The following is a 55,688-nucleotide window of genomic DNA, read 5'->3' as shown; positions in this document are numbered from 1 at the left end:
GCGTCGTCGGGGGACGGCGCTCCCAAGCCCTCGAAGAATCCTTCCGGTTCTGGTTCCGCTTCCGCTTCCGGCTCCGGTTCGGGTGCCGCCGCTGCCGCGGTACCGGCGGGCAGCTTCCTCGCGCAGCCCCTGCGGTTGGGGCGACTCGCCGCCTACGCCGGGCTCTTCGTGCTCGGCGCCCTCGTCGGCGTGGCCGGGGCGCTGGTCCAAGGCGGCTTCTTCCCCGCCGGGTTGCTGCTCGGGCTCCTGGGCGCCGCCGGTGCCTTCTACGGGGGTGCGCGCGCGATCGGCACCAGAGCGGGTGCCGTGGCGCCCGCGGCGGGCTGGCTGGTCGCCGTCGTCCTGCTGACCGCCACCAGACCCGAAGGCGACTTCGTCTTCGCCGCGGGGCTCGGGTCCTACGGCTTCCTGCTCGGCGGCATGGCGGTGGCTGTGATGTGTGCCACGCTCGGCCGCCCGTCGCAACCGGGCGGCTCCGCCGCCCGACTTGGCAAGTGACGTACCAGTTCGGCCCGTGTCCCGCACGGGTTTGACGCCGGTCACAGGATGAGTGCCGACGGCGGCCAGTATGGTGGTGCGGCCGCCGAGCCTCCCCCACCTCCGGCCGGGGGGACCCCCTGCGAGAGGCCGAGACGGGCGGCGGAACCAACCGGGAGAACCTGCCTTGAGTCGTGAAACTGACAGTTCGTCCTCCGGGCCCCAGGGGCGCGGTGGAGCCGCATACCCCTCGGGGACGCCGCCGTACGGCTCCCCCGCGCAGGGCGCTGCCGCGGACGGCGGCGCGGACGGTGCGCGGCGGCAGGCCGCCGACGAGCGTCCTGACGAGCCCGAGACCCAGACCACACTGACCACGCGGATCCGGATCAACATCCCCGGATCGCGCCCCATCCCGCCGGTCGTCATGCGGACGCCCGTCGGCGACGGCGACGCCGTGCGCGCGGACGACGCGGACCGCCGTGAGCCCTCCGCGCCGGGTGCGCCGGGCGCTCTTGGTGCTTCTGGTGCGGGCGAGGCGGGCCAGGACCCGTCGGCCGGGGGCCCGCTGGCCTCTGGTGGCGCAGCGGGGGCGCGCCGCGCGGCCGGTGACTCCTTCGGTTCCGGTTCCGCCTTCGCCACGGGTGCGTCGCAGGCCACCTCCGGTGGTGCGGGCGGCGCCGCGGCCGAGGAGAAGACCAGCGACTGGTTCGCGCCGCGCAAGCCCGCGCCGGGCGCGGGTCCGTCGACCAACGGCGGCTCCCCGGGCGCCGGTTCGGGCGCGGGTTCGGGCGGTCCCGGCGCGAACGGCTCCGGTGCCTTCGACGTGTCCGGCGCGGTGGCCTCAGGGCCCCTCGGCGCCGGTGCCCCGCAGGGCGGCGACCCGACGCGCGGCGACCTGCCGTACTTCTCCGCGGGCACGGACGACTTCCGCGGCCAGGGCGCGCGCGGCCCCGCGGGGCCGACCAGCGGCCCGGTGACCGGCGACAGCCCGCTGACGCCGCCCACGCCCCCGAGCGGCCCCTCCGGCCCCGGCCAGGGCCCCGCCAACTCGGCGGGCAGGCCGCCCCGTTCCGGCGGCATGAGCGACGACACCGCGATCCTCACGCCGCAGAAGGCGGGACCCGTGTCGCCGCCGCCCGGCGGCCCGCGGCCGCCCGCCTCGGGCGGTCCTGACTCCCTGCCCGGCGGCCCCGGCGCGCCCACGCCGGGCGGCAACGTCTCCGGCGAGACGCTGACCAGCGGCATCCCCGTCGTACCGCCCGTCCAGGACAACTCCCCGTTCGCGCCGGGCGCGCAGGCGGACGGGCCGGTCGCGCACACCCCGCCGAAGCTGCCCGAGCCGGTCCGCTCGGACGTGCCGCCCGCCGCGCCCGCGCCGAAGAAGGCGAAGAAGAAGGGCCGCAGCAAGCTGGTCCTCCTCGTGGCCGCCGTGGTCGTCGTGGGCTGCGGGGCGTACGGCGCGGGGCTCTTGATGAACCACGCCGACGTACCGAAGGGCACCACGGTGCTCGGCGTCGACATCGGCGGCGGCACCCGCGACGAGGCCGTCAAGAAGCTCGACGCGGCGCTCGGCGAGCGCGTGACCAAGCCCCTGAAGCTGTCGGTGGCCGGCGCGCCGGCCACGCTCAAGCCGGACCAGTCGGGCCTGACCCTGGACAGCCAGTCGACCGTCCGCGAGGCCGCGGGCAGCGACTACAACCCCGTCTCGGTGGTCGGCTCGCTGTTCGGCGGCGAGCGGGTCGTCGAACCGGTCATGCCCGTCGACGAGGAGAAGCTGGCGGCCGCCCTGGAGCGCGCCGCGGGCGGCTCGGGCTCGGCGAAGGAGGGCACGGTCAAGTTCGTGCCCGGCAAGGCCGTCCCCGTCTACGGCAAGGTCGGCAAGGGCATCGACGCGAGCGCGTCCGCGAGCGCCGTCGCCCAGGCCTACAAGAAGCAGGTCGAGACCGGCAGCGCGGGCACCGTCCAGGTCCCGGTCACCACGCGCAAGCCGACGGTCTCCAAGGCCGAGGTCGACAAGTTCATGACCACCTTCGCCACGCCGGCCATGTCCGCCAACATCACGATCGCGGCGGGCGGCAAGACGATCCCGTTCGGCCCGACGAAGTCGCTGCCGAAGATCCTCGAGACGAAGGTCCTCAAGGACGGCACGCTCCAGGTGCGCTACAACCTCGCCGAGATCAAGAAGCTCTACGGCAACGTGTTCGACGGCGTACTGATCCAGCGCGGCAACGGCGACAAGACGCCGGTCCAGCCGACCGACGTGGCCCAGGCGATGGGCAAGGCGCTGGTCGGCAAGACGACCGCCGAGCGGACCGGCGTGATCCAGACGAACGCGAGCTAGCAGGGGCCGGACGACTCCGGCATGACAGATGTCATGCCGGAGTCACCACAGTCGACACTGCCGCCCCCACCTGCGCCTTCGCGACGATGGACGCATGACGACCACCACAGCGGCGCCCGGCGCCCCGGCCGTGCGCTTCGAGCAGGTGACCAAGAGCTACGGCGACGTGCGCGCCGTGGACGCCCTCACCCTCGACCTCCGCCCCGGCGAGACCGTGGCCCTGCTCGGACCGAACGGCGCGGGCAAGTCCTCCACCCTCGACCTGCTGCTCGGCCTGCGGCAGCCGGACAGCGGCACCGTGCGGGTCTTCGGCACGAGCCCGCGCGAGGCGATCACCGCGGGCCGGGTCGGCGCCATGCTGCAGAGCGGCGGCCTGATGGACGAGGTCACCGTCAAGGAACTGGTGCGGCTCGCCTGCGCGCTGCACCCGCGGCCCCACCGGGTGAGCGACGTGCTCGCCCACGCGGGCATCACACAGATCGCGGACCGCAAGGTCAACAAGCTCTCCGGCGGCCAGGAACAGCGGGTGCGCTTCGCGCTCGCCACGGCGGGCGAGAACGATCTGATCGTCCTGGACGAGCCGACCACCGGCATGGACGTCACCGCCCGCCAGGCGTTCTGGGCGACCATGCGCGACCAGGCCGAACAGGGCCGCGCCGTCCTCTTCGCCACGCACTACCTGGAGGAGGCCGACGCGATCGCCGACCGCGTCCTCGTCCTGCACCGCGGCCGCCTCCTCGCGGACGGCACCGCCGCCGAGATCAAGGCGAAGGCGGGCGCCCGCAAGGTCTCCTTCGACCTGGCGGCCATCGACGAGGCGCTCGCGGCCGAGCTGCGCGCGCTGCCGTTCCTGACCGCGCTCGACGTGTCGGGCCACACGGTCCGACTCCAGTCGACGGACGCCGACGCCACCGTGCACGCGCTGTACGGCCTCGGCGTCTACCCCCGCAATCTGGAGGTCGCCGGGCTCGGCCTCGAACAGGCCTTCGTGGCGATCACCGAGGCCGAGGAGGCCAGGACCCGATGACGAATCCGACGTACCCCTTCGCCTCGCGCGCGCTCGTCAAGCTGGAGATCACCCGCTCCCTGCGCAACCGCAAGTTCCTGTTCTTCTCGGTGATCTATCCGTCGCTGCTCTACCTGATCATCGCGGGCGGCCAGTCGGGCACGGAGAAGGTCGAGGGGACGGGCTTGAGCCTGCCCTCCCTCTTCATGGTGTCCATGGCGTCGTTCGGCGCCCTCACCGCCGTCCTCATGGGCAACAGCGAGCGCATCGCCAAGGAGCGCGAGAACGGCTGGGTGCGGCAGCTGCGCCTGACCTCGCTGCCCGGGCGCGGCTACGTCCTGGCCAAGACCGCGAGCGCGGCCGTGGTGAGCCTGCCGTCCATCGTCGTGGTCTTCGTGGTCGCCGCGGCCGTCAAGGACGTCCGCTTCGACGCCTGGCAGTGGTTGGCGCTCACCGGCGCGATCTGGGCGGGCAGCCTCTGCTTCGCCGCGCTCGGCGTGGCGATCGGCTACCTCGCCTCCGGTGACGCGGTGCGCCCGATCACGATGATCGTCTACTTCGGGCTCTCCGTGCTCGGCGGCCTGTGGATGCCGACGACGACCTTCCCCCAGTGGCTGCGGGACATCGCGTCCTGGCTGCCCACGCACGCGTACGCTGCCCTCGGGCAGGCCATCGAACTGGGCGACGCCCCGCACGCGAAGGACGTCACGCTGCTCGTCGCCTACTTCCTTCTCTTCGCGGGCGGCGCGGCGTGGCTGTACCGGAAGGACACACTGAAGGCGTGAGCGAGACAGACGCTGGGGGCAACGAGCTGCACCCCGTGTACACGTTCGGGCGGCCGACCCGGGGCCGCCGCCAGTTCCTGACGAAGGCCGCCTGGATCGGCGTCTGGCTGATCTTCCTGAGCTCCCCGATCACGGATCTGGCCGAGGGCCGCCACACGGCACTCGCCACGGTGTTCGGCTGGCTCGGCCTCACGGTCTTCGTGGTCTGCTATCTGGCCCTGGTCTTCCGCTACACCACCAGGATCCTCCGATGGCGCCCCGTCATCGGCTCGTTCGCGGCGCTCGTCGTCCTCGCCACGGTCCTCTCGTTCTGCTTCGGCGACCAGTGGCTCGGGCTCTTCGTGTACGTCGCGGTGTCCGCGGGAGCGGTCCTTCCGGTGGCGTACGCGATGTGGGTCATCCCCGGCGTCACCCTCCTGATGATCCTGGTGGGCCTGCGGGACGACGGCCTCGGCGACCTGATCGGCAGCCTCGGGGTGATCACCCTCCTGGTGGGCTTCGCGATGTCCGGCGTGCGCGAACTGATCCGTACGACGATCCAGCTCCGCCAGGCCCGCGCCACCGTCGCCCAGCTCGCCGCCAACGAGGAGCGGCTGCGGCTCGCCAGGGACCTGCACGACCTGCTCGGCCACTCGCTCTCGCTGATCACGCTCAAGAGCGAGCTGGCGGGGCGGATGCTGCCCACCGACCCCGACAAGGCCGCGCAGCAGGTCGCCGACATCGAACAGGTCAGCCGCCAGGCCCTGGTGGACGTGCGCGAGGCGGTCTCCGGCTACCGGCGGCGCACCCTGGCGGGCGAGCTCGCGGGGGCGCGCACGGCGCTCACCGCCGCGGGCGTCGAAGCCGACGTGCCCCTTGAGGCGCCCGCCGAACTGCCGGGCGAGGAGGGCGAGGCGGCGCTCGCGTGGGCGCTGCGGGAGGCCGTGACCAACGTCGTACGGCACAGTGGCGCCCGGCGCTGCACGGTGACGTTCACCGCCCGGCAGACGCTCGCGGGGCGGCGCCTGGAACTGTGCGTGGAGGACGACGGTTCGGGTGGCTCCGGCGCCGCGGCGGGCAATGGCCTCACGGGCCTCGCCGAGCGCGTCCAGGCCGTCGGCGGCGACCTGGAGAGGGGCCCCGCGGCCCGCCACGGCTTCCGTCTCACCGTCCGCGTGCCGCTCGCCGACGCGGCCGTAGGATCCCCCTCATGAGCAGCGTGAACAGCGGGAGCGGCACGGACGGCGACAGCGGTGCGGGTGGCGGCGTCATCAAGGTGCTGCTCGCCGAGGACCAGTCGATGGTCAGGGAGGCACTCGCCGCCCTGCTCGGTCTCGAACCGGACATCGAGGTCGTCGCCCAGGTGTCCCGCGGCGACGAGGTGCTCGCCGCGGCCCGCTCGCACGAGGTGCACGTGGCGCTGCTCGACATCGAGATGCCGGGCTGCACGGGCATCGAGGCGGCGGCCCAACTGCACGCCGAACTCCCTGGGTTGAAGGTGGTCATCCTCACCACGTTCGGGCGGCCCGGCTATCTGCGCAGCGCCATGGAGTCCGGCGCCGACGCGTTCCTGGTCAAGGACGCGCCCGCGGCCCAGCTCGCCGCCGCGGTGCGCAAGGTCCTGGCGGGGGAGCGGGTCATCGACCCGACGCTTGCGGCCGCGGCCCTCGCCGGGGGCGCGAACCCGCTCACCGACCGCGAGCGCGAGGTCCTTCGCGCGGCCGCCGACGGCGCCACCAACGCCGAACTGGCCAAGGACCTGCACCTCTCGCAGGGCACGGTCCGCAACTACCTCTCGACGGCGATCCAGAAGCTGGCCGTGCGCAACCGCGCCGAGGCGGTCAAGGTCGCGCGGGACAAGGGCTGGCTCTGAGCCGGGCCACCAACGCCCGCGCGTGACAGGTCAGTTCAGCATCGCCCGCGCCCCGTGCGCCTGCCGCCTGGCCCGGTCCGCAGTCGCCGCGTCCTCGGCGGCGACCGCGTCGGCGTAGGTGTCGAGCTCCCGCGCGCCCCTGAGGTAGTCCCCTCGCTGCACCAGGAGTTCGGCGCGTTCGTAGTGCAGCCGGGCGTTCGGCGCGGGCAGCAGCAGCGAGAGGTCGATCGCCCACAGGGAGACCTCGGAGCGTTCGGGCCGCGGCGCGGCCCAGGCGCGGACGTTGTTCAGGATCCGCCGGACGATGTCCAGGGTCCCCGCGGGCCGCAGCATCGACGGCACGAGCGGCGCCCCGGTGGCCGCGGCGACGAGCAGCGCCGCGTCCGTCGCGCTCAGCACGCGGCCGCCGGAGAAGGCGTCGGCGAGCACCTGGTCGTCGCCGCCGCCCTCGCCCCCGAAGCCGACCACGAAGTGCCCCGGCAGCGCCACGCCGTGCACGGGGGCGCCCGCGCGCCGCGCCACCTCCATCCAGAGCACCGAGAGCAGGATCGGCAGCCCTCTGCGGCGTCTGAGCACCTCGTGCAGGAGGGAGGACTCCAGGCGCTGGTACACGCCGGGTCCGCCCTTGAACCCGTAGCGCTGGCCCAGGAGTTCGGCCACGGCGAGGGCCCAGGAGCGGGGGTCTTCGGCGGCTCCGGTCCCGCGCGCGGACACGGCCTGTGCGACCTGTGCGGCAAGCCGGTCGAGCAGGCGCCGCGTCATGTCGAGGTCCGTCGTGTCGAGCGAGGGGTCGGCCTCCGTGCCGATCAGCAGGCAGAGCAGCGCGAGATCGGGCCGCTCGGACCCGGCCTCGTCCGCGAACAGGCGCCGCCACTGGGCGGTTCGGGGGTGCATACGTCCCTGGTGCCCGGTCGGGCCGATCGATACGTCCGTCCGGTGTCCGTCCTGGCTCAGTACGAAGGGTGGCGCGGGGGTCAGTTGAGCATCGCGCGGGCGGCCCGTGCCTGGTGCCTGACCCGCTCCGCGGTGGTCGGCTCGACCGTCGTCACCACATCGGCGTACTCGTCAAGGGCTTCCGCGCCGCCCAGGAAGTCACCGCGCTGTACGAGGAGTTGGGCTCGTTCGTAGCGCAGCCTGGCCGGGTGCGAGGGCAGCAGCAGGGACAGTTCGAGGGCCCACAGCGCGACGTCAGAACGCTCGGGGCGGGCGGCGGCCCAGGCGCGGATGTTGTTGAGGATGCGCTGGATGATGTTCAGCGGATCGGCGGGCGTCAGCATCGAGGGCTGGATCCCGCCGCCCGTCGTACCGGCCACCAGGAGCTCCGCGTCCGCGCCGGTCAGCAGCCGTCCGCCGTCGAACGGATCGGCGAGCACCTGCTCGTCCTTGGGGCCGAAGCCGACCACGAAATGGCCCGGAAGGCCCACGCCGTACACGGGGGCGCCCGCGCGCCGCGCCACCTCCATCCACACCACGGACAGCAGGATCGGCAGCCCCCTGCGGCGCCGCAGCACCTCGTGCAGGAGGGATGACTCCAGGCGCTGGTAGTCGCCCGGTGTCCCCTCGAACCCGCACTGCCCGCCGAGGAGTTCGGCGAGCGCGGCCGCCCACGCCCGGGGGCCGCCGGGTTCGAACGGCAACAGACCGGCGAGGCGGTCCAGTTCGATCTCGGCGGCGTCGATGCCCGCCTCGTCCAGGGTGGGATCCGCCTCCGCGCCGATCAGCAGGCACAGCGGCGCGAGACCGGGCCGTTCGGACCTTGCCTCTTCGGCGAACCGCCGCCGCCATTCGCCGGACTCCGCGTGCATACGTGCCTCGTGTCTCATGCCCTCGACGGGCGCTGTTTCCCGTGCCGTGCTCTCGTGCAGTGTGCTACGTGCCCACGTGCCGCCCGCGCGTGAGGTGTTACGCCCGGGGCCTCGCGTCCGCCGCGTTCCCGTTCGCGGCGTTCCCGTCCACCGTGTTCCCGTCCGCGTTCCCGTCCCGCCGGACCCGCTCAGGCGGCCCCGTACCGGTAGTGGTGGTACGCGTGATGCGCCGCGAAGCCCATCCCGTCGTACAGCGACCGCGCACCGTCGTTGTCATCCTCCACCTGCAGCCAGGCCGCCGACGCGCCCTCCGCGAGGGCCTGTCGGGACAGCGCGGTCATCACCGCGGTGGCCAGTCCCTGCCGCCGGTGCGCGGGGTCCACCTCGACCGCCATGAAACCGGCCCAGCGCCCGTCCACCACGCACCGCCCGATGGCGGCCGGGGAGTCACCGCTCCCGGGCACGGAAGCGAACCACACCGAGGGCCCGCTCGCCAGCACCTTGAGCACATGCGGTCCGGGAACGCCGAACCTCTTGTACCGCCGCAGCCACGCCTCGTCACAGGACCGGGAGAGTTCCACGCGCGCCACGTCCGCGTCCAGGTCCCCGACAGGGGCGAGCCCGCCGATGTGCAACCGGGCACTCACCTCGCGCTCCCAGCCGCGTGCCTCCAGATCGGCGCAGAGCAGCTCCTGGGTGCCCTCGGCGCCCGTCGCGGTCTGGACGTACGCGGGCAGCTCCCGGGCCGCGTACCAGTCGCGCACCCGCGTCAGGGCCTCGTCCAGGGGCCTGCCCGGATCGCCGAGCGGCAGCACCGAGTTGGCGCGCCGGGTGAACCCCGACGCCGCCCGCAGCTCCCACTCGCCGAGCCGCTCGCTCTCCACGGGCCGCCAGGCCCGCGCGCTGACCCGCGCCAGCTCCTCGTACGAGGCGGCGGGACCCCGCCTGCGGGCCGGAGCCGCGGGAACGACCTTCCCGGCGACGAGGGATCCCTCGTCGATCCTGACGCTCTCGCCGTCCCGTCGTGTGATGAGCACCACACCGTCGTTCCACGATGTGAGAACACCCACCGTGTCGGTGAACTTCCCGGCAGGCTCCAGGGCCCCGGTCACGCGTCGAACAGAGACGCGTTTACCCACGTCAGCAGGGGTGATTCGGACCTCAAGCCGTCCGCCCGCAGTGAATTCCACAGCTCTGTACGCCCCTCCTGTTCGGATCATGCCCGGGAACGGAGATACTAGGGGCGGGCATCGACGACGCCGCGCTCCCGCGCGCCAGGCGAGCGGAGCCTGAAGACGGCCCGCCAACGCCCGTATCGAGGAGGAACGACAGCGTGACCTACGTCATCGCGCAGCCTTGTGTCGACGTCAAGGACAAGGCGTGCATCGAGGAGTGCCCGGTCGACTGCATTTACGAGGGCTCCCGGTCCTTGTACATCCACCCGGACGAATGCGTCGACTGCGGAGCCTGCGAACCGGTCTGCCCGGTCGAGGCGATCTTCTACGAGGACGACACTCCTGAGGAGTGGAAGGACTACTACAAGGCGAACGTCGAGTTCTTCGACGAGCTCGGTTCGCCCGGTGGCGCGAGCAAGCTCGGTCTGATCGAGCGCGACCACGCCTTCATCGCCGCCCTGCCGCCGCAGAACCAGGACCAGGGCTAGCAGCGGCAATCTGAGCGCCGCCCCGGTCCCGTACGGCACACCGCCGTACGGGACCGGGGCATTTGCACAGCGTCGTACGCGACGTACAAGCGCCCTACGCACCACACGCATTACGGGAGTCACCACGTGTCCGTAGTCTCCGACCGCCTTCCCACCTTCCCCTGGGACAAGCTCGAGCCGTACAAGGCCACGGCGGCCGCCCACCCCGGCGGCATCGTCGACCTGTCGGTGGGCACCCCGGTCGACCCGGTGCCCGAGCTCATCCAGAAAGCACTGGTCGCGGCCGCGGACTCGCCGGGCTATCCGACGGTGTGGGGCACCACCGAGCTGCGCGACGCGATCACCGGCTGGTGCGAACGGCGCCTAGGCGCACGGGACATCACCCACCGCAACGTCCTGCCGGTCGTGGGCTCCAAGGAACTGGTGGCCTGGCTCCCGACGCAGCTGGGCCTCGGCCCGGGCGACGTGGTCGCCTACCCGCGGCTCGCCTACCCGACGTACGAGGTGGGGGCGCGCCTCGCCCGCGCGGAGTACGTCGCCTACGACGACCCGACCCAGCTGGACCCCACCGGCCTCAAGCTCCTCTGGCTCAACTCGCCCTCCAACCCCACCGGCCGCGTCCTGTCCAAGGACGAGCTGACCCGCACGGTCGCCTGGGCGCGCGAGCACGGCGTGCTGCTCGTCAGCGACGAGTGCTACCTGGAGCTCGGCTGGGAGGCGGCGCCGGTCTCGGTGCTGCACCCGGACGTGTGCGGCGGTTCGTACGAGGGGATCGTGGCCGTCCACTCGCTCTCCAAGCGGTCCAACCTGGCGGGCTACCGCGCGGCGTTCATCGCCGGTGACGCGGGCGTGCTCGGCGATCTGCTGCAGATCCGCAAGCACGGCGGCATGATGACGTCCGCGCCGACGCAGGCGGCGGTCGTCGCGGCGCTCGGCGACGACGAGCACGTGCACGCGCAGCGCGAGCGGTACGCGGCCCGGCGCGCGTCCCTGCGCGACGCGCTCCTGAAGCACGGCTTCCGCATCGAGCACAGCGAGGCGAGCCTCTACCTGTGGGCGACCCGCGACGAGTCCTGCTGGGAGACCGTCGGGCACCTCGCGCGGCTCGGCATCCTCGTGGCGCCCGGCGACTTCTACGGGCCCGCGGGCGAGAGCTTCGTGCGCGTGGCCCTGACGGCGACGGACGAGCGCGTGGCGGAGGCGGTCGCGCGGCTGGCCTGAGGCGCGCGCCTGTGGGCATGGGAAGGGCCCGGAGCCATCGGCTCCGGGCCCTTCCCGCGTCCGTACGCGTGCGTGCGGGGACTAGCCGAGGGGCAGACCCTTGAGCGGCAGCTGGTCGGTGGGCAGACCGCCCTTGGTGACCGCGTCGGTGGGCAGGCCGCCGTCGGTGGCCGTGCCCGCCGTGTCGCCGAGCACCTCGCCCGCGCTGCCCGCGACGTCACCGGCGGCCTTCTGCGCGGCCGGGGTCGTGGTCTTGGCGCCCTTGCCGACGGCCTTGCCCGCGGTCGGAACGGCCTTCTTGACGGCCTTGCTGCCGGTCTCACCGGCGAGGTTGCTGGCGTTCTGGGTGGCGCCGTCGACGGTGTTGCCCAGGTTGGCACCGTCCAGGGCGGTGAGACCGCCCAGGTCGGGGGCGGCCGGGAGGGCCGCGGCGCTTGCGGAGCCGGCCGCACCGACCGCGGCAGCTGCACCGGCTGCGCCGAGCAGCGCGGCACGGGCGATCCGGCGGGTCAGGGGGAGGGACATGATGCTCCTTCAGACGGGAGAGAACGTTGGGTTGTCCGGCCGGTTCTGCTCCGGCTGCCCGCCGGATGGGTTCCGGCGATCGGACGCAGTGACTACCGCTCGAAGTCCGCGAAGGTTGCGGTGGCCCAACGTAAAGAGTTGGTAATGCGTCGCATTATCGGCTGCGGATAAAAACGGGCAAACGCCCTGCGCTCCGAATCGGCGCGGAATCCTTAATCCCCTTTGTTCTCAAGGGATTTGGGGGGTACGGGGGAGGGGCGGGGTGAATCCGGGAGAGGTGTCGGTGTCGGATGATCGCCGTGCCCCGATCGAGTGACCCGCCGTACTACTGCCCAGTGACGATTCGGACTTCGGCCGTGTCCCGCGCGGGCCCCGCGGCGCCGTTTCCGCGGTCTTTCGCGGTCCTGTGCCACTGCCCGGCGCCGTCCCCGGAGCCCCCCGAACCTCCTGAACCCCCTGAGTCCCCGCCGTCCCTCGCGCGCCACTCGCGTCCCGCGTAGGAGACCCGCTCGATGCCAAGCGCGGAGGACTGGGCCACCGCCCAGTGCGCCAGCTCCCAGCCGCGCGCGGGGGCGCCGCCGTCCGCCGCCGTCGTCGCCGCCGATGCCACCGGCACGGAGACCGTGCGGCCCCCGGTGTCGGCAGGGCGCACCGCGCGGCCGAAGTCGCGGACCAGCGCGGCCCGCACCTTCGCCGCACCGCCCGGATCCGGTCCCGGCCTGCCCTCGCAGCTGAGGGTGGCGGGCGCACGGCCGGTCAGCGCGGCGGCCAGCAGCGCCGCGTCCGGCTCGTGCTTGGCGTACGCCTGCGGATAGCCGCTGCGCTGCACGCGCTGCGCGGCGACCGTGAGGGGCAGCCGTGAGTAGCCGGGGACTTCGGCGAGATGGGCGTAGAAGCGGGCCGACGCGTACGCCGGGTCCATGATCTGCCGCTCGTCGCCCCAGCCCTGCGAGGGCCGCTGCTGGAAGAGGCCGAGCGAATCGCGGTCGCCGCGGCCGAGGTTGTGGAGGCCCGACTCCTGCAGCGCGGTCGCCAGGGCGATGGTCACCGCCCGCTCGGGCATGCCGCGCGAGGTGCCGACCACGGCGACCGTCGAGGCGTTGCGCGCCTGCTCGGCCGTGAACGTGTACGAAGCGCCGTCGCCGTTGCCCGACACCACCGTGCACCGCGGCTCCGGCTTGCCCCCGTACACGTACTGCACCGCCACATAAGCCGCGACGGCGAGCAGCACGGCGAGCGCGGTCCCGAGGCGCGCGGGACGGCCGCGCCGGAGGGGAGTGGGGGGCTCAGGCACGCGTCCAAGGTACTGGAGTTCCGGGAGGTGCCGGAGTCCGGCGAGCGGTCGCGGGGGCCTGTGGAGTTAGGGTCGTGAGCATGACCGATACGCCGCTTGACCTCACGTTGGACGCCGCGGAGCTGACCGCGAGGCTGGTCGACTTCCCGTCCCCGAGCGGGTCCGAGAAGGGGCTCGCCGACGCCATCGAGACGGCGCTGCGCGCCCTGCCGCACCTCACCGTCGACCGGCACGGCAACAACGTGGTGGCCCGTACGAACCTGGGCCGCGCGGAGCGGGTCATCCTCGCCGGGCACATCGACACGGTGCCGATCGCGGACAACGTGCCCTCGCGCCTGGACGACGACGGCATCCTGTGGGGCTGCGGCACCTGCGACATGAAGTCGGGCGTCGCCGTCCAGCTGCGCATCGCGCAGACGGTGACCGAGCCCAACCGCGACCTCACCTTCGTCTTCTACGACAACGAAGAGGTGGCCGCGCACCTGAACGGCCTCGGGCACGTCGCCGAGGCCCACCCCGACTGGCTCGCCGGTGACTTCGCGATCCTCCTGGAGCCGACCGACGGCCTGGTCGAGGGCGGCTGCCAGGGCACGCTGCGGGTGCTCCTGAAGACCAAGGGCGAGCGGGCGCACTCCGCGCGCGCGTGGATGGGCTCCAACGCCATCCACGCCGCGACGCCGATCCTGACGAAGCTCGCCGCGTACGAGCCCCGCAAGCCGGTCGTGGAGGGCCTCCAGTTCCACGAGGGGCTCAACGCCGTCCGCATCGAGGGCGGCGTCGCCACCAACGTGATCCCCGACGAGTGCACCGTCACCGTCAACTTCCGCTACGCCCCTGACCGCAGCGAGGAGGAGGCACTCGCCTTCGTGCGCGACTACTTCGCGGACTGCGGCGTCGAGGAGTTCATCGTCGACGACCACACGGGCGCGGCCCGCCCCGGTCTGACCCACCCGGGCGCCGCCGCCTTCGTGGCGGCGGTCGGCGGCGAGGCCCGCCCCAAGTTCGGCTGGACGGACGTGGCGCGCTTCAGCAGGCTCGGCGTGCCCGCGGTCAACTACAGCCCCGGCAACCCGCTGCTCGCCCACAAGGTCGACGAGCGCGTCGAGGCGAAGCGGATTCCGGAGGCGGAGGAGCGGCTGCGCGGCTGGCTGACGGCCTGACACGGATGGGGCTGCTGAACCGGACATCCCGACGTCCCTCGGCCGTAACCCGCGTAGACCTACGCTGTGATTCACGCACGCATGGAGGGAGCAGACGATGAGCAACCCTGAGGGCACCGAGGGCAGGAAGCGTCCCGAGGAGCAGCGGCTCGGCCCGGTGCTGCGGCGCCGCGACCAGGTCCAGCCCGGCACCACCGACCAGCGTCTCCTCGACTCCGACGGGCCTTCCGAGTGGGTGCACACGGACCCCTGGAGAGTCCTGCGCATCCAGTCCGAGTTCATCGAGGGCTTCGGCACGCTCGCCGAACTCCCGCCCGCGATCAGCGTGTTCGGCTCGGCGCGCACCGCGGAGGACTCGCCCGAGTACGCGGCGGGCGTCGAGATCGGCAAGGCGCTCGTGGAGGCGGGCTTCGCGGTGATCACGGGCGGCGGGCCCGGCGCCATGCAGGCCGCGAACCAGGGCGCGGTCGAGGCCAAGGGCATGTCCGTCGGTCTCGGCATCGAGCTGCCGTTCGAGCAGGGCCTCAACCAGTACGTCGACATCGGCGTGAACTTCCGCTACTTCTTCGTCCGCAAGACGATGTTCGTGAAGTACGCGCAGGGGTTCGTGGTCCTGCCCGGCGGCCTCGGCACCCTGGACGAACTCTTCGAAGCGCTCACCCTCGTACAGACCCGCAAGGTCACGCGCTTCCCGATCGTCCTGTTCGGGTCGGCGTACTGGAACGGCCTGATCGACTGGCTGAAGAACACGGTCATCGCCCAGGGCAAGGCGTCGGAGGCGGACCTGCTCCTCTTCCACGTCACGGACGACGTGGACGAGGCGATCTCCCTGGTCACCAAGGAAGTCGGGAAGTAACGTCCCGCGCGCGGGACGTGCGGCTACCTCCCGACGGCAACTGCCGGGAGGAGCCGCGCCCCGAAGGGGCGCGGGGCCGTGAGACATGCGGCTCCGCCGCGTGGGCGCGACCAGCCACGACGCACCCGCAGGTGTGGCCCATACTTCCAGCGGAGCGCTTGGCGCTGGGGCGCCTCTCGGGCTTCGCACGGTTGTGCCGGATTCCGTCCCGGCCGCGGTGGATCGCGGCGCTTTCAGGCGAGTCCGCGCCGCGCGACGGCGGGTGCCCGGTGCCCCGCGATCGTCGCCACCATGTCCAGGACCTGGCGGGTCTCGGCGACCTCGTGCACGCGGTAGACCTGCGCGCCCAGCCACGCCGAGACCGCCGTCGTCGCCAGTGTGCCGATGACGCGCTCCTTGACCGGCTTGTCGAGGGTCTCGCCCACGAAGTCCTTGTTGGACAGCGAGACCAGGACCGGCCAGCCCGTCTCCGTCATCTCGCCGAGCCTGCGGGTGGCCTCCAGGCTGTGCCGGGTGTTCTTGCCGAAGTCGTGCCCCGGGTCGATCAGCACGGACTCGCGCGGAACGCCCAGCTCCACCGCGCGCTCGGCCAGGCCGACCGTCACGCGCAGGATGTCGGCCATCACGTCGTCGTACGTGATCCGGTGCGGCCTCGTCCGCGGCTCCGCGCCGCCCGCGTGCGTGCACACAAGGCCCGCCCCGTACCGCGCCGCGACCTCCGCGAGCTTCGGGTCGACCCCGCCCCAGGCGTCGTTGAGCACATCGGCGCCCGCCTCGCAGACCGCCTCGCCCACGTCGTGCCGCCAGGTGTCGACGCTGATCACCACGTCCGGGAACCGCCTGCGCACCTCCGCGACGAAGCCGACCGTGCGGCGCGCCTCCTCCTGCGCGGTCACCTCCTCGCCGGGGCCCGCCTTGACCCCGCCGATGTCGATGATCGCGGCGCCCTCGGCCACCGCCTGTTCCACCCGGGCCAGCGCGGGCTCGTCGCGGAACGTGGCTCCCTGGTCGTAGAAGGAATCCGGGGTCCGGTTGACGATCGCCATGATCACCGGCTCGTGCGCGTCGAACTCGCGCCTGCCAAGCCTGAGCATCCCCTGTGATCCTCCTGGGTCCTTGTCGCACTGCGGCCGCCTGCGACCTTAACTGTCAGTGCCGCATGGCACGATCGGACCCTGACAGTTTCAGCACGGGCACGTCGAGCGTGGGGGCCTGAAGATGGTCTTGTTCTTGTTCCTGGTCATCGCCCTGGTGGTGGTGGTCGGCGCGGTGACGCTCGCCGTGGTCGGCGGCGGCGAGAGCGGTGCGCTGCCCGATGCCGCGCCCGAGCGGTTCACCGACCCGCTCCCCGAGGACCGCCCGCTGCGCCGCGCCGACGTGGACGAGGTGCGCTTCCCGCTGACACTGCGCGGTTACCACATGGGCGAGGTGGACGAGGTGCTCGGCCGCCTCGGCGCCGAGCTGGCCGAGCGGGACGCCCGCATCGCCGAGCTGGAGGCGGCCCTCGCCGGGGCGCAGGCCACCGCGGTCGGCGGCAAGGACCTCTTCGACGGGTACGAACCGCGCACGGCGGCCGAACCGGCCGAGCAGCGGCAGGACGAGCAGCGGCAGACAGGGGACGACCAGTGAGCACGAGCGACGCCGTCGCGGGACCCGACGGGGGCCTGCGCTGCCCCTGGGGCCTGTCCACCGAGGACTACGTGGCGTACCACGACGACGAATGGGGCCGCCCGGTCCACGGCGACGACGCGCTGTACGAGCGGCTCTGCCTGGAGGCGTTCCAGTCGGGCCTGTCGTGGATCACGATCCTGCGGCGCCGCGAGGGCTTCCGCACCGCCTTCGCCGACTTCGAGATCGCCTCGGTCGCGAAGTTCACGGACGCGGACAGCGAGCGGCTGCTCGCCGACCCGGGGATCATCCGCAACCGCGCCAAGATCGAGGCCACCCTCGCCAACGCGCGCGTGCTCGCCGACTGGTCCGACGGCGAACTGGACTCCCTGATCTGGTCGTTCGCCCCCGACGCCGCCTCCCGCAAGGCGCCGAGGACGCTCTCCGACGTGCCCGCGATCACCGACGAGTCCACGGCCCTGTCCAAGGCCCTCAAGAAGCGCGGCATCCGCTTCGTCGGACCCACCACGGCGTACGCCCTGATGCAGGCCTGCGGCCTGGTCAACGACCACCTCGCGGACTGCGTGGCCCGCGAGGCGGCGGCGGGCTGACCGTCAGCGCCCGAGGTACGTGGGCTTCTCCTTCGCGATGAAGGCCCGCACGGCGATCGTGTGGTCCTCGGACTGCCCCGCCTTCGCCTGGAGCTCGTCCTCCTTGTCGAGGGCCTCGTCCAGGGTGTGGCCCGAGGCATAGGCCAGGGACTGCTTGAGGGCCCCGTAGGCGAGCGTCGGGCCCTCGGCCAGGGTGCGGGCCACCCTGGCGGCCTCCTCGGCCAGCTCGGCGGCGGGTACGACCTTGTTGGCGATGCCCAGGTCGTACGCCTCCTGCGCGCTGATGTTGCGCGGGAACAGCAGCAGATCGGCGGCCCTGCCGGGGCCGATCACCCGCGGCAGCGTCCAGGAGACACCCGAGTCCGCGGTCAGCGCGACCCCGGCGAAGGAGGTGTTGAACTTCGCGTTGTCCGCGACGACGCGATAGTCGGCGGCGAGGGCGAAACCGAACCCCGCGCCGGCCGCGACGCCGTTGACCCCCGCCACCACGGGCTTCGGCATCCCGGCGAGGGCCCGCACGATCGGGTTGTAGTGCTCCTTGACGGTGGTCATCGTCTGCCCGCTGCCCGCCTCGCGGTCGGCCATCAGGGACCCGATGTGCTCCTTGAGGTCCTGGCCCACGCAGAAGGCGCGCCCGGTCGCGGTGAGCAGTACGGCGCGCACGGCGTCGTCGTCGGCGGCGGCCCGCGCGGCGTCGCGCAGGGCGACCTTGGCCTCGGTGTTCATCGCGTTCATCGCGTCGGGGCGATTGATCGTGATCGTCGCGAGTCCGCCGCTCACCTCGTAGAGCACGCTGTCCGACATGGTGGTCCCCTCCGCTGGTCCAGTACGTAGTGAGGTCAGCATGACGGAGATCATCGGGCTCCGGTACGAGGCCGGAGATGTGACCTGCGTCAAAGAAATCCGGGTCCCTGAGGCGTACGAGGCGGCGAAGTATCGCAGCCACATCGCCGAATTGGGTGGTTTTGCGGGCGCGCGTTGCGCAAGCGATGCCGACCGATGTTGGTCATCGGGTCCCGCCATGCGGGATAATGGCCTGGAAGCAATGTGTTCGATGCCGGTGACACCTGGGTTGTCGGCTGCGATGAGCTGGTTTCAGGAAGGGGAACGAGCATGGCGGCCATGAAGCCGCGGACGGGCGACGGCCCGCTCGAGGTGACCAAGGAGGGGCGGGGCATCGTCATGCGCGTTCCGCTCGAAGGCGGCGGACGACTTGTCGTCGAACTGACTCCGGACGAGGCCGACGCACTCGGCGACGCCCTGAAGAAGGTCGTCGGCTGACGCGGAAGCGCGCCCAAACTTTTCACTGCCCCGGCATCGCGTGACGATGCCGGGGCAGAGTGGTTCCTGGCGGGGGCCACGGCTGCGGGGGATGCTGTTAGGGGCGCGGGGAACTGCGCGAAACCCCGTGGGGCGTGCGGGTAGCGGCTGCGTGGGCCCCGTCGCGGAGGTGTCTTGAGGGGCGCGGGCAACGGCCGCGTGACCCTGTTGCGGGGGATGCTGTTAGGGGCGCGGGGAACCCCGTGGGGCGTGCGGGTAGCGGCTGCGTGGGCCCCGTCGCGGAGGTGTCTTGAGGGGCGCGGGCAACGGCCGCGTGGCCCCGTTGCGGGGGATGCTGTTAGGGGCGCGGGGAACTGCGCGAAACCCCGTGGGGCGTGCGCGTAACGACTACATGGGCCCCGTCGCGGGGGTCTTTTGGGGGCGCGGGGAACTGCGCGAAACCCCGTGGGGCATGCGCGCAGCGGCTACGTGGCCCCCGTCACCGGAAGAACCGCTCAAGCCAGCACAGCGCTACCGTTTGACCGCACAGAGCAACCCGTCCCCCACCGGCACCAACGACGGCACCAGATCCCCGCTCTCCCGCACCGTCCGCAAAAGATCCCGCAGCCGAAGCACCTCCACCGGCTGCGGCCCCGAGTCCACCGTCCTGCCGTCGGCGAAGACGCCCTCGAAGCAGACGAGCCCACCGGGCCGCAGCAGGCGCAACGATTCAGCGAGGTATTCGAGGGACTCCGTGCGGTCGCCGTCGCAGAAGACGAGGTCGTACCCGCCGTCCGCGAGGCGCGGCAGGACGTCGAGGGCGCGCCCCGGGATGAACCGGGCGCGGTTGCCCGCGAACCCGGCCGCGCGGAAGGCCTGGCGGGCGAACTGCTGGCGGTCCGGCTCGGGATCGACCGTGGTCAGTACGCCGTCCGGCCGCATGCCGTGCAGCAGGTGGATCCCCGACACTCCGGTCCCGGTACCGATTTCGGCCACCGCTTTCGCGTCAGCGGTGGCGGCGAGCATCCGCAGCGCGGCGCCGGTGCCGGGCGACACCGAGGACAGCCCTGTCTCCCGGGCCCGGTCCCGGGCCCAGCGCAGCGCCTCGTCCTCGGCGACAAAGGCGTCGGCGAACGCCCAGCTCGTCTGCCGGTTGCCGGTAATGGCCCTCTCCTGTCCCCGTGGTTGCCTGGCCGTGACTGTATCCGTTGGGGCCGGGAACCCGCAGATGGGACCGGGCGTTATGAGGGGGTGGGAGCGCAACGGGGGTAACGGATGGATCAAGACTGGAAGCGGGCGCGTCGAAGGGGCAGGACACCTACGCGGAAGCCCGTACCAAATTCACGTAAAAACGCTTATCCGGAGCTAACGGGCGAGGTGGTTATGGTAGGGGCTCCACTGGACACCACCAGAGCCGATAGGGGAGGTGCGGCTGCGTCCGCGGATCGGGGAGGAGCGCTCCGGCGTTTTCTCAGGTTGGCGGGTGAGCCGAAATCCGTGACCAACACCGCTGACCGATTCCGTGCCAACGACTCCGCTCAGACCGCGACCTTTGCCGCTGACGCGGATGCGCAGGCGTGGACTCCGCCCACCTGGGAGGAGATCGTCAGCACGCACAGCGGCCGCGTCTACCGCCTGGCGTATCGCCTGACCGGCAACCAGCACGACGCCGAGGACCTCACGCAAGAGGTCTTCGTCCGTGTCTTCCGGTCCCTTTCGACCTACACGCCCGGCACCTTCGAGGGCTGGCTGCACCGGATCACCACCAACCTCTTCCTGGACATGGTGCGCCGCAAGCAGCGCATCCGCTTCGACGCGCTCGGGGACGACGCGGCCGAGCGGCTGCCCAGCCGCGAGCCGTCGCCCCAGCAGGTCTTCAACGACACGCACTTCGACGCGGACGTCCAGCAGGCGCTCGACACCCTCGCGCCCGAGTTCCGTGCCGCCGTGGTGCTCTGCGACATCGAGGGCCTTTCGTACGAGGAGATCGCCGCGACCCTCGGCGTCAAGCTGGGTACGGTCCGCAGCCGTATCCACCGTGGCCGTTCGCAGCTGCGCAAGGCGCTCCAGCACCGGTCGCCCGAGGCCCGCGCCGAGCGCCGCTCGCTCGCGGTGACGGGGGCCGTGGTGCCGGGAGGAGGGGGCGCGACCGCGTGAGTGGATCACGGTCGAATCCTGCCGAACGGCATCTAGCCGAGGCCGAGCAGCATCTGGGGGACCGACTCGCCGCCCTGGTGGACGGCGAGTTGGGCCATGACGCGCGCGAGCGCGTCCTCGCACATCTGGCGACCTGTCCGATGTGCAAGACCGAGGCCGACGCCCAGCGTCGGCTGAAGAACGTCTTCGCGCAGGCGGCGCCGCCGCCGCCGACCGAGAGCTTCCTGGCCAGGCTGCAAGGTCTTCCAGGAGGCGGCATCGAGCCCCCCGGACCCCCCGGACCCCCCGGGGACGGGTTCGCCACCGGGGCGACCGGATCGGCCGGACTGCCCCGGTCCGGCGTCTTCGGCGTGAGCACGGAGTCCTTCGTGGGGTACGTGCCGTCCGGCGCCCACGCCGCGGTGCTCCCCAGCGAGCAGCGGGGCTTCCGCATCCATGAGGTTCGCAGGCCCGAGCCCGAGCGCTCGGCCTGGCGCGGGCGCCGGTTCGCGTTCGCGGCCGCGGGTGCGGTGTCGCTGGCCGCGATAGCGCTGGGTGGCGTCACGGCGGTCGCGCCCGTCGACGTGAGCGACTCCCGCGCGGGCGGCTCCGGCAGCAACAGCAACGTGACTCCGCAGCGCACCCAGGGCTCGGGCCCCGCGGCGACGTCGGACTCCACGCGACGCCGCGGCGGCGGCAATCCGCTGTCGGTGCAGGGCAGGCGCCCCGGCGCCCTGGAGGCGCCCGTCGCGCCGACCGAGGTGACCGGGCCCCTGCTGCCCGGCGCGCCCGCGCGGCCCCTGCGCCAACAGGACCCGGTGTACGCGTTGACCGCGCCGCTGGTGGGCGGTGCCACCGCGATGTCCCCGTTGATACACCCGCCGTCCCCGGACCGTCGGGTCGCGGAGACCCAGGATTCCGAACTGCCGGGTGCGGGGGGCTCCGTGGGGCCGCTGGGGACCGAGTCGTTCAGTGCCGCCACGTCGGCGCCGCTGAAGGGAACGTCGCAGCTGCGCTGACGTGACGTCGCCCTGCGCTCCGGCGGGCGAACCTGGTTGAATCCTCGGTGGGCCGTGCTTGCCGGGGGACTCGGCGGGCGCGGGGTTGAGTACCTAATCGGCGTCCGCCGCGGGCCAGTTGTGGGGAGAACATGGACGAGGGGAAGCCCACGAAGGCGAAGTGGTGGAGCCGCCCCCGGCCGGACACACAGGGCCCGGCCCCGGACTCCGCGCCGCAGCCCACCCAGGACCCATCCCGGCCCCTGCCTCCGGCGGCCGAACCGTCGCCCGCCCCGCCCTGGCCGCAGGACGACGCGTCGCCGCCCGTGCCCGGCGCTCCGGCGGATTCGGTGGCACCGGCCCCGCACGGCTCGATGCAGGGCGGCTCGGCGCCGTCCGCGCCCGGCGCCCCGGCGGATTCGGTGGACCCCGCCTCGCAGGCCTCGGCCCCGCAAGCTCCGATGCCGTCCGCGCCGATACCGGATGGCCCGACGCCGAGTGCCCCGATGCAGGGCGGCTCGGCGCCGTCCGCGCCCGGCGTGCCGGCCGATTCGGTGCCCCCGGTCTCGTATGACTCGGTGCCGAGTGCCCCGATGCAGGGCGGCTCGGCGCCGTCCGTGCCCGGCGCCCCGGCGGATTCGGTGCCCCCGGTCTCGTATGACTCGGTGCTGAGTGCCCCGATGCAGAGTGGCTCGGCGCCGTCCGTGCCCGGCGTCCCGGCCGATTCGGCGCCCCCGGTCTCGTATGACTCGGTGCCGAGTGCCCCGATGCAGGGCGGCTCGGCGCCGTCCGTGCCCGGCGTCCCGGCCGATTCGGTGCCCCCGGCTCCGCAAACCGCGATACCGAGCGCGCCGATGCCCGGCGCACCGATGCCGAGTGGCCCAACCTCCGGTGACTCGGCGGCGCAGGCCCCGCCCCTCGCCCCCACGCACGACACCGACGCCGCGTTGCCCGCCGAGCGCCCGCGTCCCCTGCACGATCCGGACCCCTACGGCACACCGCCGTACGGCGAGCCGGGGCCCTGGGCCCTCGCGCCGCCGGTCCAGCACCCGGCGGCGACCCCGGCCCACGGGACAGCGCTCCCGCAGCCCCCGCACGGGGCTACACCTCCGCACGGCACGCAGACCCCGCCCCCTGTCCACGGCATGGCGCTCCCGCAGCCTCCGCACGGGGCTACGCCTCCGCACGGCACGCAGCCCCCGGCCCCGGTCCCGCCCCACAGCTCCACGCCCCCGCACGGCACCCCGGCCCCGGCCCCCGCCCCCTACCCCGGAGCCCCGGCCCCCGGCGGCCCCCCGCCCCGGCAGCCGTACGACCCCTGGAACGCGCCGCTCCAGCAGACCGGGGCGTTGCCCGCCGAGCCGCCGGAGAAGCGGCGTAAGCGGGCGCGGCGCGTGGTCGTCGTCGGGTTCGTGTTGATCGCTCTCGTGTCCGGTGGCATCGGTGGGGCCATCGGGTCGTACCTGGAGCGCAACGGTGGCGTCGGTGACATCACGCTGCCGCAGGCGGACACGGAGTCCAAGGACCGGCCCAAGGGCAGCGTCGCGGGCATCGCGTCCGCGGCCCTGCCCGGCGTCGTGACCCTGCACGTCAGCGGCGATTCGGCGCAGGGCACCGGCACCGGCTTCGTGCTGGACTCCAAGGGCCACATCCTGACCAACAACCACGTCGTCGAGCCCGCGGGGACCGGCGGCGAGATCACGGTGACCTTCAGCGGCGGCCAGACCGCCAAGGCCGAGGTCATCGGCCGCGACTCCGGCTACGACCTGGCCGTGGTCAAGGTCTCCGGCGTCCGCGGACTGCACCCGCTGACCCTCGGGAACTCCGAGAACGTCCAGGTCGGCGACCCCGTCGTAGCGATCGGCGCGCCCTTCGACCTGGAGAACACGGTGACCTCCGGGATCATCAGCGCCAAGGAGCGGCCCATCACCGCGGGCGGCGAGAAGGGCGACGGCAGCGACATCTCCTACGTGGACGCGCTGCAGACCGACGCCCCCATCAACCCGGGCAACTCGGGCGGCCCGCTGGTCGATTCGAAGGCCCGTGTCGTCGGCATCAACAGCGCCATACGCTCCGCCGACGACGGCTCCGAGCAGGGCGGCGGCCAGGCGGGGTCGATCGGCCTCGGCTTCGCCATCCCCATCAACCAGGGCAAGCGCGTAGCCGAGGAGCTGATCAACTTCGGCAAGGCGACGCACCCGGTGATCGGCGTCACGCTCGACACGGAGTTCACCGGCGACGGCGCCCGCATCGCCGACAAGGGCAAGGACGGCGGCCCCGCCGTCAACGCGGGGGGACCGGGCGACAAGGCGGGTCTCAAGCCCGGCGACGTCATCACCGAGGTGGACGGGAACGCCGTGCACTCCAGCGACGAACTCATCATCAAGGTCCGCGCGCACCGCCCCAAGGACCGCCTGCAGCTGACGGTCGAGCGCGGCGGCGCCGACCGCGAGGTGACGCTGGTGCTCGGCTCGGCGGGCGGGACCTGAGTAAAGGACTGGCCAGGTGTGTCCCGGGTTGTCGTGCAGCGGCTACCGGACAGACACGAGCGGCGGGTACCGTGGTCACGGTCCAGACCACGCAACGGGCTGAGGACATCGCAAGGAGTTCAAGGTGTTCAATGACATTGGCGCACTCGAGATAGTGACGCTGGTCGTCCTCGCCGTGCTCATTTTCGGCCCCGACAAGCTGCCGAAGGTCATTCAGGACGTCTCCCGCACGATCCGCAAGATCCGCGAGTTCTCCGACAGCGCGAAGGCGGACATAAGGGAAGAGCTCGGCCCGGAGTTCAAGGACTTCGAGTTCGAGGACCTGAACCCGAAGAAGTTCATCCGCAAGCAGCTCGACAACGACGAGCTCGGGCTCAAGGAAATCCGCAACGGCTTCGACCTCAAGAAGGAGATGAACGAGGTCGCGGACGCCGTGCACGGCCGCGAGAGCGACTCCTCGGACGGCTCCGACGGCTCCGACGGCTCTTCGCAAGGAGCGCCCGCCTCGCTCTCCAAGGGAGCCCGCGTCGACATGCTGAAGCAGCCCGCGGAGCCCAAGAAGCTCGAAGCCGGGGACCGTCCGCCGTTCGACGCGGACGCCACCTGAGCCATCTCCTGAGCCACCGCCGGGAACGGGTGTGGCTATCCTGCCTTGTTGTCCGGCGTGAGGACGCCCGAGGGGGGCGGGCCGCGCCGGACCGACGAGAGCGAGGAGGCGGCCGGGTACATGGAGACGACAAGTCGCGTAGGCGCGCAGGCGCCGGCCGCGGACGGCACCGCACAAGCGGTGCCCTCCGCCCGGCGCACGGTCGACGGCTACCTGCTGGCGCCCTTCCCCTGGTACGGCCTTGACGAGGCCTTCACGGGGCAGCGCTGGCTGATGCAGGTCGGCGCGACGGCGGACGGTGCCGTGGAGCACGGTTCGATCGGGCACGGCGACGAGCCGTCCGTCCGTGCCGAGGGCACCCTCGGCAACAGCGACAAGGAGCGCTTCGCGGTCGTGGTGACCGTCGCGGCCAATCCCGTACGGCGCAGCTCCGACGGCACCGGCGTCCTGGAGGCCACCTCGGTCTCCTCCGCGGCCTGGCTCGCCGGTGTGGGCCTGCTGTCCCACACCTGGCCCGGGCAGATGGACCACACGCTGCGCGACGACTGGCTGGACCAGCAGACGGAGACGGCCTGGGTCCTCGCGGACGACCTGGAGGGCTCCGACTGGTCGGCGCTCTCCCTGCCGGTGGACGGGGTGCCGACGCCGTTCCACTACCGCGAGTCCGAGTTCGGCTGGGTCCTGGCGGGCTCGACGAAGGAGGGCGTGCACCTTGGCGCCTATGGGCGCGGGATGAGTGCGTACGGCCTTGGCTTCTCGGTGATCAAGGACATCGCCTCGTACGCATAGCGCTGCGTGGAGCGGGGTTTCGTGGGGCGCGTGGTTTTCTGCGGGCCGGCCGTGGCTGGTCGCGCAGTTCCCCGCGCCCCTTCGGGGCACTCAGAACTTGTTGCGCGGCGTGACCCCCAGCGACATGCCCGCCAGGCCGCGCTGGCGGCCGCCCAGCTTGCCCGCGATGGCGCGCAGCGCCGAGCCCGCGGGGGAGTCCGGGTCGGTCAGGACGACCGGCTTGCCCTCGTCGCCGCCCTCGCGCAGGCGTACGTCGATCGGGATGGAGCCGAGGACGGGAACCGTCGCGCCCGTCGTCTTCGTGAGGCCCTCCGCGACCCGCTGACCGCCGCCCGTGCCGAACACGTCGACCATCTCGTCGCAGTGCGGGCAGGGCAGCCCGGACATGTTCTCGACGACGCCGACGATCTTCTGGTGGGTCTGTACGGCGATGGATCCCGCGCGCTCGGCGACCTCGGCCGCGGCCTGCTGGGGCGTCGTGACGACGAGGATCTCGGCGTTCGGCACGAGCTGCGCCACGGAGATCGCGATGTCGCCCGTGCCCGGCGGCAGGTCGAGCAGGAGCACGTCCAGGTCGCCCCAGAAGACGTCGGCGAGGAACTGCTGGAGGGCGCGGTGCAGCATCGGTCCGCGCCACACGACCGGTGCGTTGCCCGGGGTGAACATGCCGATGGAGATGACCTTCACGCCGTTCGCGGACGGCGGCATGATCATGTTCTCGACCTGGGTGGGCTTGCCGTCGGCGCCCAGCATGCGGGGTACGGAGTGGCCGTAGATGTCCGCGTCCACGACGCCGACCTTCAGGCCGTCCGCGGCCATCGCGGCCGCGAGGTTCACCGTCACCGAGGACTTGCCGACGCCGCCCTTGCCGGAGGCGACCGCGTAGACCCGGGTCAGGGAGCCGGGCTTGGCGAAGGGGACCTCGCGCTCGGCGGTGCCGCCGCGCAGCGCGGCGGCCAGCTCCTTGCGCTGGTCGTCGCTCATCACGTCGAGCGTGACGTCGACGTGCGTGACGCCCTCGACGGCGGCGACCGCGTCCGTCACGTTCTTGGTGATCGTCTCGCGCATCGGGCAGCCGGAGACCGTCAGGTACACGGTGACCGCCACCGCCCCGTCGGGGGCGATGTCCACAGATTTGACCATCCCCAACTCGGTGATGGGTCGCTGGATCTCGGGGTCGTTCACCGTCGCCAGTGCTTCAAGCACCGCGTCTTCCGTAGCCATACGACCGATAGTACGGCGCGGTAACCCGGGCCGGGAAAGGCCCGTCAACGGTCGCCTACATCACTTCCCCGCGAGCGCTCCCGCGGGAATAGGGCGCGCTGCTCCTCCAGCTCCTTGACCAGGTCCTGGAGTTCGGAGCGGATCCAGTCGCGGGTGGCGACCTCGCCGAGGCCCATGCGGAGCGAGGCGATCTCGCGGGTGAGGTACTCGGTGTCCGCGATGGAGCGCTCGTTCTGCTTGCGGTCCTGTTCGAGGTTGACGCGGTCGCGGTCGTCCTGGCGGTTCTGCGCGAGCAGGATCAGCGGAGCGGCGTACGACGCCTGGAGGGAGAGCATCAGCGTCAGGAAGATGAACGGGTACTGGTCGAAGCGGTAGGCGTCGGGGGCGGCGATGTTCCACACCACCCACAGGATGATGACGACCGTCATCCAGACGATGAACCGGCCCGTGCCGAGGAACCGCGCGATCCGCTCCGACATCCGCCCGAACGCCTCGGGGTCGTAGTCGGGCAGCAGCTTGGTGCGCGGCACGCGTGGCTGGTCCAGGCGGAACCGGGAGGGCCTCGGCTCGGTGCGGTTCTCGCGCTCGCGGTCAGCCGCCATGCCCCGCCTCCTCCTCCAGATGGAACTCGGTCTCGCGCCAGTCGTCGGGCAGCATGTGGTCCAGTACGTCGTCGACGGTGACCGCCCCGAGCAGTGCGCCGCCCTCGTCGACGACGGGCGCGGCCACCATGTCGTACGTCGCGAAGAACCCGGCGACGGCGGGCAGGGTGGCGTCCGGGGCGAGGGGCAGCAGGTCGTCGTCGAGGATCGAGCCGACCAGCGTGTAGGGCGGATCGCGGAGCAGCCGCTGGAAGTGCACGGTGCCCAGGTACTTGCCGGTCGGCGTCTCGTCCGGCGGGCGGCACACGTACACCTGTGCGGCGAGGGCGGGGGAGAGGTCCTCCATGCGCACCCGTGCGAGGGCGTCGGCGACCGTGGCGTCGGGGCGGAGCACGATCGGCTCGGTCGTCATCAGACCGCCCGCGGTGCGCTCCTCGTAGGCCATCAGGCGCCGCACGTCCGCCGCGTCGTCCGGCTGCATCAGGGTGAGCAGGCGCTCCTTGTCGTCCTCGGGCAGCTCGGCGAGCAGGTCGGCGGCGTCGTCGGGGTCCATGGCCTCCAGGACGTCCGCCGCGCGCTCCTCCTTGAGCTTGCCGAGGATCTCGATCTGGTCGTCCTCGGGGAGCTCTTCGAGGACGTCGGCGAGCCGGTCGTCGTCGAGGGCGGCCGCGACCTCGGCCCGCCGCTTCGGCGAGAGGTGGTGCAGGACGTTGGCGAGGTCGGCGGGGCGCAGCTGTTCGAAGGTGGCGAGCAGGCTCTCGGCGCCCTGCCCGTGCTCCTCCAGGGAGAAGCCGTCGACGGCCGACCAGTCGACGGTGAGCGTCTCGCCCTTTCGCCGGAACGTTCCTGCCTTGCCCTTGCGCACGAAGACCCGGTCGATCTCCCAGTCGCGGCGGGCGGGCAACTGCTGGACCGACACGTCGAGGACGGTCACCTCCTCGCCCGAATCGACGAGCTTGACCCTGCGGTCGAGCATCTCGCCGAGGACGAGCCGTTCGGTCGGCCGCTGTTCGAAGCGCCGTACGTTCAGTACGCCCGTGGTGATGACCTGGCCGGACTCGACGCCGGTGACGCGGGTCATCGGCAGGAAGATCCGCCGCCGCGTCGACAGCTCCACGACCAGGCCGAGCAGCCGCGGGGGCCTGCGCCCGACGCGCAGCATCACGACCACGTCGCGCACCCGGCCCACCTGGTCGCCGTTCGGGTCGAACGCGGGGACGCCGGAGAGGTGGGAGACGAATACTCTGGGGGCGCCTGCCGCCATGCGTGCGCTCCCTTCTCACCTGGGGATTCATCCCGCTTGATCCGGCAATACGGGCTTCAGGCTAGCCCGTCCCTGTCGGATGCGCCCCGGCGGAGGCTCCGGACGGACTGGCGCCGAGCCGCTGCGCCGGCAGAGGTACGCTGCCGTACTGCCGAAGCCGTAGAGGCCGTCCGCACGAGAGGCAGCGCCACCTGTGACCGCACTTCCCCCGGCAAGCCGCACCCGCAGGGCCGCACTCGTGAGCGCGATGTGCGCGGGCCTGGTGGTGGGGGGCACCAGTCTGACGGGGTGCAGCAGCGAGGACCCGGACGCGGGCACCAACGGCGTCGGCAAGCTCCCCGCGTCGAAGATCCAGAGCAAGGCGAGCAAGGCCGCGACGGACGCGCCGGCCGTCCGGCTCTCCGGCACCGTGGTGAGCAAGGACCACACCTACACCTTGGACATGCGGGTCAAGGACGAGGGCGGCACCGGCACGGTCACCTCCAAGGGCCAGACGTTCCAGCTCCTGCGCGTCGGCGAGCAGCTGTACCTGAAGGCCGACTCGGAGTTCTGGACGCACAAGAAGAGCGCGGGCGACGGGAAGGGCGCCAAGGGGGACGAGACGGCCGCGGCCAAGCTGGACGGCAAGTACGTCAAGGTCCCCGAGGGCGACCCCGCCTACCAGCAGCTGAGCGGCTTCACGGACAAGAGCGTGCTCCTCGACGGCATGCTCACGCTGCACGGCGAACTCGCCAAGGGCGACCGCGGCAAGACGGGCAGCACGCGCACCATCAAGATCACCGGCGACGAGGGCGCGGGCGGCACCCTGGACGTCTCCCTGGACGGCAAGCCCTATCCCCTGCGCCTGGAGCGCGGCGGCCACGCGGGCACCCTCAAACTCACCGACTGGGGCAAGGACTTCAAGGCCGAGGAGCCGGACAAGACGGAACTGGTCGACTACGGGAAGCAGCTGCCGACGTCATGAGGCACTGAGCCCCGCAGGGGCGAGTGCCGAAGGGGCGCGGGGAACTGCGCGAGCAACCACGACGGGCCCGCACCCGAAAGCGGCGAAAACCTCAGCGGCGCTTCCGCTTGAAGAGCAGCCGGGGCAGAGCCCCCGGCACCGGCTGACGCGTAGTCGCCGCAGTCGGCAAGGGCGCGGCGGCAAGCGACCCGGAGGGCACCTCCGTCACTGCCCCACGCGGAGTGAGCCGTACGACCCGGCACTGCGAGGCCCACCGCTCGGTGATCCCCTCCGCGTCGGACGCGTTGAGCCGCTTCCCTTTGAGCTCGGCGACAGCCGCCTCCCACGGCTCGGAGCCGGGCGCCAGCTCGCTCACGTCCGCCGTCCAGGCGACCACCCGGCCACCCTTGTCCTTGCTGCGCACGGTGACCTCGGCGCGGCCCCCGTCGACGAGTCCCGGCAGCGGCTGCTCGTCGGGACCGTCGCCGACCAGGTGCGCGGCGCCCTCGTGCCAGACGTGCCACAGCGCCCGGGCGGGCGAGCCCTCGCCCTGCACCCAGATGAGGCCGGACTTCTTGGTGGCCTCCTCGACGAGAGCACGGTCGAGCAGCGGGTCGGCGGCCGCGGCGGGGTCAGCAGTCATGGCGGCAGCCTATCGAGTGACGCTCAGAGCCAGCCGTTGCGCTTGAGGGTGCGGTGGATGGCGAAGCAGACGCCGCCGATGAGGGCGAGCACCATCGGGTAGCCGTAGCGCCACTTCAGCTCGGGCATGTGCTCGAAGTTCATGCCGTAGACCCCGCAGACGGCCGTCGGTACGGCGATGATCGCCGCCCACGAGGTGATCTTGCGCATGTCCTCGTTCTGGGCGACGGCGGCCTGCGCGAGGTTGGCCTGAAGGATCGAGTTGAGCAGCTCGTCGAAGCCGATCACCTGCTCCTGCACGCGCGTGAGGTGGTCGGCGACGTCGCGGAAGTACTTCTGGATGTCGGGGTCGACGAGCCGCATCGGCCGCTCACTGAGCAGCAGCATCGGGCGGAGCAGCGGGGACACGGCCCGCTTGAACTCCAGGACCTCGCGCTTGAGCTGGTAGATCCGTCCGGCGTCGACACCGCGCGAACTGCCCTTGCCCTTGCTCGGCGCGGAGAACACCTCGCTCTCCACCTCGTCGATGTCGTCCTGCATGGCGTCGGCGACCGCGAGGTAGCCGTCGACGACGTGGTCGGCGATGGTGTGCAGGACGGCGGAGGGGCCCTTGCCGAGCAGCTCGGGGTCCTCCTGGAGGCGGCGGCGCAGGGCGCGCAGCGAGCCGTGCCCGCCGTGCCGCACGGTGATGAAGAAGTCCCGGCCGGTGAAGCACATCACCTCGCCGGTCTCCACGATCTCGCTGGTGGCGGTGAGTTCGTCGTGCTCGACGTAGTGGATGGTCTTGAAGACCGTGAAGAGCGTGTCGTCGTAGCGCTCCAGCTTGGGCCGCTGGTGGGCGTGGACCGCGTCCTCGACGGCGAGCGGGTGCAGCCCGAACTCGGCCGCGATACCGGCGAATTCGGCCTCGGTCGGCTCGTGCAGGCCGATCCAGGCGAAGCCGCCCCGCTTGCGCACCTCCAGCATCGCCTCGTGCGGCGTGAGGGCGTCGGCGCACTCAAGGCGCCGCCCGTCGCGGTAGACGGCGCAGTCGACCACGGCCGACGCGGCGTCCCTGGTCGCGTCGTACGGGTAGGGGGAGGTGGGCGAGGCGGGGTAGCCGCTGCCGTCCTTGCGCAGCGAGGGGCGGACGGCGGCACGAAGGTCGCGGATCATCGACATGGGCAGGCTCCTTCGACGGAGGCCGCCTGCAACGGTTGGAACTGCCCGGAATGGGGACGTCCTACTGCGGGAATGTTTGGCACGTCCACAAAGCGGGGAGCACCGCACCGTTGCGGTGGCAGCTTCGCTACTGACACAGATCAGGGAACTCAGACAGATCAGGTGAAAACGAAGTGCTCTTCCGTCGCACACGGCACGAACAGTGCATGCGGTGCGTGTGTGTGCGTGCGCAGCTACCGGGCTGCGTGATTCACCGGGCGGAAGAGCGGGTGGTACTGCACGGTCGACTTCGGTCCATTGCAGCCCCACCTCCTCCGGCCGGTCCCCCGTAAGGGAAGTCCCATGCGCCCTCTGCGCCCGTGGCGCAGAGTCAGTGTCTGTCTGCAGGGCTTGAAAGCGACGCTTCTGCGTGCTGCCCTGAGCCAGCGGCCAACACTATCAGCCGACTGAAGTGTCAAGCCCCCGCTTTGCGCTTCACTGACGAGTTCTATGCTCGCGTCATGGCTGATGTTCTTGCCCTCGTCGAGGCCCGTCTCCGCACCGGCCTGGGGGAACCCGACGCGCGCGCCGCGGTGACCTTCCTCGGCACCGACCGCTTCGAAGTGCTGCGCTTCACGGACGGCGACGTCGTGCGCTACGCCACGCTCGGTATGTCGGTCCAGCCGATGACCGACCCCACCGCCGCACTCGCCGACCCGGTCAAGGGCCCGCGCGCGGAGCTCGTCCTTTCGGTACGAGGAGGGCTCGCCGACACCGACAAGGTGCTGCGCCCGCTGGCCGTGCTCGCCGCCTCGCCCCAGGTCGAGGGGCTGGTCGTGGCGGCAGGGGCGTCCCTTGACGTGGGCGAACCGCTGTGGCCGGGCGCGCCGTTCACCTCGGTGCTCGTCGCGGAGTCCGGCGGCCTGGTCGAGGATCTGGACCTCGACGAGCCCATGGATCCCGTACGGTTCCTGCCCCTCCTCCCCATGACGCCGAACGAGGCGGCGTGGAAGCGGGTGCACGGCGCGGCGGCCCTCCAGGAGCGGTGGCTGAACAGCGGGACGGACCTGCGCGATCCGCTGCGCAAGTCCGTGTCGCTGGACTGAAATCCCTTGTCGTGAGCCCTAGTTGGCGAAGACCGTGACGCCATCCTCCGTGGCGTGCTTCGGTTCGAGCTCCTCGGCCTCGTGCGTGAGGGCGTTCCTGCGCACCCGCACCACGACCGCGCCGAGCACCGCCGTGACCGCCGCGACCACGAACGGGATGTGGATGTTGCTCCACTCCTCGATCTTCGGCGCGAAGAACGGCGCGGCCGCCGCGGCGAACCAGCGCACGAAGTTGTACCCGGCGCTGGCCACCGGGCGCGGCGCGTCGGAGACGCCGAGGGCGAGCTCGGTGTAGACGGTGTTGTTCACGCCGATGAACGCGCCGGACAGGATCGTGCAGACGACAGCCGCGGTGTGGTTGCCGTACCCGAGGACCAGGACGTCCGCGGCGAGCAGCACCAGCGAGCCGCCGAGCACCTTCAGCGACCCGAACCGCTCCTGGAGGCGCGGCGCGACGAGCACCGAGAAGACCGCGAGCAGCACGCCCCAGGCGAAGAAGACCGCGCCCGACTTGTACGGGGTCATGTTCAGCACGAACGGCGTGAAGGCCAGCACGGTGAAGAACGTGTAGTTGTAGAAGAACGCCGAGGCCGCCACGGAGGCGAGCCCGCCGTGGCCCAGTGCCTTGACCGGGTCGAGCAGCGAGGTCTTCTTCGCGGGCTTCGGCTGTTCCTTGAGGAACGCCGTGATGCAGAGGAAGCCGATCGCCATCAGCGCCGCGGTGCCGAAGAACGGGTAGCGCCAGCTGGCGTCGCCGAGCAGCGCGCCGAGCAGGGGGCCGCACGCCATGCCGAGGCCGAGCGCCGACTCGTAGAGCAGGATCGCGGCCGCGCTGCCGCCCGCCGCCGCGCCGACGATGACGGCGAGGGCGGTCGACACGAAGAGCGCGTTGCCCAGGCCCCACCCGGCGCGGAATCCGACGAGCTCACCGACCGACCCCGACGTACCGGAGAGGGCGGCGAAGACCACGACGAGCGCGAGGCCGAGGAGCAGGGTCTTCTTGCCGCCGATGCGGCTGGAGACGAAGCCGGTCACCAGCATCGCGACGGCGGTGATCAGGAAGTACGAGGTGAACAGGAGCGAGACCTGGCTGGCGCTCGCGTCCAGGCCCTTGGCGATGGAGGGCAGGATCGGGTCGACGAGGCCGATGCCCATGAAGGCCACGACGGACGCGCCCGCGGTGGCCCATACGGCCTTCGGCTGGCGCAGGAGGCTGGTCGCTCCCGCGTCGAATGGATCCCCTTCGGCGGGGCCTCCCGTACTGCTGTTCATACAGCCGCTCCTTCACTGCTTCCAGCGAGTTCGTTGATGTATACACATATTAAGTTAGGGAGGCTAAAGGATGCAAGCTACATCTAGTTTTGCCTGGTGACGGCGCCACCGGACGGGTGATCGTCCTTGACGGGGCGACGACCGGGGAGGACCGTTGGGCGCTATGAGGGGCGAACCCAGTTGCCCGAAGTGTGGTGGCCGGGTCAGGGCTCCCGGTCTCTTTGCCGACTCCTGGCAGTGCGACGTGCACGGCACCGTGCACCCGCTGCAGCCCGTGATCCCGCCCAGCGTCGAGGCCCTCCAGGTCGTGGTGCGCCGCGCGCAGGTACCGGTGTGGATGCCGTGGCCGCTGCCGGTCGGCTGGCTGTTCACGGGCGTGGTCTGCGCGGGTGACGACCGCAGCGGCGGGCGGGCGACCGCGGTGGCCTGCTCGGGGCCCGCGCCGCTCGGCGGCGTCGGCGAGCTGGTGCTCGTCGCCGAGGAGCTGGGCGTCGGCCTCGGCGCGCGCTACGCGGGCATCGACGGACCCGACCCAGGACCCCACATGGGCGTCGAGAAGCCGCCGCAGGCCAAGGTCCTCGCGGCCGGCAGACCGACGCCGATGTGGCACGTGTCGGGCACCCCGGACGACCGCGCCGTCTTCGCGGGCGAGGCGCGCGGCCTGTGGCTGTGGGCCATCGCGTGGCCGGAGCAGTCGGGGCTTCTGATGTACGACGAACTGGTGCTCACGGATTTGCGGGACGCCGGTGCGGAAGTGGATCTTTTGCCGTGTGGGGCGCTGTCACCGCGCCTGCTCATGCCTTAGCGGCTGGACCGGCGCCGCCTCCATGCCTCCGGACCGGTACGGCCCGCACCGGGGCTTCGCGCAGTTCCCCGCGCCCCTGACTGAGACGTCGCCGGTCGGTGCGTTGTGGTTAAGGGGCGCGGGGAACTGCGCGAGACCCCGGTGCGGGCCGTACGGGGCAGGGGCACCAGCCACGGGAGCCGCTCCGTGAGCGACGCCTCGCTCCGCGCGGCGGGTGGAGCGGCCGGTTCCCGTTATCCTTGACCGTCCCCTTACGCCGTCCCGCCAGAGCCTGGAGTCCGCAGCGTGCGCATCGATCTGCACACCCACTCCACCGCCTCCGACGGCACGGACACCCCGGCCGAGCTGGTGGCCAACGCCGCCGCAGCCGGGCTCGACGTCGTCGCGCTCACCGACCACGACACCACCAGGGGATACGCGGCGGCCATCGAGGCCCTGCCCGCCGGGCTCACCCTCGTCACCGGCGCGGAGCTCTCCTGCCGCCTGGACGGCGTGGGCCTGCACATGCTCGCTTACCTCTTCGACCCCGAAGAGCCGGAGCTCGCCCGCGAGCGCGAGCTGGTCAGGGACGACCGGGTGCCGCGCGCCAAGGCGATGGTCGGCAAGCTCCAGGCGCTCGGTGTGCCGGTGACCTGGGAGCAGGTCGCGCGCATCGCGGGCGACGGTTCCGTCGGGCGCCCGCACGTCGCGGAGGCCCTCGTCGAGCTGGGCGTCGTGCCCACCGTCTCCGACGCCTTCACGCCCGAGTGGCTCGCCGACGGCGGCCGTGCGTACGCCGGGAAGCACGAGCTCGACCCCTTCGACGCCATCCGCCTGGTCAAGGCGGCCGGGGGCGTCACCGTCTTCGCGCACCCCGCGGCCGCCAAGCGCGGCCAGGTGGTGCCCGAGGCCGCGATAGCCCGGCTCGCCGCGGCGGGTCTCGACGGCATCGAGGCCGACCACATGGACCACGCGCCCGAGACCCGCGCCCGGCTGCGCGGCCTCGCGGCGGACCTGGGCCTGCTCGCCACCGGGTCCAGCGACTACCACGGCAGTCGCAAGACGTGCGTGCTCGGGGAGTTCACCACCGACCCCGAGATCTACGGCGAGATCACCCGCAGGGCGACCGGGGCGTTCCCCGTGCCGGGCGCGGGCGGACACTCCGCCGCGTAGCGCCCCGCGACACCCTCACACCACTCCATTCACTCCACCGCGCCTCCGCGATGGTTGCTGCCGTGCCCTGTGCCCGTGCCTCGTGCCCGGCGCCGTCCGGCGTGGCTCCTTCGTACGCCTCTCGACTCTCTGCAAGGCCATCACTGTGTTCGACGTCGCCGTTTTCGGATCCCTCTTTCTCACGCTATTCGTGATTATGGACCCCCCTGGGATCACCCCGATCTTCCTCGGTCTGACCGCGGGGCGCCCCGCCAAGGTGCAGCAGCGGATGGCCTTCCAGGCCGTCTGCGTCGCCTTCGGCGTGATCTCCGTCTTCGGTCTCGTGGGCCACCAGATCCTCAACTACCTGCACGTCTCCGTGCCCGCGCTGATGATCGCGGGCGGACTCCTGCTGCTGCTCATCGCGCTCGACCTGCTCACCGGCAAGACGGACGAGCCGAAGCAGACCAAGGACGTCAACGTCGCGCTCGTACCGCTCGGCATGCCGCTGCTCGCCGGGCCCGGCGCGATCGTCTCGGTCATCCTGGCCGTGCAGAACGCCCACAGCGCCGCCACGCAGATCTCCGTCTGGTCGGCGATCGTGGCGATGCACGTGGTGCTGTGGCTGGTGATGCGGTACTCGCTGCTGATCATCCGCGTGATCAAGGACGGCGGCGTGGTCCTGGTGACCCGACTCGCGGGCATGATGCTGTCCGCCATCGCCGTGCAGCAGATCATCAACGGCGTGACGCAGGTGATCAAGGGCGGCTGAGGTCGCGCGGACGCACGAAGGGCCCCGGCACCAACTGGTGCCGGGGCCCTTCGACGTCTGCGTACGCGTAAGTGTTACGAAGCCGAGGATTCGGCCGGGCGGATATAGATGCGCTGGCCTATGGCTGCGGCCTGCTGCACGATCCGGTTGACGGAGGCGGCGTCCACGACGGTGCTGTCCACGGCGGAGCCGTCGACGTCGTCAAGTCGCATGATTTCGAAGCGCATGGTGGCTTCTCCCTTCGTCTGGTCATCCTCCTGAAGGAGAACTACTGAGTGTGGCCAGGCCGTTGCCTGCCCGTTAAGTGTGGGTTGCGGGGCTAGAGCGCCCCGCGTTCCTGATGGGTACAACGAGTTGCTTCCAGCAAACATTCCCTACGCTAAGGAAATTTTTCGCGAACCTAATTACCTACGAGTAGCGGGACCGGTTGTGTTCGCTGTGTGACCGGCGGGAGACTGGGTTCCCTATGAACGACGCCGACCACAGCGCAGCCGCCCCGGACGCGGGCGAACCTGGCGCGGACGAGATCAGCGCAGCCGACATCAGCGCTCAGCTGGAGCGCGCCAATGGCCTCCTGGAGCGGATGCTCGCCGAGGTGGCCAAGACCCCGTCCACCCACGCGATCTTCGTCGACGCCGGGTATCTGTACGCGGCCGCGGGGCGGCTCGCCACGGGTACCGAGGACCGGCGCGCCTTCGATCTCGACGCCGAAGGGCTCATCGAGGCGCTCATCGACAAGGCCCGCACGATCTTCGCGGACAGCCGTCTGCTGCGCGTCTACTGGTACGACGGCGCCAGGCGCCGCATCCACACGACCGAGCAGCAGTCCATCGCCGAGCTGCCCGACGTCAAGGTCAGGCTCGGCAACCTGAACGCCAACAATCAGCAGAAGGGCGTCGACTCGCTGATCAGGACCGACCTGGAGTCCCTCGCCAGGCACCGCGCCATCAGCGATGCCGCGCTGATCGGCGGCGACGAGGACCTGGTCTCCGCCGTCGAGGCCGCACAGGGGTACGGCGCGCGGGTCCACCTCTGGGGCATCGAGGCGCCCGACGGACGCAATCAGGCGGAGCCGCTGCTCTGGGAGGTCGACAGCCAGCGCACGTTCGACCTCGACTTCTTCAAGCCGTACGTCACGCGGCGAGCGGCCACGACGTACGAGGCGGGCCCCTCCGCGCACCGTCCCTCGCGCGACGACGTCCGCTTCGTCGGCGCGCAGATCGCCGCGAAGTGGCTGGCCGCGCGGGGGCGCGAGGCGCTGGTGGGACTGCTCCCCGGGCATCCGTACCTGCCCGGCTCGGTGGACCAGGAACTCCTCGTGGAGGCGGAGCGGCTGCTGCAGTACTCGCTGCGCGGGCAGTCGGATCTGCGCAGGGCGCTGCGGGACGGGTTCTGGGACCACCTGCAGACGCAGTACTGACGTCAGGCCCGGTGCCGGTCCCAGAAGGCGATCAGGGCTGCCGCCGTCTGTGCCGGGCGGTCCGTGTTGGGGGAGTGCTCGGCACCGGCGATCACCGAACGGTGCGCCCGCAGGCGGTGCGCCATGTCGTCCAGGAGCGGCACGGGCCAGGTGTCGTCGCGCTCGCCCGACAGGACGTGCTTGGGCGGCGGCGTCGCGGCGAGCTCGTCGACCCGGTCCTGTTCCGTGCAGAGCTGGCGGGCCGTGGCGATCAGCTGGGCCGGGTTGTGCCGCAGCCAGCGGGCGCGCAGGGCCTCGCTGTCGTCGGCGCTGTCCTCGGCGCCGGTGTCCGCGTCCTGCGGGGGCGGCGGCTCCATGGCCCGCATGGCCTGCCACACCTCGTCCATCGACAGCACTCCTACGGCGTCCGCCAGCATCGTGGCGCGGGTCTGCTGGGTGGGAGTGATCGCGGCGGGGCCCGACGACATGAGGGTGAGCGAGGAGAAGGTGCCGGGCGCCAGGAGCACGGCGGCGCGGGCCACCTGGCCGCCCAGGGAGTGGCCGAGCAGCGCGAGGGCACCGGGACCGGCACTGGTTTCGTCGCCGAGTGCCGCCGCCTGGGCGAGGGCGTCGCGGGCCAACTCCTCCTGGGCGTACGCCGATTCGTCGTCCGGCCCCGCGGTCTCGTACTGCCCGCGCCCGTCCACCGTGACGGCGCGGTAGCCCGCGGCGGCGATCGGCTCCAGGAGGGCGATGAAGTCCTCCTTGCTGCCGGTGAAGCCGGGGAGCATGAGGACGGTCCCGGCGACCGGGACGCCGCGCGGCGGGACCGCGTCGAGCACCGCGAAGTCACCGCGGGCGGTCCGGAGGGTGCGCGCGGTGGCGCACGGGGGCGGGACGAAGGTGGGAGGCCTGCTCATGGGCCGAGGCTAACCGGTCGGCTCCATGGCGGGGCAGCGCGCCTGCCTCGTGCCGCCCGGGGCGCGTCAGGCGGCGTCGCTTGTGGCGCATCGCGGGGAATACGGTCCACATCCGCAGGCGCGTCGTGGCTGGTCGCGCAGTTCCCCGCGCCCCTTCGGGGCGCACCCGAACCGCACCGAACTTCCACAAGGCCGCTTAGACGGCCCGCCCGGCCCCGGTACGCCGGGCAGGAGCGGGCCGTCCGCCCGTGTCTCAGGCGGGCAGCGCGGCGTCGGCCTGGGCCCGTGTCGGCTTCCACCACGTCGTCACCGGCTCCCAGACGCGCACGCCGTCGGGCAGGCCGAGTGCGTCGGCGGTGAAGCGGCGGCCCGCGTGCAAGGGGTCACCCGCGACGGTCACGAAGTCCACGACGCGTGCCTGCGGGTTGCCCGGGTCGTCGACGGTGCGCACGGCCGCGTACGCCGTACCGCCCGTGGCGATCTTGTACGGGGCGCTCTCCGACGGCGGCACCGGCTGGGCAGCGCCGTCCAGGTTGCCGAAGGTGACGGTCGGGACGCGGTCGACGACGCAGGCGGGGCCGCTGTTGGTGACGCTGATGCGGAGTACGCCGGGCTCGGCCGACGCGGACGCCACCACGCGCAGCGACGCCTCCTTGCAGGTGGCCGCGCGGGCGGCGGACGCGTCGGGATGGGCCTCCGCGGCGGGGGCGAAGGTCAGCAGGGTGGCGCCGAGGCCTGCCGTGGCCGCGGCGGCGAGCAAGGAGCGAGCGTGCATCGGGTTACGTCCTCTGTTCCGCTTGTTCCGGATGATCCGCTGTCGTCCTGGATGACCGGTGAAGGGGCCCGGTGGTTGTACGACGCGCGAAGGCCCGCCCCGAACGGGGGCGGGCCTTCGACGAGCGCGTGACCTGGCGTCAGCTTTCCGTGGTCTCCACGGGCTCCGCCTTCTTGCGCGTACGGCGCTTCGGCTTCTCGGCGGGTGCCTCGGCCTCGGCCGCTTCCACCGGAGCGGCGGCGGCCTTGCGGGTCCGACGCTTGGGCTTCGGCTCCTCCACGGACTGCGCGGGGATCTCGGCCTCGACGGCGGCTTCGGCGGCCTTGGCTGCGGCGGTCTTGCGGGGCTTGCGCTTCGGCTTCTCGGCCGGGGCCTCGGCCTCGATCTCGGGGACGGCGGCCTCGGCGACCTTCTCCGCGACCTTGCGCGTACGGCGACGCGGCTTGGCGGCCGGGGCCTCGGCCTCGGCGACCTCGACAGCCTCGACGGCGGCTTCGGCGGCCTTGGCCGCGGCGGTCTTGCGGGGCTTGCGCTTCGGCTTCTCGACCGGGGCCTCGGCCTCGATCTCGGGGACGGCGGCCTCGGCGACCTTCTCCGCGACCTTGCGCGTACGGCGACGCGGCTTGGCGGCCGGGGCCTCGGCCTCGGCGACCTCGACAGCCTCGACGGCGGCTTCGGCGGCCTTGGCTGCGGCGGTCTTGCGGGGCTTGCGCTTCGGCTTCTCGACCGGGGCTTCCGCCTCGATCTCGGGGACGGCCGCCTCGGCGACCTTCTCCGCGACCTTGCGCGTACGACGACGCGGCTTGGTCACCGGAGCCTCGGCCTCGACAGCTTCGACGACGGCCTCGGCCACGGGAGCCTCGGTCACGGTCGCCGTGCTCTCGGCCGTGGCCAGGGCCTCCGACGCTCCGCCGCGCGTGCGGCGGCGACGGCGCGGGGTGCGCGGCTCCGTCGCCTCGGGGGCCGCGACGGCCTCCTGAGCGGCGGGTGCGACCGGCGCGGTCGTGGCGGCCGGGGTGGCGGTGGCGTCCAGCGGGCTGCCGCCGCGCGTGCGGCGACGACGGCGCGGCGTGCGCGCGGGGCGCTCGTCCTCGGCCGCGGCGGGCGGGCCCGAACGGTCCCGGTCCCGGTCCCCCCGGTCACGATTGCGGTCGCGGCCACGCTCGCGGTCCTCCGTACGACCGCCGGAGCGGCCACCGCGGCCGCGCCCACCGGTCTCGCCGAGGTCCTCGATCTCCTCCGCGCCCAGACCCGCACGGGTCCGCTCGGCGCGCGGCAGAACACCCTTGGTGCCCACCGGGATGTCGAGCTCCTCGTACAGGTGCGGGGAGCTGGAGTACGTCTCGACCGGGTCGGGGAAGCCCAGGTCGAGGGCCTTGTTGATCAGCTGCCAGCGCGGGATGTCGTCCCAGTCGACCAGCGTGATCGCGATGCCCTTGGCGCCCGCACGGCCGGTGCGGCCGATGCGGTGCAGGTAGGTCTTCTCGTCCTCGGGGGACTGGTAGTTGATGACGTGCGTGACGCCGCCGACGTCGATGCCGCGCGCGGCCACGTCGGTGCAGACGAGCACGTCGACCTTGCCGTTGCGGAACGCGCGCAGCGCCTGCTCGCGGGCGCCCTGGCCGAGGTCGCCGTGCACGGCACCGGAGGCGAAGCCCCGGCGCTCGAGCTGCTCGGCGATGTCGGCGGCGGTCCGCTTCGTACGGCAGAAGATCATCGCGAGTCCACGGCCTTCGGCCTGGAGGATGCGCGAGACCATCTCGGGCTTGTCCATGTTGTGCGCGCGGTACACGTGCTGCTTCGTGTTCGCGACGGTCTGGCCCTCGTCGTCCGGCGCGGTGGCGCGGATGTGCGTGGGCTGCGACATGTAGCGACGGGCGAGGCCGATGACGGCGCCCGGCATGGTCGCCGAGAACAGCATCGTCTGGCGCTTCGCCGGAAGCATGTTGATGATCTTCTCGACGTCGGGCAGGAAGCCCAGGTCGAGCATCTCGTCGGCCTCGTCGAGCACCAGGCACTTGATGTGCTTGAGGTCGAGCTTGCGCTGGCCCGCGAGGTCGAGCAGTCGGCCCGGCGTGCCGACGACGATGTCGATGCCCTTCTTGAGGGCCTCGACCTGCGGCTCGTAGGCACGGCCGCCGTATATGGCGAGGACGCGGACGTTGCGCGCCTTGCCCGCGGTCAGGAGGTCGTTCGTCACCTGCTGGCAGAGCTCGCGGGTGGGGACGACGATGAGGGCCTGGGGCGCCTCGGTCAGCTGCTCGGGCTTGGCGCGGCCCGCTTCGACGTCGGCGGGGACGATCACGCGCTCCAGGAGCGGGAGTCCGAAGCCGAGCGTCTTGCCGGTGCCGGTCTTGGCCTGGCCGATGACGTCCGTGCCGGAAAGGGCGACGGGGAGCGTCATCTCCTGGATGGGAAAGGGATTGATGATGCCGACGGCCTCAAGGGCCTCGGCCGTCTCGGGAAGAATCCCGAGCTCTCGGAAAGTCGTAGTCAGGGCAATGCCTCTTCTGTGAGACGCGGCGCGAGGCGAACGCTGGGGGTCGTGACCGTGCCACTACCGCCGGCTGCTTGGGGGGCGGGCCGGGGGCGCGGGACCACTGCCTGCGCTCGAGCGCTCGTACCGCTGAGGTTCCCTCCTCATGCCGTACGCATCTGCGCGTACGCCCTGGAGGGCTGTCAGGTCGGAGCCGATCGGGCCACCGACCGGGCATCCTCATTCGTACGGCCCGTCGAATATTCAGCGGGCGCATTACCACTGTACCCCGGAATCTCGCATGCGTGTCCGGCGAATTGGTCACATGGTCGTGGTCACAGTGCATGACCAGGGCCTTCCGCGTTACGGCAGGCGGGCTATTGTGCGCTTCATGGAGACGTCTGACACCCCTGCCGAATCCGCCCCCGAACCCACCGGAGTCGCCGCCCAGGACTGGGCGAAAGCTTCCGCCGAGCCCCACTACCGTGCCGCGGTCGTGGACCTCCTCGGCGCACTCGCCTACGGGGAGCTCGCGGCGTTCGAGCGGCTCGCGGAGGACGCGAAGCTGGCGCCGACGCTCGGCGACAAGGCGGAGCTCGCGAAGATGGCGTCGGCCGAGTTCCACCACTTCGAGCAGCTCAGGGACCGGCTCTCGGCGATCGGCGCGGAGCCGACCGAGGCGATGGAGCCGTTCGTCGCCGCGCTCGACGGCTTCCACCGGCAGACCGCGCCGTCCGACTGGCTGGAGGGCCTGGTCAAGGCGTACGTCGGCGACTCGATCGCCAGCGACTTCTACCGCGAGGTGGCGGCCAGGCTGGACGCCGATACGCGCGAGCTGGTGCTCGGCGTCCTCGACGACACGGGGCACGCCAGCTTCGCCGTGGAGAAGGTGCGGGCCGCGATCGAGGCGGAGCCGCGTGTGGGCGGGCGGCTCGCGCTGTGGGCGCGGCGGCTGATGGGCGAGGCCCTTTCGCAGTCCCAGCGGGTCGTTGCCGACCGGGACGCGTTGTCGACCATGCTGGTCGGGGGCGTGGCCGATGGGTTCGACCTCGCTGAGGTCGGGCGGATGTTCTCTCGGATCACTGAGGCGCACACCAAGCGGATGGCTGCGCTTGGCCTTGCGGCCTAGCTGAACCGTGGGGGCCGTATTTCGGCTGCGGGCGCGCTGTGGCTTGTCGCGCAGTTCCCCGCGCCCCTTACGGGGCCCCAGTCCCGCGCCCCTACGCCGTAGCCGAGTGGCGCAGTCTGCCTCGGGTGGGGCGGAGCAGGAGTGAGAGCAGGGCCGCGGAGACCGCCACCGCGCCCGTGAGCGTCGCCGCGGCGTGGCCGGGGCCCAGTGCCATGTGCGTGATGAAGGCGCCGATGAGGGCGCCCGCGGGGCCCGTCGCGAGGACCAGGCTGCGCGCGGGCAGCCGGTGGCCGAGGCGGTGCGCGGTGGCCCAGGCCAGCGCGAGGCCGAGCAGTGCGGCGCCGAGTGCTTCGAGAATCATGGTGGTGCCTCCCTCGCGGCCAGGTGCAAATCGGTCGTAGCCGGTCTACCCCAGGCGGCCGGAATGCAACCCTCCGTGAGCCGGTGGCGGTGCCGTCATTTCGGTCAACACGCAAGAAGGGCCCGGTGGTTGGTGACCACCGGGCCCTTCTTGCGTGTGCGTCCTACAGGGCGCTGAAGCCCACCTTGCGCGCGGTGGGCTCGCCGAGCTCCACATACGCGAGGCGGTCGGCCGGAACCAGGACCTTGCGGCCGTGGTCGTCCACGAGGCTCAGCAGCGGCGACTTGCCGGTCAGCGCCTCGGACACCGCGCGCTCGATTTCCTCGGCACTCTGGCCGCTCTCCAGCACGATCTCGCGGGGCGCGTACTGCACGCCGATCTTGACCTCCACGGCTTTGTCCCTCCGACGGTCAGTCTGTGCGCGGCCGTCCGCGCCGTACCCAGCACACATTAGCCCGGTGAGGGGATGGGGAAGGCCGCGGCCATGAACGCCGGTAGCGAACACGGAACGGGAACAGAGGGGCGAGGGGTCAGTGACCCTCGATGCCGTGCAGCGGGAAGCCCGCGATGCCGCGCCAGGCGAGCGAGGTGATCAGCTCCACCGCCTTGTCGCGGGGCACCGTGCTGCCGCTGGCCAGCCAGTACCTCGCGACGACCTGCGAGTACCCGCCGAGCCCGACGGCGAGGAGCATCGCCTCGTCCCCGGGCAGGCCGGTGTCCTCGGCGATGACCTCGCAGATCGCCTCGGCGCACTGCAGCGTGACGCGGTCCACGCGCTCGCGGACCGCGGCCTCGTTGGTCAGGTCGGACTCGAAGACGAGGCGGAAGGCGCCGCCCTCGTTCTCCACGTACGCGAAGTAGGCGTCCATCGTCGCGGCGACGCGCAGCTTGTTGTCCGTGGTGGACGCGAGCGCCGTGCGGACGGACTGGAGAAGGGATTCGCAGTGCTGGTCGAGCAGTGCGAGGTAGAGGTCGAGCTTGCCCGGGAAGTGCTGGTAGAGCACCGGCTTGCTGACGCCGGCGCGCTCGGCGATGTCGTCCATCGCGGCCGCGTGGTACCCCTGTGCGACGAATACCTCCTGGGCAGCGCCCAGGAGCTGATTGCGTCGGGCACGGCGGGGCAGGCGTGTGCCCCTCGGGCGTGCTGCCTCTGTCTGCTCGATGGCTGTCACGCCGCCTCCCAATCGTCCGATGTGCGGTGAGCGCCGCGCCGCCATCGTACTTTTCGGTAACAGTGATGTGCGCGGTGCGAGCGCAGAATTTCACGTACTGGACCACCGCAGAAGGGCCTCGCAGCTGCGCGTAGCGGGGCAAACACGGTCAGGTCACCGCCGGCCTATCGGTAGTCGTCCTCGTCCAGACTGACGACGCGGGCCTGTTCGGCGAGGTCCGCCTCGTTCGCGGCGTCCGGATCGGCGTCCCGCAGGGAGTCGTCGTGCTGGGGTGTGAGGTCCGTGTGCTGCTCGGCGGAGTCGGCCTCGGGGGCCTCGACGTCGGCCTCGGCCGCCGCTGTCGCCTCGCTCTCGGCCTCGAAGGTCTCCGGGTCGCTGGGATCGACGGTCATCGTGGCTCTCTTCCCTAGTGGTGCCTAGTGGTGCGAGTGCCCTGTTCGCCCTCTTCTATGAGCGTAGGAGACACCCGTACGGGGCGCTATGTGATCGGTCGGCGAGCGGCGCGGAGGTTGCCCGTGATCCGTGTGAGATCTGTGACGGCGAACACGTGAACTACCGCGTGATCGTCTCGTAACATTGCCGCATGTCTTCGACCGAGCTGCCGAATCTCTTGGCCAGTGCCGTCGCACCCAAGCCGGGTGCCGTGGCGGTCGCGGCGGGCGAGCGGCTCGACTCCGTGGGCCTGCCGGGACTCACGCTGTCCGTGCGGTCGAGGCCCTCGACGCGCACCGGACTGCCACCCGCGCTGTACGTGCACGGGCTCGGCGGCTCCTCGCAGAACTGGTCGGCCCTGATGCCGCTCCTGGAAGACGTCGTGGACTGCGAGGCGCTCGATCTGCCGGGGTTCGGGGACTCCCCGCCACCGGACGACGGCGACTACTCCATCACCGGGCACGCGCGCGCGGTCATCCGTTATGTCGACGCGCGCGCCCGCGGCCCCGTCCACCTGGTCGCGAACTCGATGGGCGGCGCCGTCGCGACGCGCGTCGCCGCGGTCCGCCCCGATCTCGTCCGCACGCTGACGCTGGTGTCGCCCGCGCTCCCCGAGCTGCGGGTGCAGCGCACGGCGCTGCCGACCGGGCTGCTCGCGGTGCCGGGCGTCGCGTCGCTCTTCACCAAGCTCACCAAGGACTGGACGGCCGAGCAGCGGGTGCGCGGCCTCATGGGGCTCTGTTACGGCGATCCCGGCAGAGTGACGCCGGAAGGGTTCAGCGCCGCGGTGCGGGAGATGGAGCGCAGGCTTCAGCTCCCTTATTTCTGGGACGCGATGGCGCGTTCGGCGCGCGGGATCGTGAACGCGTACACGCTGGGCGGCCAGCACGGTCTGTGGCGGCAGGCGGAGCGGGTGCTCGCGCCGACCCTGCTCGTCTACGGAGGGCGCGATCTGCTCGTCTCGTACCGCATGGCCCACCGGGCGGCCGCCGCGTTCCGCGACTCGCGGTTGTTGACCCTGCCGGAGGCGGGGCACGTGGCGATGATGGAATATCCGGAGACCGTGGCCACGGCCTTCCGCGAACTCCTCGCGGATACGGGCGAGTTGGCCGGTCATCGTACGGATTCAGGGAGCTGAGGCGGCGCGTGGGACGTCATAGCCGTCGCGGACCTGTCGACACCGAGAACACCACGGGCACCTCTGGCATACCGCTCGCACAGAGCGCGAGCCGCCCGCCCAGTCCCGGCACCGGGCGCCGACGGAAGGTACCGGCACCGTCGTCGACCGGGACGTCGGCGCCGGACGGCACTCCGGCTCATGGGACCCCGGCCCACGGTGCTCCGCATGTGCGTGGCGGGCATCCCGAGCAGCGGGAGCCCGGTGGCGGCTGGGGCGACGTCACGGACAGCGGCTCCGGGCCGCGGATGGGCGCCGGGTACACGGTGCCGGGACCCCGGCGCGAGTACGTCACGGCCTTTCCCGAGCGCGGCGGCGACCGGAACGGCACGCCCCCGGCGGGATCGCCGACGGCCACCCCGTCGCCGAGCGCGCCCCCGCCGCCCCGCGACCCGTACGCCTCCGTCACCGACTGGGACGAGGACCCCGATGCCCCGCTCGGCGCCGACGGCGGCGAGACCGACGCGGAGCCCGAGGGCGAAGGCCGCGCGAAGAGCGGCAAGGGCCGCGCCTTCACCGGCATCGCGGCCGCCGCGGTGACCACCGTGCTCGCGGTCGTCGTGGCGGGTCAGGTCGCCGACGGGGGCAAGGACTCGAACACGGAGAGCCGGTCCGCGCCCGACGGCGGCGCGCGCGACACCGACGATCCGGCCTCGCGCTCCGATGCCCGGGTGGCGCCGACCAAGAAGCCGGAAGCGACCCCGGCGACGTACGAGCAGAAAATGGGCAAGAAATACCCGCTGGACGCGAAGCTGAAGGCGTCCGGGGACTTCGCCGCGATATCCGGATTCGACAAGGCGCCCGGTAAGGGACGGCTCTGGAAGTATCGCGTCGACGTCGAGAAGGGTCTCGGTCTGGACGGTGAACTCTTCGCGAAGGCCGTGCAGAAGACCTTGAACGACGACCGGAGTTGGGCCCACGCGAAGGCCCGCACCTTCGAGCGGATATCGTCGGGGAAGCCCGATTTCGTCATTACCCTCGCGAGCCCGGGAACGACCGCCGACTGGTGCGCGAAATCCGGTCTCGACACGACCCAGGACAATGTGTCCTGCGATTCCGCGGCGACGGAACGCGTGATGATCAATGCCTATCGGTGGGCGCAGGGCGCGAAGACCTACGGCGACGCCGTGCGGAAGGAATTCGGCAACGCCATCTTCCCGTACCGCCAGATGCTGATCAATCACGAGGTCGGGCACCGGCTCGGCTACAACCACACGGACTGCGACAAGGACGGGGACCTCGCGCCCGTCATGCAGCAGCAGACCAAATTCCTTGATCACGACGGGATCACCTGCAAGGCCAACCCCTGGGTGTTTCCCAAGCGTTGAGCCGGGGGAGCCGGGGGGCTCCGGCGGTCGCTTTGACATCCGTCGGAAGTTCGTTCATATTTCTCCGCATGTCGAACAGTCACGCCCCGTCGAGCGCCGCCATTGAGCTGGCGCTGTTCGGCGTGACCGCGCTCTGCGTGGCCGACATTCACTGTTGCTGACGACCGCCCCGGTGCGTGCGTCGCCTTTTCCCCGCTTCGGCCGTCCGTAGACCTTTCGTAGGCCCTCGACCGTCCGCTGCTGGATCTCGCTGCTTTTTCCCACGCCTGTCCGGGGTGAGCTCTGCTCAATTCCTGCTGCTCCGCTGCCGTTTCGCAGCGCTCCCCGAGAGGCCTCCTTCCGATGCGTCAAACGTCCGTCATAGCCCGCCGCGTGGCAGCGGCATCCGTCAGCCTGGTCCTGGCCTCTGGCGTCGCCGCCTGCGCGGGCCCGAAGGACAACGACGCGGGCAGCGGCGGCGACGGCAAGCCCGCCAAGGGCGGCACGCTCTCCGTGCTCAACCGCGACCCGCAGACCGACTTCGACCCCGCGCGCCTCTACACCTCCGGCGGCGGCAACGTGCCGAGCCTCGTCTTCCGCACGCTGACCACCCGCAACCGCGAGGACGGCGCCAAGGGCGCCGAGGTCGTCCCCGACCTCGCCACGGACCTGGGCAAGCCGAGCAAGAACGCCACCGTATGGACGTACACCCTGAAGAAGGGCGTCAAGTACGAGGACGGTTCGCCGATCACCTCGGCCGACGTGAAGTACGGCATCGAGCGGTCCTTCGCCGCCGAACTCAGCGGTGGCGCGCCCTACTTGAGGGACTGGCTGGTCGGCGGGGACAAGTACCAGGGCCCGTACAAGGACAAGGGCGGCAAGGGTCTCGCGTCCATCGAGACGCCCGACGAGCGCACCATCGTCTTCCATCTGAACAAGCCCGAGGGCGAATTCCCCTACCTGGCGACGCAGACGCAGTTCACCCCCGTACCGAAGGCCAAGGACAAGGGCACCAAGTACGAGGAGCACCCGGTCTCGTCCGGGCCCTACAAGGTCGTCAAGAACGAGAACGACGGTGAGCGACTGCGCCTGGAGCGCAACCCGCACTGGTCCGCCAAGACCGACCCGGAGCGCAAGGCCTACCCGGACGTCATCGACGTGCGCTCCGGACTCGACTCCTCCGTCATCAACCAGCGGCTCTCCGCTAGCCAGGGCGCGGACGCCGCCGCCGTCACCACCGACACCAACCTCGGCCCCGCCGAGCTCGCCCAGCTCGGCGGCAAGGACGACAAGGCCGCCCACGTCGGCACCGGGCACTTCGGCTACACCAACTACCTGGCCTTCAACCCGAAGGTGAAGCCCTTCGACGACCCCAAGGTGCGCCAGGCCATCTCGTACGCCGTGGACCGCTCCTCGGTGGTCAACGCCGCCGGCGGCTCCTCGCTCGCCGAGCCCGCCACGACCTACCTCCCCAACCAGAAGTCCTTCGGATACACGAAGTACGACCACTTCCCCGCGGGGGAGAACGGCAACGCGAAGAAGGCCAAGGAGCTCCTGAAGAAGGCCGGGTACGAGGACGGGCTCACCGTCACCCTGACGCACTCCAACGCCAAGGACTTCGAGACCAGCCCGGAGATCGCCACGGCCCTCCAGGACGCCCTGAAGAAGGCCGGAATCACCGTCAAGCTCAAGGGACTCGAGGACAACGACTACAAGGACACCGTCCACAGCGCCAAGAAGGAGCCGGGTCTCTTCCTCGCGCACTGGGGTGCCGACTGGCCCTCCGGCGGGCCCTTCCTCGCGCCCATCTTCGACGGGCGGCAGATCGTCGAGGACGGCTACAACTTCAACTCCGGCTTCCTGAACGACAAGTCCGTCAACGACGAGATCGACGAGATCAACAAGCTCACCGACCTGAAGGCGGCCGCCGAGCGCTGGGGCGCCCTCGACAAGAAGATCGGCGAGCAGGCGCTGACCGTGCCGCTGTTCCACCCGGTCTACAAGCGGCTCTACGGCAAGGACGTCAAGAACGTCGTCATCAGCGACTGGACCGGCGTGCTCGACATCTCCCAGGTCGCGGTGAAGTAGTCGTGACGACCTTCTGGCGGCGGCTGCGCGAGCAGCGCGCCGCCCTCGTCGCGGCGGTCGTCGTCGCGCTGCTCGTCCTGGTGGCGCTCGCCGCGCCGCTGCTCACCGCCATCGCGGGGCAGGACCCCACCACGTACCACCCGGATCTCATCGACTCGGCGCGCGGCGGCGTGCCCATCGGCTCCTTCGGCGGGATCAGCGCCGAGCACTGGCTCGGCGTCGAACCGCAGACCGGGCGCGACCTCTTCGCCCGCCTCGTGTACGGCGCGCGGGTCTCGCTCGGCGTCGCGCTCGCCGCGACCGTCGTCCAGGTGTTCCTCGGCGTCGTCGTCGGCGTCGCGGCCGGGATCGGCAACCGCTGGGTGGACCAGCTGCTCAGCCGCGCCACCGACGTCATGGTGGCGCTGCCACTGATGGTCCTCGCGCTCGCGCTGATGGCGATCGTGCCGAGCGGATTCCCGCGTCCCGTGCTCGTCGCCCTGGTCATCGGGCTCGTCGCCTGGGGGAACATGGCCAAGATCGTGCGCGCCCAGACGGTCACGCTCAAGGAACTCGACTACGTGGCCGCCGCGCGGCTCAGCGGCTGGGGCACCGTGCGGATCGCCCGGCGCGAGCTGCTTCCCGCGCTGGCCGCGCCCGTCATCACCTACGCCGCGCTGCTCGTCCCCGTGAACATCACGGTCGAGGCCGCGCTGTCGTTCCTCGGTGTGGGCGTGAAGCCGCCGACCGCGTCGTGGGGACAGATGCTCACGTCCGCCGACGTCTGGTACCAGGCGGCGCCGCAGTACCTGCTCCTGCCCGCGGGCGCGCTGTTCGTCACCGTGCTCGCGCTCACCGTCCTCGGTGACGGGGTGCGCACCGCGCTCGACCCGCGGGCCGCGTCCCGGCTGCGGGTCGGCACGGGCCGCAAGAGGGAGGCCAAGGCATGACCGGATTCCTGCTGCGGCGCCTGCTCGGCGCCGTCGCCACGCTGTTCGCCCTCTCGGTGATCGTCTACGCGGTGTTCTACGCGGCGCCCGGCGACGTCGCCCAGATCACCTGCGGACCGCGCTGCTCGCCCGCCCAAGTGCAGCAAGTCGCCGAGCAGTTGCGGCTCGACGACCCCCTCTACGTCCGCTACTGGGACTTCCTTCAGGGCATCTTCGTCGGCCAGGACTACTCGACCGGCACGGCGGTGGAGCACTGCGACGCGCCCTGCCTCGGCCTCTCCTACCAGAGCGACCAGCAGGTCACCGAGCTGATCCTGACGAAGCTGCCGGTCACCGCGTCCCTCGCGCTCGGCGCGATGGTGATGTGGCTGATCCTCGGCGTGGGCACCGGCGTGCTCTCCGCCTGGCGGCGCGGCCGCCTCAGCGAGCGGGTGCTCACCGCCGTCACGCTCGCGGGCACGGCGACGCCCGTCTTCGTCATCGGCCTGCTGCTGATGATCGTGGTCTGCGGCCAGCTCCAGTGGCTGCCCTTCCCGCAGTACGTCGAATTCGGCGACGACCCGACGCAGTGGGCGTGGAACCTGCTGCTTCCCTGGCTCTCGCTGGCCCTCATCGAGGCCGCCAAGTACGCGCGCCTGACCCGCTCGTCGATGCTGGAGACGCTCGCCGACGACCACGTGCGCACCTTCCGCGCGTACGGCGTGGGGGAGAGGTCCATCATCGGCAGGCACGCGCTGCGCGGCGCCCTGGCGCCCGTCATCGCGCTGACCGCCAACGACGTCGGGTCGATGTTCGGCGGCGCGGTGCTCAGCGAGACGCTGTTCGGCCTGCCCGGCATCGGGCGCGAACTCGTGCACGCCGTCAAGGTCGTCGACCTGCCGGTGGTGGTCGGGATGGTCATGGTCACCGGCTTCTTCGTGGTGCTCGCCAATGCCGTCGCGGACGTGCTGTACGCGGTGGCCGACCGACGGGTGGTCCTTGTATGAGTCTCGTCCAGGTCACGGACCTCTCCGTGGAGTTCGCATCGGGCGTACGCGCCGTGGACGGGCTCTCCTTCTCGCTCGACGCGGGCGGCGCGCTCGCCCTGGTCGGCGAGTCGGGGTCCGGCAAGTCGACCGTGGCGGCCGCGCTGCTCGGCCTGCACCGGGGCACCGGGGCGCGGGTCACCGGCTCCGTCCTGGTCGACGGCGTCGACGTGGCGCAGGCACCGGACGCGGAGCTGCGGCGGCTGCGCGGCGGGACCGCCGCGATGGTCTTCCAGGATCCGCTGTCCTCCCTGGACCCGTACTACGCGGTGGGCGACCAGATCGCCGAGGTGTACCGGGTGCACACGGGAGCCTCCCGGCGGGCGGCACGCGCGCGTGGCGTGGAGGTGCTCGACCGGGTCGGCATCCCCGACGCCGCGCGCCGCTCGCGGGCGCGGCCGCACGAGTTCAGCGGCGGCATGCGCCAACGCACGCTCATCGCCATGGCGTTGGCCTGCGAACCCGCGCTCCTGGTCGCCGACGAGCCGACCACCGCGCTCGACGTGACCGTCCAGGCCCAGATCCTCGACCTGCTGCACACGCTGCGCCAGGAGACCGGCATGGGGCTGCTCCTGGTCACGCACGACGTGGGCGTCGCCGCGGAGAGCGTGGACGACGTCCTGGTCATGCGCGGCGGGCGCGCCGTGGAGCGGGGCGCGGTGCGCGACGTGCTCGGGGCGCCGCGCGAGGCGTACACCCGGGAGCTGCTCGACGCGGTGCCCCGGGTGGACGTGCCGCGCGGGCGCGCCGCCGCTGAGCGGGGCGAGGTCGTCCTCGAAGCCGTCGGTCTGCGGCGGGAGTTCGGGCGGGGCCGACGGGCCCTCACGGCGGTCGACGGGGTGTCGCTCACCGTGCGCGCGGGCGAGACCCTCGGGATCGTGGGGGAGAGCGGCAGCGGCAAGACGACGCTGGGCCGCATGCTGGTTGGCCTCCTGGAGCCGAGCGCCGGGCAACTCCGTCACGGGGGTGCGGAGCAGCCCGGCGGCCGGGTCAGGACCGATGTGCAGATGGTGTTCCAGGACCCGGTGTCCTCGCTCAACCCGCGGCGCTCCATCGGCGAGTCCATCGCGGATCCGCTGCGCGCACGGGGGGCCGAGGACTCCCTCGTACGGGAACGGGTGAGCGATCTCCTGTCCCGCGTCGGGCTCGAACCCGCGCACTACGACCGCTATCCGCACGAGTTCAGCGGCGGTCAGCGCCAGCGCGTCGGCATCGCGCGGGCGCTCGCCGCCGAACCCCGGATCATCGTGTGCGACGAGCCGGTCTCCGCGCTCGACGTCACGACGCAGGCCCAGGTGACCGAACTGCTCGCCGAGCTGCAGCGGGAGCTGGGGCTCGCGCTGGTCTTCATCGCGCACGATCTCGCGGTCGTACGGCAGGTCAGCGACCGGGTCGCGGTGATGCGGGCGGGCCGGATCGTGGAGTGCGGTCCGGCGGAGGAGGTGTACGGAGCGCCCCGCGATCCGTACACGAAGCGGCTGCTCGCTGCCGTGCCCGCGCTCGACCCCGAGGCGGCGGCGCGGCGTCGGAAGGCGCGCGAGGAGCTGGCCGCGGACGGCCAGGAGATGGCCGCAGCCTAACTCTCCGTAGCGAAAAGGGGCTTCCCGGGTGCTATAGCGCGACGGAACGCTACCGACGCGGGAAAGTTACGGCCGTTCACCCCTTCTGGTGGCGCGATGGACAACCGTCCATCGCGCCACCGGCATGACCGCATACGTTCGTCCCGCTGCGAGCCGCCGGACCAACGGCGGCTCCTCAAACGGGAGATCGGGGGTGCACTCGTGCGCATCGGACTGCTTACGGAGGGTGGCTATCCGTATGTGAGCGGTGAGGCCAGGCTGTGGTGCGACCGGCTCGTGCGAGGGCTGGAGCGGCACGAATTCGACGTCTACGCGCTCAGCCGCGGCAGGCAGCAGGAGGAGCAGGGCTGGATCGCCCTCCCGCCCCAGGTCAGCCGGGTGCGCACGGCGCCGCTGTGGACCGCCGACGATGCCGCGCTGTCCGGCGCGGGCCCCCGGGGAGGCCATGGAAGGCGGGCCAGGCGCCGGTTCACGGAGTGCTTCGGGGAGCTGGCGGCGGTGATCTGCCGGGGCGATTCCGGGGGCGGCGCGGCCGACGCGGCGCACAGCTCCCAGGATGTGGCGGACCGTTTCGGCAACGCGCTGTACGGACTCGCCGAACTCGCCCGCGACGAAGGCGGCCTGGCCGGTGCCCTGCGCTCCGAGGCCGCCGTGCGCGCCCTGGAGAGCGCCTGCCGTGCGCCCGGCGCGCTGCGCGCCGCCCGCACCGTCCGGGTCCCCGACCTGCTCGCCGTCGCGGGCCTCATCGAGCGCGCGCTGCGCCCCCTCTCCCTCGACTGGTACGCCGACGACGCGCTCGGCGCGGTCGATCTGTGCCATGCCACCTCCGGCGGACCCGCGGCGCTGCCAGGGCTGCTTGCCAGGCACTTCGCCGGAGTGCCGCTGCTCGTCACCGAGTACGGGGTGCAGCTGCGCGCGCACTACCTCGCCGCGGGCGACACCGGCCTGAGCGCCCCCGCACGCGCCCTGCTCGCCTCCTTCCACGGCCTGCTCGCCGCCGAGGTGTACGACAGGGCCACCCTCATCACCCCCGGCAACACGCACGCCCGCCGCTGGCAGGAGCGCTGCGGCGCCGACCGGGCCAAGCTGCGCACGGTCTACCCCGGCATGGCGTCGGACCGCTTCACGGATGTCGGCGAGAGCGGCTACGACGACCTCACCGCCGACCGCGGCACCCTCTTGTGGGTCGGCCGCATCGAGCCCGCCAAGGACCTGATCTCCCTGCTGCACGCCTTCGCGGACGTCCGCAAGGAGGAGCCCGGCGCGCGGCTGCGCATCGTCGGGGCGCCCGCCGAAGGGCCCGAGGCGGCCGCCTATCTGGCGCACTGCAGGGCGCTCGCCGCGCAGCTCTTCCCGGACGAGGCCGACGGCGCGCACGCGGTCGGCGACAACCCCGTCTCCTTCGAGGAGATCGGCGGGCCCGAGACCCCGGAGCTCGCCGACGCGTACGCGGCCGCGGGCGTCGTCGTCCTGTCGAGCGTCGTCGAGGGCTTCCCGATCAGCCTCGTCGAGGCCATGTACTGCGGCCGCGCGACCGTCTCGACGGACGTCGGCGCGGTCGTGGAGGTCATCGGCGGCACGGGTCTCGTCGTGCCGCCGCGCAATCCGCGGGCGCTCGCGGAGGCGTGCGTGGCGCTCCTGCGCGACCCCGAGCGCTGTGCGCGCCTGGGCGCGGCGGCGCGGGCGAGGGCGCTCGAACTCTTCACCGTCGAGCAGAACGTCGCGGCCTTCCGCGGGATCTATCTGGAGATCGTCTCGCACTGCCCGGTGCGCAGGGAGGCCCTCGACGAGTCGGGCGAACCGGTGCCGTTCGCGAACCCCGCGGAGGCGTCCGTGCCGGGCCGCTGGGCGGTCGCGGTGGGGCGCGCGTCCGGCATGGAGCCCGGCAGCGAGAGCGCGGGGGTGCCGAGGTGGGCCGTGGAACGTGTGCCCGCGGACGCCGAGTTGAAGGGGGCGGCCGTATGAACGGCGTGGAGCGGCAGGGATCCGACGCGGTGGACGCGCCCCGGGCGCCGCGGGGCGCGGACGGCTGGGACGCGCGGTCGGAGGAGCTTCTCGCGGGCGCGGCAACGGAGTTGATGCCGGGGGAGCCGGGGGCGTCAGTCCGGGTTCCTGAGTTCGGGGCGTCGATTCCTGCCTTTGGGGAGGCGGGTTCGGGATCCGGTGCGGGTGCGGGTGCCGGTGCGGGCAGGGCGGGGCGCGCGCGGGCCGCGGTCGCCAAGGTGGGGCGGCGCGGCGGCGTCGACCCCGTGAAAGCGCTGATGCACCGGCACCGTGAGTTGTGCGCCCGCGCCGTCGACCCGCTGGAGATCGCCGCGGGCCTGGAGGCGCACGGCGTGACCGACAGGGCCGCGGCCCGCTTCCGCCACCGTGATGTGTTCGCCCTGGCCGAGGAGATGTACGCGCGCGTGCCGCGCGCCGGCGACGACGACACCGACCACGCGTCGCCGAGCGCCGCCGACGGCGTACCGGGCGTGCCCGAAGTACCCCGGGGGTGGGCCCTGTTCGCGCTGCTGCCCGGTGCGGTGTGCGCG

At 71.9% G+C, this 55,688-nt stretch carries 57 protein-coding genes (1 of these 57 running past the window's edge); 35 read left to right on the top strand and 22 right to left on the bottom strand.

The window, feature by feature from the left end:
- Positions 1–129: 129 nt before the first annotated feature.
- The 6 genes from CP970_RS14885 to CP970_RS14860 all read left to right on the top strand — a co-directional run bounded on the left by CP970_RS14885 (position 130) and on the right by CP970_RS14860 (position 6,461).
- Positions 130–498, top strand: coding sequence for a DUF6113 family protein (locus tag CP970_RS14885; RefSeq protein ID WP_055548401.1), 369 nt, complete (start codon positions 130–132; stop codon positions 496–498).
- A gap of 166 nt (positions 499–664) precedes the next feature.
- Positions 665–2,818: a hypothetical protein gene (locus CP970_RS14880; RefSeq protein WP_150493388.1), complete on the top strand. Its 2,154-nt coding sequence runs from the start codon at positions 665–667 to the stop codon at positions 2,816–2,818.
- Between the two features lie 94 nt (positions 2,819–2,912).
- Positions 2,913–3,845: an ABC transporter ATP-binding protein gene (locus tag CP970_RS14875; RefSeq protein WP_055548059.1), complete on the top strand. Its 933-nt coding sequence runs from the start codon at positions 2,913–2,915 to the stop codon at positions 3,843–3,845.
- The gene (locus CP970_RS14870; protein ID WP_055548060.1) at positions 3,842–4,609 is read left to right on the top strand and encodes an ABC transporter permease; all 768 of its coding nucleotides are present in this window, start codon (positions 3,842–3,844) and stop codon (positions 4,607–4,609) included. Before CP970_RS14875 ends, CP970_RS14870 begins: the two co-directional genes overlap by 4 nt.
- Complete coding sequence (locus CP970_RS14865) at positions 4,606–5,802, top strand: sensor histidine kinase (RefSeq protein ID WP_055548062.1); 1,197 nt, start codon at positions 4,606–4,608, stop codon at positions 5,800–5,802. Before CP970_RS14870 ends, CP970_RS14865 begins: the two co-directional genes overlap by 4 nt.
- On the top strand, positions 5,799–6,461 hold the full coding sequence (locus CP970_RS14860; protein ID WP_055548064.1) for a response regulator transcription factor: 663 nt from the start codon (positions 5,799–5,801) through the stop codon (positions 6,459–6,461). The genes CP970_RS14865 and CP970_RS14860 overlap by 4 nt, the downstream gene beginning before the upstream one ends.
- Before the next feature lie 30 nt (positions 6,462–6,491).
- Here CP970_RS14860 and CP970_RS14855 read toward each other — a convergent pair whose 3' ends face one another.
- From CP970_RS14855 to CP970_RS14845, 3 genes are all read right to left on the bottom strand, one after another.
- Entirely contained in the window at positions 6,492–7,355 is an 864-nt protein-coding gene (locus CP970_RS14855; RefSeq protein WP_055548065.1) for a transglutaminase family protein, read from the bottom strand.
- Between the two features lie 80 nt (positions 7,356–7,435).
- A complete protein-coding gene (locus CP970_RS14850; protein WP_055548066.1) occupies positions 7,436–8,284 on the bottom strand; it encodes a transglutaminase family protein in 849 nt (282 codons plus the stop codon).
- 170 nt (positions 8,285–8,454) lie between these two features.
- A complete protein-coding gene (locus CP970_RS14845; RefSeq protein ID WP_055548068.1) occupies positions 8,455–9,456 on the bottom strand; it encodes a GNAT family N-acetyltransferase in 1,002 nt (333 codons plus the stop codon).
- Positions 9,457–9,599: 143 nt separating this feature from the next.
- On the opposite strand from CP970_RS14845, the gene fdxA reads away from it, so the two are divergent.
- The gene (fdxA, locus tag CP970_RS14840; protein WP_055548070.1) at positions 9,600–9,929 is read left to right on the top strand and encodes a ferredoxin; all 330 of its coding nucleotides are present in this window, start codon (positions 9,600–9,602) and stop codon (positions 9,927–9,929) included.
- A 126-nt stretch (positions 9,930–10,055) separates the two neighbouring features.
- The gene (locus CP970_RS14835; RefSeq protein ID WP_055548073.1) at positions 10,056–11,150 is read left to right on the top strand and encodes a bifunctional succinyldiaminopimelate transaminase/glutamate-prephenate aminotransferase; all 1,095 of its coding nucleotides are present in this window, start codon (positions 10,056–10,058) and stop codon (positions 11,148–11,150) included.
- Positions 11,151–11,231: 81 nt separating this feature from the next.
- On the opposite strand, the gene CP970_RS14830 is transcribed toward CP970_RS14835, so the two are convergent.
- Positions 11,232–11,675 carry a hypothetical protein gene (locus CP970_RS14830; protein ID WP_055548075.1) on the bottom strand — a complete coding sequence of 148 codons (444 nt, stop codon included), beginning with the start codon at positions 11,673–11,675 and terminating at the stop codon, positions 11,232–11,234.
- A gap of 325 nt (positions 11,676–12,000) precedes the next feature.
- A complete protein-coding gene (locus CP970_RS14825) occupies positions 12,001–12,969 on the bottom strand; it encodes a hypothetical protein (protein ID WP_063806097.1) in 969 nt (322 codons plus the stop codon).
- 80 nt (positions 12,970–13,049) lie between these two features.
- Here CP970_RS14825 and dapE point away from each other — a divergent pair, with 80 nt between their 5' ends.
- Together dapE and CP970_RS14815 are read left to right on the top strand one after the other, a co-directional pair.
- Entirely contained in the window at positions 13,050–14,129 is a 1,080-nt protein-coding gene (dapE, locus tag CP970_RS14820) for a succinyl-diaminopimelate desuccinylase (protein ID WP_055548093.1), read from the top strand.
- A gap of 97 nt (positions 14,130–14,226) precedes the next feature.
- A complete protein-coding gene (locus tag CP970_RS14815; protein WP_055548080.1) occupies positions 14,227–14,985 on the top strand; it encodes an LOG family protein in 759 nt (252 codons plus the stop codon).
- Between the two features lie 233 nt (positions 14,986–15,218).
- Here CP970_RS14815 and folP read toward each other — a convergent pair whose 3' ends face one another.
- On the bottom strand, positions 15,219–16,079 hold the full coding sequence (folP, locus tag CP970_RS14810; protein WP_055548082.1) for a dihydropteroate synthase: 861 nt from the start codon (positions 16,077–16,079) through the stop codon (positions 15,219–15,221).
- Between the two features lie 124 nt (positions 16,080–16,203).
- Here folP and CP970_RS14805 point away from each other — a divergent pair, with 124 nt between their 5' ends.
- Both CP970_RS14805 and CP970_RS14800 read left to right on the top strand, forming a co-directional pair.
- On the top strand, positions 16,204–16,614 hold the full coding sequence (locus tag CP970_RS14805) for a DivIVA domain-containing protein (protein WP_055548084.1): 411 nt from the start codon (positions 16,204–16,206) through the stop codon (positions 16,612–16,614).
- Positions 16,611–17,204 (top strand): DNA-3-methyladenine glycosylase I, encoded by a 594-nt coding sequence (locus CP970_RS14800; RefSeq protein WP_055548086.1) that lies wholly within the window; start codon positions 16,611–16,613, stop codon positions 17,202–17,204. Before CP970_RS14805 ends, CP970_RS14800 begins: the two co-directional genes overlap by 4 nt.
- Positions 17,205–17,207: 3 nt before the next feature.
- On the opposite strand, the gene chcB is transcribed toward CP970_RS14800, so the two are convergent.
- On the bottom strand, positions 17,208–18,008 hold the full coding sequence (gene chcB / locus CP970_RS14795; RefSeq protein WP_055548087.1) for a 2-cyclohexenylcarbonyl CoA isomerase: 801 nt from the start codon (positions 18,006–18,008) through the stop codon (positions 17,208–17,210).
- 40 nt (positions 18,009–18,048) lie between these two features.
- Between chcB and CP970_RS14790 the strand changes: the two genes are divergently transcribed.
- Together CP970_RS14790 and CP970_RS14785 are read left to right on the top strand one after the other, a co-directional pair.
- Complete coding sequence (locus CP970_RS14790) at positions 18,049–18,330, top strand: hypothetical protein (protein ID WP_150493386.1); 282 nt, start codon at positions 18,049–18,051, stop codon at positions 18,328–18,330.
- Positions 18,318–18,485, top strand: coding sequence for a DUF3117 domain-containing protein (locus CP970_RS14785; RefSeq protein WP_003966491.1), 168 nt, complete (start codon positions 18,318–18,320; stop codon positions 18,483–18,485). Before CP970_RS14790 ends, CP970_RS14785 begins: the two co-directional genes overlap by 13 nt.
- A 510-nt stretch (positions 18,486–18,995) precedes the next feature.
- Here the strand turns inward: CP970_RS14785 and CP970_RS14780 are convergent.
- Entirely contained in the window at positions 18,996–19,694 is a 699-nt protein-coding gene (locus CP970_RS14780) for an O-methyltransferase (protein ID WP_055548095.1), read from the bottom strand.
- Between the two features lie 153 nt (positions 19,695–19,847).
- On the opposite strand from CP970_RS14780, the gene sigE reads away from it, so the two are divergent.
- The 5 genes from sigE to CP970_RS14755 all read left to right on the top strand — a co-directional run bounded on the left by sigE (position 19,848) and on the right by CP970_RS14755 (position 25,483).
- Positions 19,848–20,621 (top strand): RNA polymerase sigma factor SigE, encoded by a 774-nt coding sequence (sigE, locus tag CP970_RS14775; protein ID WP_191094917.1) that lies wholly within the window; start codon positions 19,848–19,850, stop codon positions 20,619–20,621.
- A gap of 89 nt (positions 20,622–20,710) precedes the next feature.
- On the top strand, positions 20,711–21,619 hold the full coding sequence (locus CP970_RS14770) for an anti-sigma factor (protein ID WP_224059223.1): 909 nt from the start codon (positions 20,711–20,713) through the stop codon (positions 21,617–21,619).
- A gap of 659 nt (positions 21,620–22,278) precedes the next feature.
- Positions 22,279–24,087, top strand: coding sequence for a trypsin-like peptidase domain-containing protein (locus CP970_RS14765; RefSeq protein WP_450262691.1), 1,809 nt, complete (start codon positions 22,279–22,281; stop codon positions 24,085–24,087).
- A gap of 124 nt (positions 24,088–24,211) precedes the next feature.
- Entirely contained in the window at positions 24,212–24,694 is a 483-nt protein-coding gene (locus CP970_RS14760; RefSeq protein WP_055543850.1) for a sec-independent translocase, read from the top strand.
- Positions 24,695–24,814: 120 nt separating this feature from the next.
- Positions 24,815–25,483 (top strand): hypothetical protein, encoded by a 669-nt coding sequence (locus tag CP970_RS14755; RefSeq protein ID WP_224058442.1) that lies wholly within the window; start codon positions 24,815–24,817, stop codon positions 25,481–25,483.
- A 90-nt stretch (positions 25,484–25,573) separates the two neighbouring features.
- Here the strand turns inward: CP970_RS14755 and CP970_RS14750 are convergent, their stop codons facing one another.
- From CP970_RS14750 to CP970_RS14740, 3 genes are read right to left on the bottom strand one after another with little or no spacing between them, the layout of a single operon-like run.
- Complete coding sequence (locus tag CP970_RS14750) at positions 25,574–26,707, bottom strand: Mrp/NBP35 family ATP-binding protein (RefSeq protein WP_079043142.1); 1,134 nt, start codon at positions 26,705–26,707, stop codon at positions 25,574–25,576.
- A 44-nt stretch (positions 26,708–26,751) separates the two neighbouring features.
- Positions 26,752–27,309 (bottom strand): DUF1003 domain-containing protein, encoded by a 558-nt coding sequence (locus tag CP970_RS14745; RefSeq protein WP_055543847.1) that lies wholly within the window; start codon positions 27,307–27,309, stop codon positions 26,752–26,754.
- Complete coding sequence (locus tag CP970_RS14740; RefSeq protein WP_055543846.1) at positions 27,299–28,573, bottom strand: magnesium transporter MgtE N-terminal domain-containing protein; 1,275 nt, start codon at positions 28,571–28,573, stop codon at positions 27,299–27,301. The genes CP970_RS14745 and CP970_RS14740 overlap by 11 nt, the downstream gene beginning before the upstream one ends.
- Before the next feature lie 193 nt (positions 28,574–28,766).
- Here CP970_RS14740 and CP970_RS14735 point away from each other — a divergent pair, with 193 nt between their 5' ends.
- On the top strand, positions 28,767–29,537 hold the full coding sequence (locus CP970_RS14735) for a hypothetical protein (RefSeq protein WP_055543845.1): 771 nt from the start codon (positions 28,767–28,769) through the stop codon (positions 29,535–29,537).
- Positions 29,538–29,628: 91 nt separating this feature from the next.
- Here CP970_RS14735 and CP970_RS14730 read toward each other — a convergent pair whose 3' ends face one another.
- A complete protein-coding gene (locus CP970_RS14730) occupies positions 29,629–30,159 on the bottom strand; it encodes a hypothetical protein (RefSeq protein WP_055543844.1) in 531 nt (176 codons plus the stop codon).
- 23 nt (positions 30,160–30,182) lie between these two features.
- Positions 30,183–31,319, bottom strand: coding sequence for a magnesium and cobalt transport protein CorA (locus tag CP970_RS14725; protein ID WP_055543843.1), 1,137 nt, complete (start codon positions 31,317–31,319; stop codon positions 30,183–30,185).
- Between the two features lie 500 nt (positions 31,320–31,819).
- Between CP970_RS14725 and CP970_RS14720 the strand changes: the two genes are divergently transcribed.
- A complete protein-coding gene (locus CP970_RS14720) occupies positions 31,820–32,404 on the top strand; it encodes a suppressor of fused domain protein (protein WP_055543842.1) in 585 nt (194 codons plus the stop codon).
- Between the two features lie 18 nt (positions 32,405–32,422).
- On the opposite strand, the gene CP970_RS14715 is transcribed toward CP970_RS14720, so the two are convergent.
- On the bottom strand, positions 32,423–33,676 hold the full coding sequence (locus tag CP970_RS14715) for an MFS transporter (protein ID WP_055543841.1): 1,254 nt from the start codon (positions 33,674–33,676) through the stop codon (positions 32,423–32,425).
- A gap of 163 nt (positions 33,677–33,839) precedes the next feature.
- Between CP970_RS14715 and CP970_RS14710 the strand changes: the two genes are divergently transcribed.
- From CP970_RS14710 to CP970_RS14700, 3 genes are all read left to right on the top strand, one after another.
- The gene (locus CP970_RS14710; protein ID WP_055543840.1) at positions 33,840–34,481 is read left to right on the top strand and encodes a DUF6758 family protein; all 642 of its coding nucleotides are present in this window, start codon (positions 33,840–33,842) and stop codon (positions 34,479–34,481) included.
- A gap of 285 nt (positions 34,482–34,766) precedes the next feature.
- Entirely contained in the window at positions 34,767–35,633 is an 867-nt protein-coding gene (locus CP970_RS14705; RefSeq protein WP_055543839.1) for a PHP domain-containing protein, read from the top strand.
- Positions 35,634–35,778: 145 nt separating this feature from the next.
- Positions 35,779–36,384 (top strand): MarC family protein, encoded by a 606-nt coding sequence (locus CP970_RS14700; RefSeq protein WP_055543854.1) that lies wholly within the window; start codon positions 35,779–35,781, stop codon positions 36,382–36,384.
- A gap of 74 nt (positions 36,385–36,458) precedes the next feature.
- On the opposite strand, the gene CP970_RS44195 is transcribed toward CP970_RS14700, so the two are convergent.
- Complete coding sequence (locus tag CP970_RS44195; protein WP_098244621.1) at positions 36,459–36,611, bottom strand: hypothetical protein; 153 nt, start codon at positions 36,609–36,611, stop codon at positions 36,459–36,461.
- 239 nt (positions 36,612–36,850) lie between these two features.
- Between CP970_RS44195 and CP970_RS14695 the strand changes: the two genes are divergently transcribed.
- Positions 36,851–37,804, top strand: a complete 954-nt coding sequence (locus CP970_RS14695) for an NYN domain-containing protein (RefSeq protein ID WP_063805985.1) — start codon at positions 36,851–36,853, stop codon at positions 37,802–37,804.
- A gap of 2 nt (positions 37,805–37,806) precedes the next feature.
- Here CP970_RS14695 and CP970_RS14690 read toward each other — a convergent pair whose 3' ends face one another.
- From CP970_RS14690 to CP970_RS14675, 3 genes are all read right to left on the bottom strand, one after another.
- Positions 37,807–38,703: an alpha/beta fold hydrolase gene (locus tag CP970_RS14690; RefSeq protein WP_055543838.1), complete on the bottom strand. Its 897-nt coding sequence runs from the start codon at positions 38,701–38,703 to the stop codon at positions 37,807–37,809.
- A 253-nt stretch (positions 38,704–38,956) separates the two neighbouring features.
- Positions 38,957–39,478 carry a DUF4232 domain-containing protein gene (locus CP970_RS14680; RefSeq protein ID WP_055543837.1) on the bottom strand — a complete coding sequence of 174 codons (522 nt, stop codon included), beginning with the start codon at positions 39,476–39,478 and terminating at the stop codon, positions 38,957–38,959.
- 139 nt (positions 39,479–39,617) lie between these two features.
- Positions 39,618–41,882 (bottom strand): DEAD/DEAH box helicase, encoded by a 2,265-nt coding sequence (locus tag CP970_RS14675; RefSeq protein ID WP_055543836.1) that lies wholly within the window; start codon positions 41,880–41,882, stop codon positions 39,618–39,620.
- A gap of 454 nt (positions 41,883–42,336) precedes the next feature.
- On the opposite strand from CP970_RS14675, the gene CP970_RS14670 reads away from it, so the two are divergent.
- Positions 42,337–43,083, top strand: coding sequence for a ferritin-like fold-containing protein (locus tag CP970_RS14670; RefSeq protein WP_398655106.1), 747 nt, complete (start codon positions 42,337–42,339; stop codon positions 43,081–43,083).
- A 91-nt stretch (positions 43,084–43,174) separates the two neighbouring features.
- Here CP970_RS14670 and CP970_RS14665 read toward each other — a convergent pair whose 3' ends face one another.
- From CP970_RS14665 to CP970_RS14650, 4 genes are all read right to left on the bottom strand, one after another.
- Positions 43,175–43,444 carry a hypothetical protein gene (locus tag CP970_RS14665; RefSeq protein ID WP_055543835.1) on the bottom strand — a complete coding sequence of 90 codons (270 nt, stop codon included), beginning with the start codon at positions 43,442–43,444 and terminating at the stop codon, positions 43,175–43,177.
- Between the two features lie 163 nt (positions 43,445–43,607).
- The gene (locus CP970_RS14660) at positions 43,608–43,835 is read right to left on the bottom strand and encodes a DUF3107 domain-containing protein (RefSeq protein WP_055543834.1); all 228 of its coding nucleotides are present in this window, start codon (positions 43,833–43,835) and stop codon (positions 43,608–43,610) included.
- A gap of 139 nt (positions 43,836–43,974) precedes the next feature.
- Positions 43,975–44,616, bottom strand: coding sequence for a TetR/AcrR family transcriptional regulator (locus CP970_RS14655; RefSeq protein ID WP_055543833.1), 642 nt, complete (start codon positions 44,614–44,616; stop codon positions 43,975–43,977).
- A gap of 164 nt (positions 44,617–44,780) precedes the next feature.
- On the bottom strand, positions 44,781–45,008 hold the full coding sequence (locus tag CP970_RS14650) for a hypothetical protein (RefSeq protein WP_055543832.1): 228 nt from the start codon (positions 45,006–45,008) through the stop codon (positions 44,781–44,783).
- A gap of 191 nt (positions 45,009–45,199) precedes the next feature.
- On the opposite strand from CP970_RS14650, the gene CP970_RS14645 reads away from it, so the two are divergent.
- The 9 genes from CP970_RS14645 to CP970_RS14610 form a co-directional block, all read left to right on the top strand.
- A complete protein-coding gene (locus tag CP970_RS14645) occupies positions 45,200–46,186 on the top strand; it encodes an alpha/beta hydrolase (protein WP_055543831.1) in 987 nt (328 codons plus the stop codon).
- An 8-nt stretch (positions 46,187–46,194) separates the two neighbouring features.
- A complete protein-coding gene (locus CP970_RS14640) occupies positions 46,195–47,553 on the top strand; it encodes a DUF3152 domain-containing protein (RefSeq protein ID WP_079043140.1) in 1,359 nt (452 codons plus the stop codon).
- Positions 47,554–47,621: 68 nt separating this feature from the next.
- Complete coding sequence (locus tag CP970_RS45790) at positions 47,622–47,714, top strand: Ms4533A family Cys-rich leader peptide (RefSeq protein WP_317987152.1); 93 nt, start codon at positions 47,622–47,624, stop codon at positions 47,712–47,714.
- A 181-nt stretch (positions 47,715–47,895) separates the two neighbouring features.
- Entirely contained in the window at positions 47,896–49,620 is a 1,725-nt protein-coding gene (locus tag CP970_RS14635; protein ID WP_055543830.1) for an ABC transporter substrate-binding protein, read from the top strand.
- A 2-nt stretch (positions 49,621–49,622) separates the two neighbouring features.
- The gene (locus tag CP970_RS14630) at positions 49,623–50,549 is read left to right on the top strand and encodes an ABC transporter permease (protein ID WP_224058441.1); all 927 of its coding nucleotides are present in this window, start codon (positions 49,623–49,625) and stop codon (positions 50,547–50,549) included.
- Positions 50,546–51,535, top strand: a complete 990-nt coding sequence (locus CP970_RS14625; RefSeq protein WP_055543828.1) for an ABC transporter permease — start codon at positions 50,546–50,548, stop codon at positions 51,533–51,535. Before CP970_RS14630 ends, CP970_RS14625 begins: the two co-directional genes overlap by 4 nt.
- Entirely contained in the window at positions 51,532–53,154 is a 1,623-nt protein-coding gene (locus CP970_RS14620) for a dipeptide ABC transporter ATP-binding protein (protein ID WP_055543827.1), read from the top strand. Before CP970_RS14625 ends, CP970_RS14620 begins: the two co-directional genes overlap by 4 nt.
- 201 nt (positions 53,155–53,355) lie before the next feature.
- Positions 53,356–55,119, top strand: a complete 1,764-nt coding sequence (locus tag CP970_RS14615; protein WP_055543826.1) for a DUF3492 domain-containing protein — start codon at positions 53,356–53,358, stop codon at positions 55,117–55,119.
- Positions 55,116–55,688 carry the start of a hypothetical protein gene (locus CP970_RS14610; RefSeq protein ID WP_224058440.1) on the top strand. It continues 840 nt past the right edge of the window, so only the first 573 of its 1,413 coding nucleotides appear in the window; it begins with the start codon at positions 55,116–55,118; its stop codon lies beyond the right edge, outside the window. Before CP970_RS14615 ends, CP970_RS14610 begins: the two co-directional genes overlap by 4 nt.

It is taken from the genome of Streptomyces kanamyceticus (genome assembly GCF_008704495.1).
GTDB classification, from domain to species: domain Bacteria; phylum Actinomycetota; class Actinomycetes; order Streptomycetales; family Streptomycetaceae; genus Streptomyces; species Streptomyces kanamyceticus.
Note: the sequence above shows the minus strand (reverse complement) of the source record. Positions and strands in the feature narration are given on the sequence as shown.

Coding starts and splice junctions, on each gene's coding strand:
- CP970_RS14875 (WP_055548059.1), top strand. CDS start 2,913: ATGACGACCACCACAGCGGCGCCCGGCGCCCCGGCCGTGCGCTTCGAG.
- CP970_RS14870 (WP_055548060.1), top strand. CDS start 3,842: ATGACGAATCCGACGTACCCCTTCGCCTCGCGCGCGCTCGTCAAGCTG.
- CP970_RS14860 (WP_055548064.1), top strand. CDS start 5,799: ATGAGCAGCGTGAACAGCGGGAGCGGCACGGACGGCGACAGCGGTGCG.
- CP970_RS14855 (WP_055548065.1), bottom strand. CDS start 7,355: ATGCACCCCCGAACCGCCCAGTGGCGGCGCCTGTTCGCGGACGAGGCC.
- CP970_RS14850 (WP_055548066.1), bottom strand. CDS start 8,284: ATGAGACACGAGGCACGTATGCACGCGGAGTCCGGCGAATGGCGGCGG.
- CP970_RS14830 (WP_055548075.1), bottom strand. CDS start 11,675: ATGTCCCTCCCCCTGACCCGCCGGATCGCCCGTGCCGCGCTGCTCGGC.
- dapE (WP_055548093.1), top strand. CDS start 13,050: ATGACCGATACGCCGCTTGACCTCACGTTGGACGCCGCGGAGCTGACC.
- CP970_RS14815 (WP_055548080.1), top strand. CDS start 14,227: ATGAGCAACCCTGAGGGCACCGAGGGCAGGAAGCGTCCCGAGGAGCAG.
- folP (WP_055548082.1), bottom strand. CDS start 16,079: ATGCTCAGGCTTGGCAGGCGCGAGTTCGACGCGCACGAGCCGGTGATC.
- CP970_RS14805 (WP_055548084.1), top strand. CDS start 16,204: ATGGTCTTGTTCTTGTTCCTGGTCATCGCCCTGGTGGTGGTGGTCGGC.
- chcB (WP_055548087.1), bottom strand. CDS start 18,008: ATGTCGGACAGCGTGCTCTACGAGGTGAGCGGCGGACTCGCGACGATC.
- CP970_RS14790 (WP_150493386.1), top strand. CDS start 18,049: ATGACGGAGATCATCGGGCTCCGGTACGAGGCCGGAGATGTGACCTGC.
- CP970_RS14785 (WP_003966491.1), top strand. CDS start 18,318: ATGGCGGCCATGAAGCCGCGGACGGGCGACGGCCCGCTCGAGGTGACC.
- sigE (WP_191094917.1), top strand. CDS start 19,848: ATGGTAGGGGCTCCACTGGACACCACCAGAGCCGATAGGGGAGGTGCG.
- CP970_RS14765 (WP_450262691.1), top strand. CDS start 22,279: ATGCAGAGTGGCTCGGCGCCGTCCGTGCCCGGCGTCCCGGCCGATTCG.
- CP970_RS14755 (WP_224058442.1), top strand. CDS start 24,815: ATGGAGACGACAAGTCGCGTAGGCGCGCAGGCGCCGGCCGCGGACGGC.
- CP970_RS14750 (WP_079043142.1), bottom strand. CDS start 26,707: ATGGCTACGGAAGACGCGGTGCTTGAAGCACTGGCGACGGTGAACGAC.
- CP970_RS14745 (WP_055543847.1), bottom strand. CDS start 27,309: ATGGCGGCTGACCGCGAGCGCGAGAACCGCACCGAGCCGAGGCCCTCC.
- CP970_RS14740 (WP_055543846.1), bottom strand. CDS start 28,573: ATGGCGGCAGGCGCCCCCAGAGTATTCGTCTCCCACCTCTCCGGCGTC.
- CP970_RS14730 (WP_055543844.1), bottom strand. CDS start 30,159: ATGACTGCTGACCCCGCCGCGGCCGCCGACCCGCTGCTCGACCGTGCT.
- CP970_RS14725 (WP_055543843.1), bottom strand. CDS start 31,319: ATGTCGATGATCCGCGACCTTCGTGCCGCCGTCCGCCCCTCGCTGCGC.
- CP970_RS14720 (WP_055543842.1), top strand. CDS start 31,820: ATGGCTGATGTTCTTGCCCTCGTCGAGGCCCGTCTCCGCACCGGCCTG.
- CP970_RS14715 (WP_055543841.1), bottom strand. CDS start 33,676: ATGAACAGCAGTACGGGAGGCCCCGCCGAAGGGGATCCATTCGACGCG.
- CP970_RS14710 (WP_055543840.1), top strand. CDS start 33,840: ATGAGGGGCGAACCCAGTTGCCCGAAGTGTGGTGGCCGGGTCAGGGCT.
- CP970_RS44195 (WP_098244621.1), bottom strand. CDS start 36,611: ATGCGCTTCGAAATCATGCGACTTGACGACGTCGACGGCTCCGCCGTG.
- CP970_RS14695 (WP_063805985.1), top strand. CDS start 36,851: ATGAACGACGCCGACCACAGCGCAGCCGCCCCGGACGCGGGCGAACCT.
- CP970_RS14690 (WP_055543838.1), bottom strand. CDS start 38,703: ATGAGCAGGCCTCCCACCTTCGTCCCGCCCCCGTGCGCCACCGCGCGC.
- CP970_RS14680 (WP_055543837.1), bottom strand. CDS start 39,478: ATGCACGCTCGCTCCTTGCTCGCCGCCGCGGCCACGGCAGGCCTCGGC.
- CP970_RS14675 (WP_055543836.1), bottom strand. CDS start 41,882: ATGACGCTCCCCGTCGCCCTTTCCGGCACGGACGTCATCGGCCAGGCC.
- CP970_RS14665 (WP_055543835.1), bottom strand. CDS start 43,444: ATGATTCTCGAAGCACTCGGCGCCGCACTGCTCGGCCTCGCGCTGGCC.
- CP970_RS14650 (WP_055543832.1), bottom strand. CDS start 45,008: ATGACCGTCGATCCCAGCGACCCGGAGACCTTCGAGGCCGAGAGCGAG.
- CP970_RS14645 (WP_055543831.1), top strand. CDS start 45,200: ATGTCTTCGACCGAGCTGCCGAATCTCTTGGCCAGTGCCGTCGCACCC.
- CP970_RS45790 (WP_317987152.1), top strand. CDS start 47,622: ATGTCGAACAGTCACGCCCCGTCGAGCGCCGCCATTGAGCTGGCGCTG.
- CP970_RS14635 (WP_055543830.1), top strand. CDS start 47,896: ATGCGTCAAACGTCCGTCATAGCCCGCCGCGTGGCAGCGGCATCCGTC.
- CP970_RS14625 (WP_055543828.1), top strand. CDS start 50,546: ATGACCGGATTCCTGCTGCGGCGCCTGCTCGGCGCCGTCGCCACGCTG.
- CP970_RS14620 (WP_055543827.1), top strand. CDS start 51,532: ATGAGTCTCGTCCAGGTCACGGACCTCTCCGTGGAGTTCGCATCGGGC.